This is a genomic window from uncultured Aliivibrio sp., assembly GCF_946479765.1.
GTDB lineage: Bacteria > Pseudomonadota > Gammaproteobacteria > Enterobacterales > Vibrionaceae > Aliivibrio.
The window spans coordinates 1-57,671 of the sequence record NZ_CAMLHO010000024.1 but is presented as its reverse complement, the minus strand read 5'-3'; the positions used below and the strand labels follow the sequence as shown (position 1 = coordinate 57,671).

Genomic DNA, 57,671 nt, shown 5'->3' with positions numbered 1-57,671 from the left:
ATAATGGGGAAAGATCGCCATCCATACTAAATACGCCTTCCGTCACCACTAAAGAAGGTGAATCATCACAAGCGTTTAATAATTTAGTTAAGTGGGTAATATCATTGTGTTTGAAGCGTTTCATGGTCGCAGGTGAGAACATACCCGCTTCCATTAACGAGGCATGATTGAGTTTATCTTGCAGCAACGTATCGCCTTTTTCTAATAATGAAAAAAGCACCGCTTGATTGGCACTAAAGCCTGAATTAAACAGTAATGCGCAATCAAACCCCAGCCATTCTGCCAGTTGAGACTCTAGATCAGCATGAGGTTTAGAATAGCCAGTAACCAATGGCGATGCACCACTGCCACAGCCATACAAAGAAAGCCCTTGCTGCCACGCTTGAGTTAACTCTTTACTGCCAGCAAGACCAAGATAATCATTACCTGAAAAGTTAATGTAGGATTGACCATCCACCACTAACCTTGCTTGATTACCCTGATCTATTATTCTTCGAGAACGAGTTAACCCCGCTTGCTTACGCTGGGTAAGTGCAGAGCTAATACGTTGATTAAACGCTTGCTTCATAAAATAAATCATTTTTTTCAGGACGAGAAGCGACACGTTCAGCAACGCGGTCTAACAATTCATGTTCTTGAACCACATCTGGTTTCTGTGCTATTTGCTGGCTGTTTACACCTAATTTTTTAAACAGTTGCATATCACTGTCTTCATCAGGGTTTGGTGTTGTCAGCAGTTTACACCCATAAAATACCGAGTTAGCACCGGCCATAAAGCATAAGGCTTGCATCTGCTCATTCATGCTTTCACGACCTGCAGACAAACGCACAGCAGATTCAGGCATCATGATACGAGCAACCGCAATTAAACGGATAAAATCAAATGGGTCGACATCTTCCGCATCTTCTAACGGCGTGCCTTTTACTTTTACCAGCATATTGACAGGAACAGACTCTGGATGCTGAGGAAGGTTCGCTAATTCAACAAACAGACCCGCACGATCACTGTCACTTTCGCCCATGCCGATAATGCCACCAGAACAGATCTTCATTCCGGCATCACGAACATGAGATAACGTATCTAAACGATCTTGATACGTTCGCGTGGTAATAATGCTGCCGTAAAACTCTGGAGAGGTATCTAAATTATGGTTGTAATAATCTAATCCTGCGCCTGATAATTCATCCGCTTGATCTGAGGTGATCATCCCTAACGTCATGCACGTCTCAAGACCCATCTCTTTGACGCCTTTGATCATATCTAGCAGATAAGGCATATCACGTTCTTTTGGATTTTTCCAAGCAGCACCCATACAGAAACGGGTTGAACCTGAGTTCTTCGCTTTTTTCGCAGCATCCAAAACGCTTTCTACTTCCATCAAACGTTCACGATCAACGTCAGTGCGGTAATGAGCACTTTGAGGGCAATATTTACAATCTTCAGGACAAGCGCCCGTTTTAATTGATAGCAGTGTACTTACTTGTACATGGTTTGTTTGTTGATACTTACGATGTACTAATTGAGCATCAAAGATTAAATCCATAAACGGCTTATCCATCAACGCCTGTACTTCTGCTACTGTCCAGTTATGTCTCACTTCCACGTGTAAATTCCTTTCGTTAACATGCTATAACCATTGCTATTGCTAAGATCCGACCACTTTTGATTGTGCTTTTTGGTCTCTATTTATACTTGGCTAGTCTACGGTTAAACGATACACTGTCAACCTAAATGGATAAACAAAGTTTACAACTGGTGAATAAATGAACAAAAACGTCGATTTGGATTTTGACCGTCAACACATTTGGCATCCCTACACATCTACAATTAACCCGCTCTCTTGCTACCCTGTTACCCACGCTAATGGGGTCAATCTCTATTTAGAAAATGGGACAGCACTGGTTGATGGAATGTCTTCTTGGTGGTCTACCATTCACGGTTACTGTCATCCTCACCTAAATCAAGCCATTAAAGATCAAACCGATAAAATGGCGCATGTGATGTTTGGTGGTATTACGCATCAACCTGCGGTCGATTTATGTAAAAAGTTAGTTGAACTAAGCCCTTCTCGATTAGAGCAAGTCTTTTTAGCCGATTCTGGCTCAGTAGCGGTTGAAGTTAGTTTAAAAATGGCTCTGCAATATTGGCACGCCAAAGGTCAACCTCGCTCAAAATTCGTAACGGTTCGACATGGTTACCATGGTGATACCTTTGCCGCGATGTCGGTAACTGATCCTGATAATTCAATGCACGGTCTATATAAAGGTTTTTTACCAGAGCACCTGTTTGTGGAATCACCGACCAGTAAGTTTGGTGGTGAGTGGAATCCTGACGATATTCTTCCGTTAGAAAATATGTTGGCTGAATGCCATGAAGAGATCGCCGCAATGATCCTTGAGCCTATTGTTCAAGGTGCTGGCGGAATGCGCCTATATCATCCTCAATATTTAAAAGAGGTTCGTCGTCTATGTGATCAATATGACTTACTGTTAATTTTGGATGAGATTGCGACAGGTTTTGGTCGAACAGGAAAACTGTTTGCCTGTGAGCACGCCGATATTGAACCTGATATTATGTGTATTGGTAAAGCGCTTACTGGCGGTTACATGACGTTATCTGCGACATTAACCAGTAAAGTTGTTGCCGATACCGTCTGTGGTGGGGACGCCGGATGCTTCATGCATGGCCCAACCTTTATGGGAAATCCATTGGCTTGTGCGGTCGCTAATGCCAGTTTAGAACTGATCCAACAAAATCATTGGCAAACTCAAACCAAACAAATTGAAACCTGCTTTTCAGAATTACTGCCTCAACTTAAAAAACACGATGTGGTTGCAGATGTTCGATGGCTTGGAGCGATAGGCGTTGTGGAATTAACCACGCCTGTTGAGATGGAAAAAATCCAAGCACACTTTGTCGAGCAAGGAGTTTGGATACGTCCATTTGGCAAACTGATCTATATGATGCCTCCGTTTATTTCACAGCCTGAACACATTACTAAATTGGTTAATGCTATTGATAGTGCGTTAAATGAGCTCTTCTAACTCAATGTAATTGTAATACTAGGCACAAAAAAACCGATATCTCCAAAGAGTTATCGGTTTTTTCATTCAACGATTTGCTAAATTCGTGCTACTTTTTTACTTTCGGTTCGTTAGTGAAATCATCTTCTACTAACTTATAAATAATAAAAATAGCCAGCTCTAACAATGCCATCAGCACCAAGCTCATGATGACGTAGCGCTCACTGAAAATACCAATACCATGCAACACAGTTGATTGAATAACAAACGCACCAACGATACCTAAAATCAACAACTGCAAAAACTTAATGAACTTCAGCATTTAAATTCCTTTTTTTATTCTTTAATAATAATTCAAATCAACCCATGTAGATTACACTAAACTTAGTACATCTCTATGATTAACTTCTGCTATTTTCTTAACTTTTCTTATTTTTATGACGAAATAGCCCTAATCTGGTTTCCAATCATCATTTATTTTTGAAGTGAGAATATGGTCTTCCCACGCGCCATTGATATATAAATAATCTTTAGCTTCGCCTTCTTTAACGAAACCAAGGGCAGATAATACCTTGCCACTTTTTTCATTATGAGGAATATAAGCGGCCATAATTCTATGAAGGTTCTGCACAGAAAACATCCAATTAATCGTTTCTTTAACTGCTCGCTGCATAATGCCATTTCCTTGATACTTTTCATCCAACGAATAACCAATATGAGAGGCATGGAAAGGAAAACGCGTAATATTACTGTAGCTCACCGTGCCAATAATTTTGTGCTCTTGTTTATCAAAAATCACAAAGTAGAAAGCTAAGTTATGCTTATGCAGTTCAACCAGTTGTAATAAACGCTGCTTCCATCCTTCTGGTGTAAAAAAGGCATTAGCACGCTTTGGTTCCCATGGTTCTAAATGATGACGATTACGCATAAAATAATTAGCTATCATCACTGTATCGGTACTTTTAATTAAACGAACTTGGTAATGGTCAAAATCAAAATGTACATCCATGTTGTTTCTCCCTACTTCTTACCAATACCGTAATCACGCAGTTTATTCGCAATTGCAGTATGTGAAACCCCTAAACGCTTCGCTAGTTTACGACTTGAGGGAAATTCACTGTATAAGCCAGACAATATACTCGATTCATACGACTTCATGATTTCATCTAGTGTGCCATCAACATTAATGTTAATAACACTCGTATTGTTATCTGCGATTGGCAGCATAAAATGAGAAGTACTTAACTGATTTCTGTCCATTTGCGTTAATGCTTTTAACGTCGCACTTCTAAGCTGACGTACATTGCCCGGCCACGAATAACTGCGTAAATAATCATACACATCCTCAGAAATCGACGGTTTTACGATACTCAATTCTTTACATAGTTGAGCAACAAAAAACTCAAATAACGTCGCTACGTCTGACGGACGTTCACGTAATGGTGGTATCTCTAAGAATAATACATTCAAACGATAATAAAGATCTTCTCGGAATACACCTTGTTCGACTAAGTCTAGGAGTTCTTTCTTACTTGCGCCAATGATCCCTACATCGACATGGATCTCTTTCTCTTCACCCACACGACGGAAGTTACCATCTTGAATAAAGCGCAATAATTTAATTTGTAGCAACGGGCTCATTTCACTGATTTCATCAAAGAAAACCGTTCCTCCGTCTGCTTGCTCAATGATCCCTCTTTTACCTTCTGGCATATTAGGGAATGCACCTGGGGCATAACCGAACAATTCTGTCTCTGCGACATCATCTGGCATAGCAGCACAATTGACTACCATAAATGCTTTACCAGAACGAATAGAGGCGTTGTGACACGCACGAGCTAACATCTCTTTACCCGTACCGGTTTCACCTTGGATAAGTAAAGACTGATCAATATCTGACAGTTTCTTTGCTTGAGAGATCAGTTTTTTATATTTAGTGGATGACCCAACAAAATGCTCAAAGCCAAGATTAGACGATTCAGGTAAAAATGGACGTGCTTGTTGAGAATCAATCGAAGGCTTAATAATAACAACCGAACTGGCTAAAATAGAGGCGTTATCATCATCAGTAATATAAACAGGCATGATTTCCATGACATAATTTACACCTTCGATTTCCATTGATTCTCGCTGGCGAATGCGAGATTCCTCTAACCAATAAGTAATATTAAAGTCAGGCAATAATAGGCTTGCAGGTTGGCCAATAAGGGTTTCTTTGTCTACATTAAATAAAGAGGCTACGGCCTGATTCGCATTATCAATTTTGCCTTTTAAGCTAATAGAGAAAACAGGATCAGGAAGCGTACTTAATACCGCTAATAACTCTGTATTGCGACGCTCACTTGGTAGGAATGGGATTTTACGAACATCCATAACTCCCTCAATTCGACGAATTTTTGCCATTAATTGACTAAACTCATCAAATTCTACTTCTGGAAAATTAAGATAGATTAACCCTGTTTTTTCAATTTCAATATCTCGTAAATCGATATTCTGAGAGGCCAAAATATCAAGCAATTCACGGGTTAGCCCTAATCGATCTTTACATTGCACTTCAAGACGCACAAAAGCTTCCTTAACTAAGATAGGTGTCACAATATGTTTACAGTCAGTTTGCGCGAGTACAAAAAAAGAGTCAAGCTGAAGTGAACCAAATAGAGAGTTAATTCGTTTAATTAACTACTGATAATAAAAATAAGCAATGGAGTGTCAAATCATGGATATTAAAATTGGTATTAGTTCATGCGTTAATGGTGAAAATGTTCGTTTTGATGGCGGGCATAAAAGTAATAAATTTGCCTCTAAAGTGCTTGCTCCTTATTTCACTTATGTTCCTATTTGTCCTGAAGTTGGCAGCGGTATGTCTGTCCCAAGACCCTCTATACGTCTTATCACTAACGAAGAACGCATTGCTCTGGTTGATTCAAAAGACAGTTCGCTTGACTACACTGATTCAATGGTCGAATTCTCACAAAAAACGGTTGCTCGATTAAAAGAAACTGAGATGTGTGGTTACATTGTATGTGCAAATTCACCAAGCTGTGGTATGGAACGCGTTAAGGTATACAGTAAAAATAGTGCCACAAAGAATGGAGTTGGTCTTTATACTCAAATCCTAATGAAAGAGATGCCTTGGCTACCAGTAGAAGAAGATGGTCGATTAAACGATCCTGTACTTAAAGAGAACTTCATTACCCGTGTGTTCTGCTTACATGATTTATATGAATCTATGGATGGAAAACCTACAGCGGGTAAAATTGTTGCCTTTCATTCTCGTTACAAATACACCTTAATGTCGCATTCAACTGTCGGTTACAAAGAGCTAGGAAAACTCGTCGCAAAAGTAACTGATTATGACATTAATGATTTCTTTGCTATTTATCGAACGCAATTAATGCAAACAATGTCGATCCGAGCATCACGAAAAAATAACACCAACGTACTAATGCACCTACAAGGGTATTTCAAGAAAGAACTCGAATCACCACAGAAACAAGAACTCGCATTAATTATTCAAGACTATAATCAAGGGTTATTGCCTTTATTGTCTCCTATTACCTTAATTAAGCATCATTTAGGTATTCATGCGAATGAATATTTAGCAAAACAATCTTTCCTTAATCCATACCCTCAAGAACTGAGATTACGCTATGGATTATAAACCAACCATGCAATGTGTTTGGTTTAGAACAGATCTAAGAATTGCTGATAACCCTGCGTTATCGGCAGCTCTTGCGAATCAAGCACCGACCATTGCGCTTTATATTGTCAGTGAAGCGCAGTGGCAAAAACATAATAAATCACCAATTCAAATTGATTTAATCAAGAGGCGATTACTTGAGCTCGAAAAAGAACTCAACACTTTACACATCCCATTATTAATATTGTCTTGTCCTTGGTTTAAAGACACGCCATCTCAACTTAAAACATTATGTGACGATCTTAGTCTCTCCCATTTATTTGTAAATAAAGAATATGAAGCGGATGAGTTAGCTAGAGATCACAAGGTAAGAACACACCTTAACGAAATTAATTGCACTTTTTACAATGCAAAATGTGCTGTAGATGTAGGAAAAATACTGAATAAAACTAAACAACCTTACAAGGTTTTTACGCCCTTTAAAAAAGCATGGCGAGAGCACTTTTATCAACATTTTCCAGCCATTGAAAAAGTGATACCGTCAGTTGAACTATCTGCATCACAACTGGACTCACTGCAAAACTATAATGACCACGCATTCACCAACTCTATCAGTAATGAAAGTAAAGCGTGGCCTATTTCAAACAAAACAATACTTAATACAATGCGTCAATTTTGTCGTGAAAAATCACAACAATATAATGACCAACGAGATTACCCGGCAATAGAAGGGACAAGTCAACTTTCTCCTTATTTGGCTATTGGTGCAATTTCAGCAAAGCAATGTATTTTACGTTTGCACTTAGAAGCGCATAACCAATTAACTCAGGGACAAGAGATCTGGCTTGATGAATTAATTTGGCGTGAGTTTTACACTCATTTACTTCACTTTTATCCATTGTTATCTAAAAACCAAGCATTCCTAAGTTTTGATAAGTACATTCAATGGAATAACGATACCGATAAATTTGAGCAATGGTGCAAAGGCGAAACAGGGTTTCCTATTGTTGATGCCGCAATGAAACAACTCAACAATACTGGTTGGATGCATAATCGGTTACGCATGATCACCGCCAGTTTTTTAGTCAAAGATTTACACATTGATTGGCGCTGGGGCGAGCAGTACTTTATGTCAAAACTTATCGATGGTGATTTTGCGTCGAATAATGGTGGGTGGCAATGGTGTGCATCAGTAGGCTGTGACAGTACCCCTTACTTTCGTATTTTTAACCCAACAACACAAAGTGAACGCTTTGATAATAGTGGTATTTTTATTAAACACTGGTTACCAGAATTAACAGCACTAACAGGAAAACCACTGCACCAACCTAATAACAAGCCACTATTAAAACCGGATAATTATGTAAAACCTATTATTGAACATGCAATACAACGGTTAAAAACACTGGATATCTATAAAAGCGCCAAAGCTCAGGATGTTGCAAGTTAACCATACCAAGTATTATGATGGTCTCATCTGTTATTAAGAGTTGTATTAATTGATGTCTAAATCACTACCGTTAATTCTTGCTGGGCCTATTATTAGAAAATCGAGTGCGACTGAAGTCAACTTATGGCTAACGACTTCAGAACGCCTCGAAGGTCATACCCTAATTCAATCGGCAGATAATGCACTTGAGTTTATGATAACCGATCAGCAATGCATTCAAATCGGTCACCATGCGTGGGTTTATCTACTGCAATGCCAAGGAAGTTTTCCGGTAAATCAAGCTCTCGAATACGATGTCATCACTCAACATGGTGCATTATCTACTTTATTGCCTAATGCGCTTTATTCTAATGAATCTCTATTTTCATTTAGCATTAAAGACACTGCCTACTATGTCTTACATGGTTCATGTCGTAATCCTCATTACCCAAGCAAAGACAGCTTAGTTATTGCTAATCAACAACTGAAAACGCAAGCACTTAAAGACAGAGCCTCTTTATTGATGATGAGCGGTGATCAGATCTATGCAGATGATGTCGCAGGACCAATGCTAATAGCAATCCAACAAATCATTCCTCAATTAGGATTATTTGAAGAGTCGCTTCCTGATACCGAGATCCCAACAAGCACCTTACTCTATACTCATCAGCATAATCTTTATCATCGCGATAAAATTTTGCCGCACTACATTGATAATACTAATTTTCTTTCTCGCTGGAATGTATATAAGTCTCGTCCTATTTTTAGCTCCAGTGAGCATGAGAATCATCTAATAACCTGTGCCGAGTTCTTCGTCATGTATTTATTAGTTTGGTCGCCTACATTGTGGGAATGTGTAGATCTGCCCGCTTCTCTTCCTGATCCAGAAGGTAAATTGGATAAGAAATGGCACGCTTGCTGGAAAAAAGAAAAAACGATTATTTATCAATTTGTGCAAGGACTAAATGACGTCCAACAACTGTTTGCGCATATACCAACTTACATGATCTTTGATGATCATGACATCACTGATGATTGGAACTTAACCATTGGCTGGGAGAATGCCGTTAATGGGCATCCGCTAGCAACTCAAGTGATTGGCAATGGCTTAATGGGCTACTTTCTGTGTCAAGGCTGGGGAAATAACCCTGAACAATTTGATGACGAATTTTTAGAGAGTTTCCGTCAACTCTTTCGCCATTATAAGCATGAGCAGCATACGCAACTTATTAGAGATTTAACTCGATTCGAGCAATGGCATTACTCTATCCACACAATGCCTAAAATCGTAGTGTTAGACACTCGAACTCGTCGTTGGCGTTCTGAATCCAATACTAATAAACCGTCAGGTTTGATGGATTGGGAGGCGATGCTTGATTTTCAGCATGAGCTTATTGGACAAGAAGCCATTATCATTGTCTCTGCTGCACCTATTTTTGGAGTTAAATTTATAGAATCCCTGCAAAAAACAATGACTATGTTGGGGCAGCCTTTAGTGATTGATGCTGAAAATTGGATGGCTCACCCGGGATCTGCTAATACCTTACTGAGTATTTTAACCCATCCTAAAACACCACAGAACTTTGTGATTCTATCTGGTGATGTGCATTACTCTTTCGCCTATGACATTAAATTACGTCACAGTAAATCAAGCCCTGATATCTACCAAATTACTTGTAGTGGATTTAAAAACGAGTTTCCTAATGCCTTGCTTCGTTTTTGTGATTTTATGGACAGAGTGCTTTATAGCCCGCACTCTCCGTTAAACTGGTTTACAAAGCGTAAGAATTTATTAGTCACCAAACGAGATCCATCGGTCACAAATAACGATAAGCTAATTAATAAAAGTTCAATTGGGGAATTACGATTGGATGAAAAAGGCAAGCCGGAACAGATTTCGATTTTAACCGCAGAAGGAGAATCTATTTCCTTTTTGCCTAAATCAAGTGATTAAATCACCTAGTACTATTAAAAATAGTGAGAATTGAAAACATTAATTGTTGAGGGTAGTGTCAGAACCACTCTCAACCTCTATTGAGCTATGGAAGTATAGGCCCGCTTCAATTGCGTCTAGCCACTCTAATTCCACCTCTTCACGATACCTAGTTTTATCCAGGTAGTTTGCACTCATATTAATATCCTTATGTGAGTTCCAAGAACCCGATTATACGAGTCTTAAATTGCAATACTGTGACAGAGATAGAAGTTCCAATTCAAATCGCATCCCCACAAATGGTAATGATGATGATTAAAATTAAATTATCTCTCATTTTATCCTAATCTAGGGTCTTCTAATTCATTAATATAGAAAACCACTCACTTCGAAGAGGGGGAAAAGTGAGTGGTTTTGGTTTAGCGGCATATTTCATTTCAAGGTTTTTACTTATTTTCGGATAACAAGTACAACTTCACCTACTTGTATACCCCATTTATAAATTTCAGTTTGATTGATAACAACGCTATCTGAGACTTGATAAATCCAATCATCAAACTCGACTTCATAGTGTGAATCATCTACCTTTAGTATCATTGAGTATTTCCAATTAAGAGCATTCCCTACGCTTTTTCCATAAGCCGAATCAAGAATGTCACTGGCGATTCCTGTATATGAATTATTACCTAAATCTTGAATCACCCATGTTCGATCTTGTTCTTCACCATCATTAAATAGAAATTGCTCATCTAATGTTAATGTATCTCCGTTCCATTGAGCTTGAAGATCAACGGTAAACGTTCTTATCACCGTGCCACTGAAGTCTTTTACTATCCCTTCTGCTTTTAAATCACCTTGAAAAAAGGATTTCATTGAGAATTCAGGGGTTGTGTCTGCATAATCATTAATATCTTGAGAAGAACAACCTACCAATAGAATACTAAAAATAAATAGCACTATCTTTTTCATTATTGCTCTCCTATCAATTCAAGGCGTAAATCTGGATAAGTGGTCTTCTCTGATACCCAAATATCAAGGAAAAGTTGAGAGAAGTCTCGATTTGCTATTTTTCCAATAGGCTTATCATTTAAGAAAAATTGATTATTACCTACATCATCAATGGTAAAAACCAATTTATCTTCAGGTTTCACATCGGGAAATACCTGTTCTAATTCAATCAACCAAGAATCTAAATCAGGATGATTGATTGATTGCTCTTCCCATTGGTCTTTAGTCGCTTTAATTAGGTTTTCTTTTGTAATGTTACGATAGTATTCAATTTCAATGGCTTGTGGATATTTTCCATACACAAATTGACCTGAAGAGGTGAATAACTGAGCTTCATACACTGAGATTAAAAACCATGACAGCTCTGATTTACCACTGCTTTGTAAGCCTTGTAATGGTGCAGCGGTAACACTATTTAGTATTAATAGGCTTGCTATTGTGAGTATATTTATCAAACGTCTCATGATTCTTCCCCTCGTTATTTATTCTTGATCTTAAACGCCTTTGTATAATAATAAATACGGGTAGATTCACAGCCCAGATCACTCCAATTGAAAATAAAGTGATTTGATATGAATATGAGAAATCAACAGCGCCTAATCGATGACCTGCTAAATAGTTTAATGGACCCGCAATCGCACCAAGTAAAGCGATAAGTCCGAGATGAAAACGTGATAGCCATCCTAAACTGTGATTAATAGCAAAACCAAAATGACACCATAATAAAATTAGCCAAACTGGAATTAATGCATTATCCGGAAATTGATACACACCTGTAAATGACAATAACACATCACCAAATATACCTAACATCGAAATAAAAATGAGAAAATAAAAGTCTAACTTTCGTGTAGGCGATACCAAAAGATGGAGCAATATTGAAACAAGTAAGAAAGGAATAGCTTGTTGTTGATAAAGGATCACTGCAAACCAAATCAATTGAAACCAAACCGCATTAATGAGAGGAAAATAACGTAACATTGGAGCCTCCTACAATACCAACCTAAATAAGTTTGTTGCTAAGCGACTTATCCAGATTGGCATAAATATAAGTAATGATGAACTAACACACCCCATGTTGTGGTTTAGCTGCCACTAAATGCACAGTGCTGATTTTACGCTCTAAAAATCCACCTTCGCAGTAACAAAGATAGAACTGCCATAAACGAATAAAGTCATCGCCATAACCCATTTGTTTTAATTCACTATTCGCATCATCAAAACGCTCATACCAATGACGTAATGTTTTGGCATAATCTAAACCGATATCGTGTAAAGAAGTAATCACCATATCTGTATTTTGTGCGACTTTATTTGCCATCACACTAACCGAGGGTAAACATCCACCTGGGAATATATAGCGTTGAATAAAATCGACACTTTTACGATATTGATCATAGCGTTGGTCAGCAATCGTAATGGCTTGGATTAACATTTTCCCTTGAGGTTTAAGGTGTCGACTGCATACATCAAAGAAAGTGCTCAGGTATTCGTGCCCTACTGCCTCTATCATTTCTATCGATACTAATTTGTCATATTGACCTTCAAGCGTACGATAATCTTGCTTTAAAAGCGTAATTCGGTCTTCTAATCCTAAGGCTTTTACTCTCTGCTCTGCAAATTCATATTGAGCATCTGAAATTGTCGTGGTAGTAACATTTACTCCGTAATGTTGTGCAGCATAAATGGCTAATGCTCCCCAACCGGTACCAATTTCAAGTAGGGTTTCCCCTTCTTTGAGTTCAAGTCGCTCACAAATAGTTTGTAACTTAAATAACTGAGCTTCTTCTAAGTTAGCATCCGCATTCGGATAGATAGCACTTGAGTACAGCATTTCTTTATCAAGAAACGTTTTGTACATATCATTGCCTAAATCATAGTGCGCTAAAATGTTCTTTTTAGACCCTTCTTCAGTATTTTTATTACGTTTATGATTAATTAAGTCAAAGAACTGAACCAGTTTACTAAAACTGCTTTCTACTCTATCCAGAACGCCTTCTTCACGCCCTAGCACTTGAATTACTTTAGTTAAATTTGGACTCGTCCACCAACCTGCGACATACGCCTCACTCGCACCAATACCACCACCAAATAAGATTTTTCGGTACGCTTCCATATTATTAATTTCAACAACCGCTTCTAAACTCGATTGTGAGTTACCTAATGTAACTTGACCCAAGTCATCACTGATGGTTAATGAGGCTTGTGTCATTTTCCCTAAATAGTCCAGTAGCACTTTTCTAGCCATGCTATCAATCCAGTGTATTGATTTTATTTCTTGTTTCTGAATGATTGATGCATTTACCTGTTCATTAGACATTTTCATACTCCTTTATCTTTCAGGATGCGGCACAAATGGGATCCGTTTTAAACATAACTTCAGTGCCTGCCAATAAATTCCATATACTATCTTTACGGTCATCAAAGGAATAGAGATCACTTGTTGACGTATATTTGTCGAATTAAACTCTTTGCGTGTCATTGCAATCGTCGCATCAAATACTTTTTTCTGCTCTTCACCTAAGCCACGATTTTCTAGGTGTAGCGATAATCGCTTGCCTGGCGCTTTAATAAACCAATGATATTTCATATTCAGATCCAAAAAAGGCGATACATGAAAGGTTTTATCTATGATTTGCTCAGAGCCCATTTTTATTAAGTAATAGTGCGTTTGATTCCACGGTGTATTACTCACTTCAGCCAGTAAATCCGTCAATTCATCTTGTTGGTTATAACAGTAATAAAAATTAATTGGGCTAAAATAAAGCCCAAAACAACGAACCTGCCCAACAAAGAGCACTCGACCTTGGTTGTTATTTCCACCCAATTCACTCACTTTATTCCAAACCGATTGCTTTAAAGGCTCTTCTTTGTTGCCAAGATAATCAGAACGTCGAAAACTTAATGGAGCGAAACGTCCTTTTTTAAACCATCCCACCTGCTCTGTTTTTTCTAATTCATCCAAATCTAAAGCAACAAAGAACATCTGATAACTAAAGCTATGATCCTTAGTTTGAAATCGTCTGTGCCTTACATTGCCTTGATATAGACAGGAATTGATCATAAGCTAATTCCAAAACGCTGGCATACATCAAGCGCACTTTTTACACCATCTTCATGAAAACCGTTATACCAATAAGCGCCAGCAAAATGGGTATGGTGCCGACCACAAATTTCTTCTCGACGAGCTTGCGCTTCAATCGTATCAGTGTTGAACACTGGATGATCGTATTTGTATGAACCCAATATTTTATCTTTATGGATCAATGGAGAGTTATTTAACGTAACGCAAAAGGTGGTCTCTTGTGTTTCTAATCCTTGAAGAATATTCATATTATAAGTAACACTGGATGGGCTATGTTTATTACCTGTATCTAGGTGGTAATTCCAAGCCGCCCATGCACGTTTTTGTTTCGGTAACAGGCTTTCATCTGTATGTAATACCACTTCATTTTCTTGATAAGTGAGTTTACTTAGCACTATTTTTTCAGCGGTTGTAATATCACTTAACATTGCTAATGACTGGTCGCTATGACAAGCCAATACCACTTCATCAAAGTCATGCTTATCTTCACCATTTATCTCTAACGTCACGCCTCTAGGATTTCGAGTCACACTGGTTACTGGACTATTTAAATGAATTTTATCTTTAAACGTCGCAATCAGAGGTTTTATGTATGAATGAGAACCATTAGGGACCACATACCATTGAGGCCTATTAGCAATATCTAATAAACCATGATTATGGAAAAAACGAATAAAAAAATGTAACGGAAACGCTTTCATATCTTGCAAACTTGACGACCAAATAGCAGCCCCCATGGGTAAAATATAATGCTCAGAAAAATAGCTACTGTATTCATTGTGGTATAAAAAATCGCCTAACGTGCCGTCAATATCAAGTTCGATATGATCATCACTGTTATCCATACTCCATAGCTCTTTGCATTGTTTATTAAAGCGCAAAATCTCGCTGATTAAAGATAAAAATTTGGTATTAAACAAGTTCGCTCGTTGAGCAAAAAGCGTATTCAAATTATGCCCATTATACTCAAGCCCTGAGATAACATTTTTTACGCTAAAGCTCATTTCACTCTCTTGACCAGAGATACCTAGTTGAGTCAATAGCTCAATAAAATTTGGATAAGTTCGGTCATTAAAAACAATAAAACCGGTATCAATATCCCACTCTTTCCCTTCCGCTTTGACGCGTTTTGTTGCGGTATGACCACCAATATAATCATTTGCTTCAAATACTGTCACATCGTGCTCTCGTGATAATAAATGCGCACACACTAATCCTGAGATACCTGTACCAACAACTGCTATTTTTTTCATTATCGTTTCATCCTTAAAGCGAGCCAGTGCCAAATACGATCTGGGAGACTTCCCATTAAAATTAAGAAACTCGTAAATGGAAATGGAAAATGAATGTGTTTTTTATTTTTATCTATGCCGACCATAATATGCTCTGCGGCTTCATCAACCTCAATTAACATAGGCATAGGAAAATCGTTTTTATTTGTAAGCGGTGTTTTAACAAAACCCGGAGCAATAACGCTAATGGTGAATTTTTCAGGCGGGATATCTAATTGAAGCGACTTTGCCAAATAATGAATCGCCGCTTTACTTGAGCCATACGCTTCTGCTCGTTGAAATGGAACATAAGAAGCACTTGAACCCATTAATGCTAAGTGACCGCCCTGCTTCATTTTTGGTATTAACGCTTGTAAACAATAACCGACTGAAATGACATTGGTTGTGATCACTCGCTCAAATAGTGCCGCATCAAACTGAGTGGCGTCATCGATGTACTCACATGTTCCTGCATTGAGGATCACGGTATCAAGCATCTCAATCGTAGAAAGTGCTTCAATAATTGAATGACTGTCATCAAGATCAAAAACGACCTCAATTAAACTACCGTTGCCTTTTGCGGTCGTTAAGTATTCTGAATCAACATAACCAGAAAAGTTTCGACCACATGCATAAACCCGATAACCTTGTTTAAGGTATTTTTCTGTTAAAGAAAGCCCAATACCTGACGTTGCCCCTGTAATTAATAGTGTTTTCATGACTGCATTCTCTTTTTAATCAGCTTCACTGCTGAACCAAGAAGCGGTAAATGCTCATACAGCATTTGCCCCATGTCTAAGTAATCTCTGTGATAATACACTCTCTCATTAAATTTAATGTGTGAGGTACCGTCCACAGAAATACATTTCCCTTTACCTATTTTAGGATGGCTATACTCCATAGTCCAAAAAAGACTGGCTTCATTACCATTCTCTACAACATGATGAATATGAAATTTACAACCCAGAAGGTTTTCGTATAAATGCTCAAAATACTCAGTCAGCTTAGGAAGACCATCAATCTGATGGATAGCATCTGTAAATTGAATGTCATTGGAATAAATTTCAGGAAGACGATGAAGGGTTGAGCGATCTAACTCACCATAAAGTGATATGAATGTAGTAACAAAATTAGAGTGCTTCATGATGAAATGTCCTTATTAAACTTATGAAATACTACGTGGCAGTATTCAAAAAAGATCACTTCCTGTGATCTTTTTAGTAAAAGGAATTAGCTTGAATTCAGCCTTCTTACCTATATTTATATATTAGTACAATAAGTTACCTATCGGATTAAATAATTTACTTATTCCTTGGGTAAAATGCAGCGGCGCATTTTGCACTGTGTAGCATAAGCACCCATCAGTGGTTTTTGGACTATGCTCATGGGAGGTATCTAACCAAATGAAATCACCTTTATGATAATGCCCTGATTCATCCTCAAAACTACCATCTAACAGTAAGGTTAACTCAAAACCTTTATGGGTATGCGTAGGTATCACGCCACCAGCATTAATACGCAATAAGTTAGATCGTGTCGCCCCTTCTTCTATCAAACGAGCACGACTTACTGCCCCCATTTGATTCCACTTCATGTCTACATAGCGGGTTAATACACGGGGTAATTCATAATGAAAAGAGTCGATAAAAATATGCTCTGCCGACGGCTCTTTTAAGTAGCTAGTTTCAATGTCTGAATTTAATATCCCATCAAGAACTTGAGTAAAATCGATAGTCTTTACATTTACATCTACTGGCACTTGCCATGCTTTTGCTGCAAATTCTTGAGTCAATCTCTCAGATTTTAGCTTACAGTGTTCACATAAATCACAATGTAACGCCATACCAACAGCAAGAGACTCAGGTAAATCACCATCAACATGAGAACGTAATAATGCATCGCTAGGATGGTGGGTAATCTTATTCATGCTCATACTCCTGTCTTAGTTTGGTTAATGCTAAACGTAATCGTGATTTTATGGTTCCTATGGGTTCACTTAGTTGATCTGAAAGCTCTTGTTGAGTGAGTCCTTGTTCATAAAGCCCCTCTACCACCACTCTTTGGTTATAAGGGAGAACACTTACCGCTTTTTTTAACTTTCTTGTTTCTAGCCAATCAAGCTCTACACTTTCGACTTGCTTATCAAACAACGGCCACAATTCGTCACTAACTGTATCTTCTTTATTTGATTGCATTTTGCGCAACATATCAAAGCTATGATTACGCATTACCGTAAATATCCAGCCAGAGGCATTGCCTTTATTTTGGTTAAACAAGGTCGCTTTTCGCCACACGAGAGTCATCGTTTCTTGGACTAAATCCATTGCTAACGTTGGGTCATTGAATTTTTTTAATCCATACGCTCGAATTTTTGGTGCAAACCAAGAAAACAGCGCGGAGAATGCCTGTTTATCTTGAGATAAAGCGACCTCTTGTAACCAAATATCTAGCCTTGCTTTATCTTCTTCATCTGATTGCGTCTGTATTGGGTTCACTTGATTGCTAACCTCTACATAATGAGTTTGCATAATCATCTCCAAAGTTTTCATACTTTGTTCTACGATAATGCTAAAGAATTGGATCATTCTCGTTACTATAACACTGCATTTATTTTAAATATTATTGATTTTAATATATTTATCACAGTATCGGAAATAAAATAATCTCAATCCTGATAAGTAGTTGCTTAAATAATTACGCTACTTTGTCATCCTGCAGACTCACTAAATTAAGTTCAATAATATCTTCAATTGGCATTGGCCGATAAAAGAAAAAGCCCTGTATACAATTAATACCAAGTGATTTAACAAAATCAATTTCATTTTGTGTCTCAACCCCTTCAACAACAATCGAAGCTCCTGTAATTCGACCTAATTCAACAGCTAAAGAAAATAATTTACGACCTCTTTTAGTATCAATATTTAATAATAAAGAACGATCAATTTTCACTTTATCAAAATCAAAACGTGATAAATAAGCAATCGACGAATAACCAGAACCGAAATCATCCAGCGCAATAGTAATTCCTAATCCTCTTAATTTATTTAGCGTTTTCTTTGTCTCTTTTTCATCTTTAATTAATAGCTCTTCTGTTATTTCTAGCTCAAGTTGCTCAAAACGTAACGAACTTCTTTTTATTAATTGCGTCACTGTTGTTAAGAATGTCGGTACCAAAACCGTTTCTGGTGAAACATTTACCGATATCTTAAAGTCAGGATCATGAGCGTAATTGTTTGCAGTAGCAATCGCTTTTTCAAGCACCCAAAAATCCAATTCAGGCAGTAGCCCTAATTCAGAAAAAGAGTCAATAAATGTTGGGGGCGTTATATGCCCAGAGTAAGAACGGTGTCTAATTAATGCTTCTAAAGAAATTACTTTTTGTTTATCAACGTCGTATTGAGGCTGATAATAGAGAATAAAATCCCCCGTTTTATGCAGATGTTCTACCGTTTTTTGAGCTGCCATATTAATAGAAAAATGAGGAATGTAACTATTAGTAGCCTTCGTTGTATCTATCTTTTCTGAAGAAAAAAATCGTTCTGTTAACGAGTCTAAAGCTGCTCTTCCCATGCTCAACTTATCCATTCGCATAAAGAATGGATAATAAATAACGATACCAACCAATAATATAATGCACTGAAGAAGAGAGCCCGAGAGCGCACCACCAGTTCCTAAATACCCACCAATAATAGGTGGCGTCATCCAACTAACAACTTCCATTATTGGAGGAACAATCCCCCATAGCGTAGCAAAATATGCAATCAATAAACCAACAATAGGCACCAATAAAAATGGAATAATCATAATGGGATTAAACATAATAGGTAAACCATATAGTATGGGCTCGTTAATATTAAAGATACTCAGTAATAAGGAGGCTTTAGCTAGTGTTCTATATCCTTTATTTTTAGCAAATAACAACACACAGATAACTAAGCTTAATGTATTTCCTGCTCCGCCCATTCCTGTATAAAAATCATAGAAATTGCTGGTTAAAATAGGCATGGTTCTAACGCCTGCCTCAAAAAGAGCAAAGCTCTCTGATGTCACTCTAAATAATTCAATTTTATAAGATGCTAATATAACATGTCCATTTACGCCAATTGACCATAAAGTCCCTCTCATGAATTCATACACAATCCCATCAAAAAGTGACATAGGATCCAACTCAGGCATGGTAAAACTTAAATGTAGCGTATCAGAGATAAGATATTTCAAACCATAACTAATGCCTAAGCAAACAGAAATAACAATACAAACAGAAATAACAAGATGAATAGAACGTTCAACAACATTAGGTAAGTTTGTATCATTCAAAAAAGTTAACGATTGAAGGCGTTGATAACAAAAACAGACAACAATTGGTATAAAGATAGCAAATGGAAAATTAATAGGAATTATAGAACCTTCATGGAGTAACCCCCACTGAAGACAAATAATAAAATACAATAAAATAGATGCAGTGATAATCGCAACCACTGGCTGTCGATGAAGTGTCGCTAGGTATTGAGAGAAAAAAACGGTGAGTAAAACAGGAAATAATTGTACAAGAATAGAACTGATCATACTCAATTCTTTACTCACTCTTGTCCATTCAAAAAAATCAGCTCCATTTGAAGCTAATAAAGAAAAAGAAGACATTAAAGAGACAGGAAGTAACGTAATAAATACGTTACTAATCCCTACAAGATATTTATTCGCAGGTAGATTTTTCATTAAATAGGCAAACACTACGACTCCTTAATAAATTAAACTTAAACTTAAATGCATAATATATGTTATGATAAGTTTTAGCACTTAATTTTATGCTGAAACCTTATCTTTCATCAAAATATGTATAAACATATTTGGTTTGTCATTAAATAAATAATTATATTAATAACTTATTTGGTAATATTTAAAATAATTAACAGGCTGACTTTAGTTATATCCTATTTCACTTTTATATATTGCAGCTAATAACTCTTTATTGTATTATTATCAATACAATAAAGAGTTATTCCAAGTAATATTTAACTAATTTAAGTATCACAAAATAACTATTAATTTACAAATATGTAAAACCACATAATTACGAGTAACTAATGAACAATGCCATTAACTATCTTATTGCTATTTTTATCGCTATTAGCTCTTCTTCTGTATATGCAAATATTGAAGAATTGATTATTGGTGGCACTGGAAATGGACTCGGTGGAATTAAACTTATTAGTAAAGAATTTATGAAAAAATACCCTACCATTAAAGTTAAAGTTCTCCCAAGTTTAGGTAGTGGTGGTGCAATTAAAGCGATTAAATCTAACGCTATTCAACTTGGTATTCTTGGCAGAGACTTAAAACAAAAAGAAAAAAGAAATGATCTTCAAATAATAAAATACGCATCTACCCCAACTATTTTTTCTGTAAATAAAAACAATACGATTAACGATATTACAACAAGTGAAATTACTGATATTTACTCTGGGAAAAAATCAGTATGGTCAAATGGCACTATTATTCGTCCAATTTTACGCTCTGAATCAGATTCTAATACAGAAGAATTAAGAGCTCTATCAATCAATACAAGCAAAGCTGTCGATATTGCCAATAAACAAAGTGGCTTACCTTTTGGTTTAAATGACCAAGATACCGCAAATAAATTAGAAGACATTCCTGGTAGCTTTGGTATGTCTACACTTGCATTAATGCTGACAGAAAATCGCAATATAAAAGCTTTACGCTTTAATGGAATAGAGCCCACACCTGAAAACTTTGCCAATGGTACCTACCCACTTGGAAAAGAATTTTTCACCTTAATTAAAATAAATAACAACACTACTGCAAAACTATTTATTTCATTTTTAAGATCAAGTGAAGGTAGATTAATATTAGAAACATCTGGGCATTATGTAATTTAATTTTATGATTAATGTAAATATTGAAAACGATCAGTTAACATTGGTTTTTGTTCAGCGTGTTGGCATATCCATATCTATCCTCATCGGCGTAATTGTCTCATTAGGCTTTTTTTTCATGTCTTATAATAGTTTTATTTATGACCTAAATTTCAAAACTAAAATAAAAGCATATACATTGGAAAAATTAGTTATTGAAAGTCCTCAATACTGGTATTTCTCAGAAGGTCGCATTGAAGGTATTTTAAAACGAGACCCTTTCTTAATCGAAGATGAATGGGCAGAAGTAATACTAATAAATGATGAACAAATAATGAGTGTCGGCAGCACTCCAAATATATTCTATATTGAAACATCTCATCCGATCAAAGATCTGAATAAGGTTGTTGCATATGTTCGAATTCAGAGCCCAGTAACTGAACTTATCGATGATTTCTTTTTTATGTTATTGATCTGTTTTTTATTATCAGAGTCTATATGGATTATAATAAAATATATACCTTTAAAAGCCTTAGAAAAAGCAGAAAATGATACAAAAGAAGCGGTTAATCTTGCTTTAACAACATTAAATACAGTTGGTGACAGTATTATTACTGTAAATAATCAACTTCAAATTACTTATGTCAACTCTACCGCTCAAAAACTACTCGGGCTACCATTAACGACACTTGTTGGTAAAAATCTTTCCGAGACTGTTGTTTTAATTAAATTAAATTCGAAAAAAACCGTAACATCATCATTAATCAATGCTATGTCATTAAAAAAAGAAGCGTCTTGCGAAGGAAATAGCTTTATCCTCAATACTAATGGATCCTCTATTGCTATTGAGGAACGTTCAACGCCTATTTTATCATCAAGTGGCGTTTTATTAGGCGGCGTACTTTGCTTACGTGATGTATCCGATAAAAGAGCTTATATTGATAAACAGATCTGGGAAGCTACTCATGATTCTCTTACTGGATTAACAAATCGTAGAGAGTTTGAACGAAAATTAAGCTTATTTGTTCAAGATGCAGTTATAAATAAAGCAACTCATACGCTATGCTATATCGATCTTGACCGATTTAAAATCGTAAATGACACCTGTGGTCATCTTGCCGGTGATCAATTATTAATTAAACTATCAAATATTATGCAGTCTTTCGCACAAAAAACCGATTGTATTGCTCGTGTTGGTGGTGATGAATTTGCATTCATTTTCAATAATTGCAATATAGAACAAGGTGAGAAAAAGGCCGATATTATTCTCAAAGCCATAAAAGATTTTAATTTCTATTATGACAATCATTTATTCCATGTCGGTTTAAGCATTGGTATTACTGAAATAAATTTCGCATCAGAAAATGCGATTACGGTACAGAAAGAAGCTGATTCTGCTTGTTATTGGTCAAAAGAACAAGGAAAGGGACGAATATCTCGCTATTTAATCTCCGATACAGAGCAAAAAAATAGACGCGAACAAATCAGCTGGGTTTCCCGCATTAACAATGCACTCAAAGAAAATCGATTTACTTTGTATTATCAAAGTTATCGATCACTTAATGGCGATTCCTGTAATTTACACATAGAAGTATTAATTCGAATGATAGATGAATCAGGGGATATCGTCATGCCTGCTAGTTTCTTACCGACCGCAGAACGATACGATAAGATGTCATCCATTGACCGTTGGGTTATTACGCATGTTTTCTCTAGAATAGAGGATATATTACATATGTTTAATAAAGAAAAAATGACGATTAATATTAACTTATCTGCACTATCTATAAGTGATAACTGGCTATTTCCATTTTTAAAAGACATGCTCACTCAACATAATGTTGATCCTAAATTAATCTGCTTTGAAATAACAGAAAGTAGTGCAGTTAAAAATTTAGATACCGCTATTGAGCTAATTAAACAATGCCAATCACTCGGATTTAGATTTGCACTCGATGACTTTGGGACAGGAACAAGCTCTTTTAGTTACCTACATAAACTACCCGTTAACTATCTAAAAATTGATGGTAGTTTCATTCGTGATATTGAAACAGATCCTATTGCTTATGCTATGACTAAAGCAATACACCAAATTGCTAATCAATTAAATAAACAAACAGTTGCTGAATTTACAGAAACAGAAGAATGTATATCTCTACTTAAAGAGATAGGTATTAATTATGCGCAAGGTTATGCGGTATGTAAGCCGACGCCTTTGTTTCCTGATATTCTATGCATTAAGTAACTCTACCAATGACTTACAATTTTAATAGTAAACTAAGTTGATGCCTGTAACACTATTAACAATTTTAATATTATGAATGAATATTTATATTGATTTTAAACTGAATATTCGTACTCTGTTTTTCTTATCTCTCAATTAGAACGCACAAATGAATATTGCAATTTTATGGGCTTTTATCCCTACCTTTTTCTTTGTTTCTATCACTCCTGGTATGTGTATGACATTAGCCCTTAGCTTAGGTATGAGCATTGGCTATAAACGTACACTTTGGATGATGATGGGAGAGTTAGTTGGCGTCGCTGTTGTAGCTGTCGCTGCTGTCTTAGGCGTCGCTGCCATTATGCTAAATTACCCATGGCTATTTACTATGTTTAAAGCCATTGGGGCAAGTTACCTTGCTTATATTGGGATCCAAATGTGGCGCTCAAGAGGCAAATTAGCGATGAGTGCTGAACAAACAGAAGCACCTAAAGGTAAAGATTGGGATTTAGTCGTACAAGGCTTTGTCACCGCGATAGCAAACCCTAAAGGTTGGGCTTTTATGGTTTCATTACTTCCTCCATTTATTGATGGAAGTAACCCTATCGGGCCACAATTAGTTGCTCTTGTTTCTATTATTTTAGTATGTGAATTTTTATGTATGACTCTTTATGCTGTGGGTGGAAAAGGTCTTAAGCGTGTTCTTGGTCATTCTAATAACGTAAAGATAATGAATCGTATTTCGGGTAGTTTGATGATTGGTGTCGCTATTTGGTTATTTGCAGGGTAATAAAGCAGATTAATGATATCTAAATGCGATCATACTGAAGGTCGCTTAATTTTTCATTACTTCTGCTAGCATATCCAGTTCTTCATCAGTAAGAAGGGCATTCTCTGATTCAGCTTTTACTGCTACTTTCTCTTCTAATGTTTTAGCGACCGCATATTGAAGACTACGCAACTGGTATATTGTGAGTTCGTTTAACTCGCTCTTTGATGTTTCTATATTAATCATAAAAAACCTCGTATGTATTACGTTTAATCTCAACAGTGTAAAGAATAGTTCCCTTTCCCCTACACTTTGTCAGACAAATGTTAAAGTTAAAAGTTGCAAAAATAAGTTATAATAATCACATTGCTGTTTAATGGAGAAAGCTAATGCGCATTCAAGTAGATACTCATACCCATACCTACGCTAGTGGCCATGCTTACAGTACAATCAGTGAAAATGCGTTTTCTGCCTCTCAACTTGGTTTGCCTATGTTTTGTACTACAGATCATGCCTCACTAATGCCAGGCGCTCCTCACTATTGGTTTTTCAGTAATCAAAGAGTCTTACCCCGCTTTCTCCATGGTGTTGCTATTATAAGAGGTTGCGAAGTGAATATCCGCAATATAGAAGGTGATATTGATATCCCACTCTCTGTCGATCAAAACCTTGATTGGGTCATTGCTAGTTTCCATGAGCCTGTTTTTCCTCCTCAAAATAAAGAAGTTCATACACAAGCTCTTTTGAATATTATTCAATCAGGTCGAGTTGACGCTTTAGCTCACCTTGGTAATCCTAATTTTGATTTCAATTTTGAAGAAGTGATTCAATGTGCTGTCGAGCATAATGTTGCTATTGAAATAAATAACACATCGTTGAAAGGCTGCAGCCGAGTTGGCAGTATTGAACGTTGCTATGAGATAGCGAGAACCGCAAAAGAATTAGGTGCGTTTATCACCACCGGCAGTGATGCTCATTTTTGTGCAGATATTGGAAAGTTTGAAGAGGTAGAATTACTTATTGATACCGTAGGCTTTCCTGTAGATAAAATGATTACTCATACACCTGAGCAGTTTTTAAGCTTTCTGGCCTTGCGTGGACGTGAATCAATTGAAGAATTTGAGGCACTAACTTAATAATCTTATAGCCCAGTCTCCCTCTTGCACTATTTTAAAACGAACCTAGATAATAGAATACCTAATTAATGAATTATTATTTAGATTTGCATAAAACACAAGCATAAAAAATGGCAGCTTACGAATAAGCTGCCATTTTATTTTCTAACAAGATTAGTTAAACTAAATTAGCCTTTTAAACCTTGTTTGATTAGGTGTTCTTCGTATGTACCGTGGAAATCGTTAACGCCATCTTTTGTGATTTCGATAATGCGTGTTGCGATTGAAGATACGAACTGACGGTCATGAGATACAAACATTAATGTGCCTTTGTAGTTCTCAAGCGCCAAGTTCAATGCTTCGATAGATTCCATGTCCATGTGGTTTGTTGGTTCATCCATTAATAGGATGTTTGGTTGTTGCATAATCAACTTACCAAATAACATACGACCTTGTTCACCACCAGAAATCACTTTAACTGATTTCTTGATATCGCTTTGAGAGAAAAGCATACGGCCAAGAATACCACGAACAACTTGCTCGTCATCGCCTTCTTGTTTCCACTGTCCCATCCAATCCAATAGATTTAGATCTTCAGCGAAATCATGTCCGTGATCCTGTGCGTACATACCAATATTGTTGTTCTCAGACCATTTGATCATGCCTGACATTGGTTCCATTGCACCAGCAAGCGTATTCAATAGTGTTGATTTACCAATACCATTCTCACCGATGATCGCAATGCGCTCACCCACTTCAACCATCAAGTTAACGCCGTTAAGCAAGATGTTTTCGCCGTAACCTTGCTTTAGACCTTCAACTTCTAATGCATTACGGAAAAGTGGTTTTTCTTGGTCAAAACGAATGAACGGAGATTGACGGCTAGATGCTTTAATCTCTGTAAGTTCAATTTTATCCAAACGCTTCTGACGAGAAGTCGCTTGTTTCGCTTTTGATGCGTTTGCAGAGAAACGGCTTACGAACGTTTGTAAGTCAGCTATTTGTGCTTTCTTCTTCGCATTGTCTGCTTGAAGTTGCTCACGAGCTTGTGTCGCTGCTGTCATGTATTCGTCGTAGTTACCTGGGAATAGGCAAATATTTCCGTAATCCACATCAGCCATGTGTGTACATACTGAGTTCAAGAAATGACGGTCATGCGAGATGATGATCATTGTACAGTTACGAGCAAGAAGAATGTCTTCTAACCACGCAATTGTATGCATATCTAAGTTGTTCGTTGGTTCATCAAGAAGCATGATATCTGGTTCAGCGAATAGAACTTGTGCTAGTAAAACACGAACTTTAAGACCAGGAGCAACTTCGCTCATTAAGCCAAAATGCAGTGATTCAGGAAGGCCTAAACCTAATAGAAGTTCACCAGCACGAGCTTCAGCTGAGTAGCCATCCATTTCACCGAATTCAGTTTCTAAATCACCAACACGCATGCCATCTTCATCTGACATTTCAGGTAAAGAGTAGATACGATCACGTTCTTCTTTTACTTTCCACAGTTCTTTATGACCCATGATTACGGTATCAATTACTGTGTACTCTTCAAATGCAAACTGATCTTGACCTAATTTAGCCATACGTTCATTTGGATCTGTTGAAACTGTACCGCCAGACTGTTCTAACTCACCACCTAAGATCTTCATAAAGGTAGATTTACCACAGCCGTTCGCGCCGATTAAACCGTAACGGTTACCGTTACCAAACTTAACAGAAATATTTTCAAAAAGAGGCTTATCGCCAAATTGCATTGTGATGTTAGCAGTCGTTAGCACAGTACATTCCAATTAGTTATTCAAATAGACATAAAAAAGCTGGCCCGTACGTCCAGCTTTTCAAATTTGCGCTGATTATAGCAGCATTTGTGATTTACATCACTTTTTATTCTGCCTTATTATTTATCAACTACTTACTTCAACATACTTAACGATGAAACGGACTGCATACTGTGCAATCTAGGCTATTATTCGATACTATTGAATGCAGGATAATCAATGTAACCAAGTTCGTTACCACCAAACAACGTCGCGCCATCCAACCCTGAAAATTCATAATTATTCTCAAACTTCACAGACTACTATTAACAAAAAAGGCTCAAACCTAAGTCTGAGCCTTTTAATGTAAATGGGTAATTACTGAGCTATTACAACAATTCAACCGATTGTTGAGCGATCACATATTCTTCGTTGGTTGGGATAACCATGGCTACTGCACCAAGCATCTCAGATTTAGCAATAACTCCATCAGCACCAAAACGAGCGCCTTCGTTACCTGCAACATCTTCAACAAAACCAAGGATTTTAAGGTTGTTTAAGATCTCACGACGGATAGGTAATGAGTTCTCACCGATACCACCAGTAAAGATGATGCCATCTAGCGAATCTAATGCTGCAAGGTATGATGCTACGTATTTAGCAACACGGTAAGTAAATACTTGGAAAGCAAGAGTCGCGCCTTCGTGGCCTTCTTCCATAGCTTCTAAAATACCACGAGCATCACTTGTTAAACCAGATACACCCAAGAAACCAGACTCTTTATTTAGAGAATTAAATACTTGCTCTTGTGACCAGCCTTTCTTCAATAAGTACTCAATGATGCCTGGGTCTAAATCACCACAGCGTGTACCCATCATTAAGCCAGAAAGCGGAGTGAAGCCCATTGATGTATCAACACTGTTACCATCTTTAATTGCACAAACTGATGCGCCATTACCTAGGTGAACAGAGATAAAGCTAGATTCTTCGATTGGCTTGTTGATCATCTTCGCGGCTTCGCGGCTTACGAAGTAATGACTTGTACCATGGAAACCGTAACGACGCACACCAAAATCAGTATATAGTTCTTTAGCAATAGCACCTGTGTATGCACGCTTTGGCATAGTTTGATGGAAAGCTGTGTCAAATACCGCAAATTGAGGAAGAGAAGGGAAGGCTTCAACAGCAGCTCGGATGCCAACAGCACCCGCTGGATTATGTAATGGAGCTAAATCAGATAAACTTTCAATCTCTGTCGTAACTTCTTCAGAAATACGTACTGTTTGAGTGAATTTCTCACCACCATGAACAATACGGTGACCAATAGCAACGATGCCATCAGTAAAACCTAGTTCTTCTGTTAAGCCCACCAATTTACCAATGGCAATTTTATGGTGGTTTTCTTCGCCTTCAATGGCGATTTCAGTTTTCTGTCCCTGATACTTCCAGCTCATACGAGCATCTTCCAAGCCGAAACACTCACCTAAGCCGCTTAAAACTGCTTCACCAGAAACAGAATCGATTACAGCAAACTTTAGTGAAGAGCTGCCTGAATTGATAACTAATACGTATTCGTTGTTCATCATTATTCTCTTTTTATAAACTGTAGGTTACACATATATTTGTGTCTTTATGTAACACTCCTATTATTCAACTTTTTTTTAATTATTCAACTTTTGTTTTTATTACAACTCATCTTTTCCATTCTAACTTGTTTTAGATCAAAATCTACACAAAGACTATAAGTCTTACTTCTCATTAACAGGGATTATAAAAATTACGTTATATTTTAAATAACATTCATTGAAGTTATTTCTTTAAATACTATAATCACACACCTTTAATTTACCACTTTTGTAATAAAAATGAATGTTTTAATTTGTGATGATTCTACTGTTGCTCGCAATTCTTTAGCCAAGAATATCCAGAAAACAGAAAATATAACTCTCCTTTATGCTAAAGATGGTAGAGAATGCTTACATATTTTACAGTCTCATCCTATTGATGTGCTTTTTCTTGATCTTACGATGCCTATCATGGATGGATTTCAAGTCTTAGCCTCTCTACCCGTTAATACTTACGCCACAAAAAGCATTGTTATATCAGCTGATATTCAAAAAGAAGCCAAACAACGCTGCTTTGATCTTGGTGCACATGAGTTCATAGAAAAACCCTTTAACCCAGAAGTAATTGCTAATATTCTTCACAAATATAGCATTCCTGTTATCTCAGAGTTACTCCACCCCCAAGTTAAATTTACTCTAACCTCTTCGGAACTCATCGCTAATATTAAAGAGATCAGTAATATTGCTTTAGGAAAAAGCGCAGCGCTCATTTCAGAACAATTTGATCATTTTATTGATATGCCACTGCCTAACGTTGCCTCTTTACACCATTCAGAATTACAAATGACACTGCAAGATATTGTGAATAACTCTGAATATCGTGCCATTTCACAACGGTTTGTGGGTAATGGTATCAATGGGGAAGCTTTGGTCTGTTTACACGGAAATGATCTTACTGAGTTACTCAGTATCGATAAGGGTGACGAACAAATAACCACAAATGAAGCGATTTTAGATATTTCAAATCTTTTAGTTTCTTCATTTTTATCTTCTTTCAATAAACAGTTAGATATCGAAATTTCTTTACGTCAACCCATAGTATTAGAAACAGAACAATTAAAAGTGGCATTAAAAGAGAGTCACTCCTTTTTACACAATTATGATAGCGATATTTTTACGATTGAATTTGTCTATTCCGCAGAAACTTTAGATCTAAAATGTGATGTCACTTTTTTGATGGATAACGAATCACTTATTGCCATTAAATCAATTCTAGAGAGCGTATTATAATGAACAACAATATGAGTGACTTTCATTGGGCGATGCAGGTTATCGCTGATTTAGATGCAGGATTGATCGTGTTAGACCAAGATTATCGAGTCTGTGCTTGGAACGCTTTCATGCAATCCTACAGTGGGATAACATCAGATAAGATCTTAGGCAATGTCATTTTTGATATCATCCCAGACTTACCTGAAACTTGGCTCAGAAAAAAAGTAAATGCATCTTTTAAACTCAATACCCGTGGATTCTCTTGCTGGGAAGATAGACCGTATTTATTCAAATTTAAAAATTTCACACCCATCTCAAACAGCTTAACAGAGATGCGCCAGAATATTACCTTCTCCCCCCTAACCTCATTAAATGGGCAAGCCTCTCATGTAAGTTTAGTGATTAGTGACGTCACTGATATCGCTAAAAACAAGCTGCATTTAGAACAATCGAATCAACAACTCTCAACACTAAGTAAAACTGACGGTTTAACTAAATTATTCAACCGTGCGTATTGGGAATCGAGTTTACAACGTGAATTTAAACAAGCAAAAATATCTGGCCATACATCTTCTTTAGTGATTTTTGATATTGACCATTTTAAGAAAGTCAATGACACCTATGGTCACACAGTTGGCGATGATGTCATTCGTAACGCAGCTGATTTATTACGTAAAACATCACGAAATACTGATATTTGTGGACGTTATGGTGGGGAAGAATTTACTGTTATTCTGCCTGGAACGAATGCTGAACAAGCCTTATATTTTGCAGAACGATTACGTAAACGTATTGAAGAAGTAACCGTAAAGTGCGAAGACATACACGTCAATTATCAAATCAGCTTAGGTATTTGTGAGCTATCAGCCACTCATGAAGATTATTTAAGTTGGTTAGAGATGGCCGATAAAGCCCTCTATTATTCAAAAGATCACGGTCGTAACCAATCAACTATTTACCACCCCGAGTTGGCATGATCCCCCAACCTTTCGCCTCTCACTCCACACCACAACACCAGATGTTCCAGATAGAAAAAAGCCTAAGTGAAAACACTCAGGCTCTGATTACAAGAAGTAATGTCGCGTCCTGCAACAATCACCCAGCTATGCGTAATGCCAATACTGCGCTGAACACTTTACCGATCGGCGACCAAACCATCATAAAGCTCTTGACGCAAATGGACCCTGCCCAAAAATGTATGGGTCCGTATAATTATCGTTATCCTTTCACACCACCGGCTGTCAAACCACCCACAAGGAACTTCTGAGCAAGTAAGAAAACCAATGTAATAGGTAACGCGGATAATACTGCAGCGGCCGCAAAATCACCCCATAAGTAGTTCTGAGGGTATAAATATTGTTGCATACCTACTGCTAATGTGTACGAGTTTACATCAGAAAGTAACAAAGAAGCTACCGGAACCTCCGTTATTACCCCAATAAATGACAAAATAAAGACAACCGCTAAGATTGGAACCGATAATGGTAATAATACTAAGCGGAATGCTTGCCATGGTGTTGCTCCATCTAATGCTGCCGCTTCTTCTAATGAATTATCAATGGTTTCAAAATATCCTTTGATTGTCCAAACATGTAGCGCAATACCACCTAGGTAAGCAAAGATAAGACCACCATGTGTGTTTAGCCCTAAAAACGGAATATACTGCCCTAATCGGTCAAACAGTGCATACAAGGCAACCAGAGCCAAAACTGCTGGGAACATTTGAAAAATCATCATTCCTTTAAGAATCGTCTCTTTGCCTTTAAAGCGAAGGCGAGCAAACGCATACGCACTGGTGGTTGATAGCACCACAATTAATACTGAGCTAATTGCCGCTACTTTTACCGAGTTCCATAACCAAGTTAATACCGGGAATGGCGGTTGTGTCGTTGACCCATCAGCGTGCTCTACAGCAATCCCTAGAGCCAACTTCCAATGCTCTAATGATGGGTTTTCAGGAATAATGCTCCCTGTTGCAAAGTTACCCTCACGAAACGAAATGGTGATAACCATCAGGAGCGGGAAAATAATCATCGCTAGGAAAATCCACATAGCGACATGAGTTGCCCATATACGATATTTTAAGTTTTGTCCTTGAACCATTGCCATATCAATGACTCCCTAAGTATTTGATAATTTAGTGAAACGTAGGTTCAGTAACGCTAAGCCACCAACCAATAAGAAAATAAGCGTTGCAATTGCACTTGCTAAACCAAAGTCTTGCCCACCACTGCCTTCAAACGCAATTCGATAGGTGTAACTTACTAATAAATCGGTATAACCTGCTGGCTCTGTAGTGCCAATCATATTTGGACCACCTTTAGTTAGTAGTGCAATCATTACAAAGTTATTGAAGTTAAAAGCAAATGCCGCAATCAATAGTGGCGTTAATGGCTTAACCATCATTGGCACCGTAATATTAAAGAAGTTTTGAATAGGTCCTGCGCCATCAATCGCAGAGGCTTCATACAAGTCTTCAGGGATCGATTTCAACAAACCCATACATAAGATCATCATATAAGGAAAACCCAACCACGTATTAACAATCAACACCATCACTTTTGCGGTAAATGGGTCAGAGAACCAATTCGGCTGAATACCAAACATGCTATCAAGCAACATATTGATTTCACCAAAGCTTTGGTTAAAGAGACCTCGGAAAATCAAAATAGAAATGAACGCAGGAACCGCATAAGGAAGAATTAACAGAAGGCGGTAAACTGCACGGCCTTTTAGCTCTTCCCATTGCACTACAGCAGCAAGAACTAAACCTATTGCCAACGTAAAAACAACGGTACAAGTTGCAAAAATAACCGTCCAAATAAAGATACTAATGAAAGGTTCTTTAATGCCATCATCTTTCCAGATGCGTTCAAAGTTCGCCGCACCAACGTTTACCACAAATCCAGGAGAAATAGGGTCACCAATAAACACATCGTTATCATTAACTTCTTGATAGAACCCAGTATCATGATTTGGTTTAAAGTACGTTTCTGTTTTGTTGTTATAAAGCGTTTCACCATCATCTTGCAGAACAAATAAAGGCCCCACCGCGGCAAATTTACGTAAACCACTCATTTGAATTTCTTCTCCTGACGGAAGAGAAAGCGTAATAAGATTTAGATTTGGGCGTTTTGCAATGATTTCTTTAATTTTTGCTTTTTTGCCTTTTACAACTTCAACTGCATTTAACGCTAAGTCACGTTCAACCGCATCAGATAAGTTAAATGCCTCAGTAGCAAAAAGTTGACCTGCATCTTTAATGGTTAAGGCATAGCCATTGCCTTGGTTCATTAATTGAAATTTATAACTTTTTCCACTTTGGAATGTTTTGGATAAATGAACCGATTGTGCCCGCTCTAATGTGACTTGATTTGTTGCACTGTAGTTTGTAAATGCAAGCCCGATAGTATAAACCAAAGGGAAAATAATGAATAAAATCATGCCTGCGATACCCGGAAAGGTGTATCTATGAGCGTAATTTTTTTTACTGCCAAACACATAAACAGCTAACGATGTTAATACCAACGTTAATATTGCAAATGCAGTTTCACCACGAGAATACATAAGTACGCAGACATAACCATTTATCGCAGCAATGGCAGACAAGAATCCCCATTTTACTAATGATTTATAATTTGTGTGCGAAGCGACTGCTGTTGTCATAAGCTCCAAGACCTTTTAAAAAATACCAACCTAGTAAGCCAATTAATGCTGCTAACAAACTTACTACGATGGGTATATTGAGGAAATTTATTCCTTGAAAGAGAGGAGAAACCAACGCTTCTCCTCACTCTTTTTATTGTTACTTAGTCATACGCTGTTCAGCAGCACTTAATGCTGCATCAATAGTTTGACGACCATCAACCACATTACCAATGGCTTCTTCCATGCTGTACCAGAACGTTGTGAACTGTGGAATGTTTGGCATAATTTCACCATTCATTGCGTTATCCATCGTTGCCGCAATACGAGGATCATTACCTAGTTCTTCTTGGTAAGAGTTAAGTGCTACCGCACCTAGTGGCTTATCATCATTCAAGTTTTTTAGGCCTTCGTCTGTTAACAAATAACTTTCAAAGAATTCAACAGCAAGATCTTTATTTGGAGAAACCGCACTAATACCACCAACCCAAACACCAACAAATGGCTTAGATGCTTGACCGTGGAACTTCGGTAACGTTGTTACACCATAATCGATGCCTGCTTTTTCTACGTTCGCCCAGCCCCAAGGACCGTTGATCATCATAGCTACATTGCCTTTAACAAATTCAGATTCTGCTACCGAGTAATCCATATCTGCTGAAATAGTTTTCTCTTTTACCATGGTCTCGATAAAGCCCATTGCATCTTTAACGCCTTTTTGGTCTACGCCGGCATTCTTAACATCGTAACCTTCTGCTGTTTTCTTAAAGGCGTAACCACCATCAGCTGCTAGCAGAGGCCATGTAAAGTAGGCACCACCACGTAAAGGCCACATGATCGCTTTCTGACCATTTTTCATTAACTCTTTATCTAACGCTGGAATATCTTCCCAGTTTTTTGGCGGTGTCTTTACTAACGCTTTGTTGTAGATAAGAGATACAGATTCAATTGCGATTGGGTAAGCGATTGTTTTGCCTTTGTACTCCACGGCATCCCATGCAAAATCAACAATTTCAGATTTTAACTCTTCTGATGGCTTAATTTCTGCCAACAGACCTGCCTCTGCAAAACCACCAAAACGGTCATGCGCATAAAATATAATGTCTGGACCATCGCCTGCCGCTGCTACTTGAGCAAATTTCTCTTCGGCTTTGTCAGGAAAAGCAACGGTAACCTTAATACCTGTATCTTCTTCGAATCGTTTACCTATTTCAGCCATACCTTCATAAGATTTATCACCAGTAACCCAGATTGTGAGTTGACCTTCTTCGATTGCAGCAGAAGCGTTAATTGAACCAAGAGCTGCCATTGTGCATAGCGCGACAGTACTGAGGACTTTTTTCATTGTGAATCCTTCCTTTATAATAATTAACGAATCATCCGTAGGGTTGAAATAAAAATAGATGATGATTCAATTTTCAGAATGTATTTTCATTAATAAATCGCCTAAATTCATCCTCCTACTCCCTACGCCCTTTAAACACTCCGCAAAAATCGTGATCTCAATCAGGATAAGAGCTGCTCAATCTCACAAAACAAACGCAATATGAGACCGGCTTCACATTGAAATTTAAAAAAACTTTGAACTCCATCCATATTTCCCAAAAATGTGACCTAAGTACTCCTCCCCCCTACTCCCCCAAAAAAAAGAGATAGGAGGAGGATGACGTAGCGCCACTTTTGCTTAAAAATGGCACCATAAAGCGAATAGCTAACATTATTTAAAATTAAATGAGGATAGACACAATGACGAGTGTCACTTTACGCAACGTTTGCAAATCCTACGGCGACGTTAAAATTTCGAAAAATATTGATTTGGACATTAATTCTGGTGAGTTTGTTGTTTTTGTTGGTCCATCAGGCTGTGGTAAATCAACCTTATTACGCTGTATTGCGGGTTTAGAAGATATTACTTCTGGCGACCTGTATATGGGTGACAAGCGTATGAATGACGTTGAACCATCTAAACGTGGTGTCGGCATGGTATTCCAATCTTACGCACTTTATCCACATTTGAACTTATTTGATAATATGTCTTTTGGTTTGAAATTAGCGAAAACAGATAAAAGTGAGATAAAAAAACGTGTTGACCATGCAGCAGACATTCTGCAATTAGGTCATTTATTAGAGCGTCAACCTAAAGCGCTTTCTGGTGGTCAACGTCAACGTGTTGCTATTGGCCGAACTCTGGTTTCTCAACCTGATGTATTCCTTCTGGATGAGCCATTATCTAACTTAGATGCAGCATTGCGTGTTCAAATGCGCATCGAAATTGCCAAACTGCATAAGAAATTAAACTGCACTATGATCTACGTGACACACGATCAGGTAGAAGCAATGACAATGGCTGAAAAAATTGTCGTGCTAGATGGCGGTTATGTTTCTCAAGTTGGCGCTCCATTAGAGCTTTATCACTACCCAAAAAATCGCTTTGTCGCGGGCTTCATTGGCTCACCGAAAATGAATTTTATTAGTGTATTTATTGAAGATGTTGAAAAAAATCAAGTAAAAGTACAATTCAAAGATGGCACCTCATTCTGGGTCCCTGTTGATGGAACAAACGTCACTCGTGGCGAAAGAATGTCTCTAGGTATTCGCCCAGAACATTTAGTATCTATCGAAAATGGAGATGCCGTTATTAAAGGAAACGTGTTAGTTGTTGAAAAATTGGGATATGAAACACAAATTTATTTAACAATTGAAGATGCTGATGCCGATATGATATACCGTGTACCTGATACCGCTTTAGTTGAAGCGGGTGATACTTTTTCTGTTGGTATTCCTGCACATCGCTGCCATTTATTCCATGATGATGGAAAAGCATGCCAAAGGCTCTATAAAGAAGCCGGCGCTTAACAGATATTTACTTATTATTAAAAAGCCCAACAATGCATTGGGCTTTTGTTGTATATTTGGTAGAGGAATATTGTGAACACACATCATGCTTTCCCGCACCCGCTCGGTGCAACCTTGACTAAGGGTGGATGTAACTTTTCTGTCCACCACACATCGTCATTCCCTGTCTCATTAATTATTTTTAATGCCGATGGCACACACAATGAGTTCCCATTTACTGAAGAATATGGCTCGATAAAATACACCTTCATTGAAAATATCACTGAGAATACAGTTTACGGTTTCAAAATCATTCAAAATAACGAAGCGCTTCTGCTTCTTGACCCTTATGCTAAAGCCTTAAAAAACACCCCACACTATCAAGTTCCTTATACAGCAGAACAAAGTTGGGCCCTAGCGCAATCTCTTGTCGTTGATGACACTTTTGATTGGCAAGAAACACCAAAACCAATGATCCCTCGATCAGAAACCATCCTATTAGAAACTCATGTAAAAGGATTTACGTTATTAAACCCAGAAGTTGATACTAAAGTAAGAGGCACCTACCTTGGTTTGGCTGATCCAGCCAACATCGCACACTTAAAGCACCAAGGTATTACAAGTGTTCAGCTGCTTCCTGTTGCCGCTTGCATGCATGAGCCTCATTTACTTGAAATGAATATGGTTAACTACTGGGGCTATAATCCAATTTCATTTATGGCACCCGATCCACGCTATGCCCGTAATGATGCTGTCACTGAATTAAAAACAGCAATCAGAGAGCTTCATAAAAACAATATTGAGGTGATCTTAGATGTCGTCTATAACCATACAGCTGAAGGCGGAGATGGTGGAGTTACCTTTAACTTAAAAGGCTTAGACCAAGACTATTATCTGCATCACCATGGCAAATATACCAACTATACAGGGTGTGGGAATACACTAGACATTACACATCAACCAAGCTTAAACCTTATTATGGACACACTAAGATATTGGGTTGAGCAATACCATATCGATGGTTTCCGATTTGATTTAGCCGCAACACTCGGTCGTGAATACGATAAATTTAACCCTAATAATGCGTTCTTTAAAGCCGTAGCTCAAGATCCGACGCTACAGAAAGTAAAACTAATTGCAGAACCGTGGGATATTGGCCCTAACGGTTATCAAGTAGGCCAGTTTCCTGATGGTTGGAATGAGTGTAGTGATAAATTCCGCGATACGACTAAAAGCTTTTGGCGTGGTGAGCAAAATTACTTAAAATCAATGGCAACTCGTTTAATGGGATCTCGAGATCTGGTTAGTGCCTCTCGTTGGCCTCATAAGCTGCCTGTCAATTATGTCAGTTACCATGATGGGTTTACGCTTCAAGATCTTGTTAGCTACAAAGAACGCCATAACCTTGCTAATGGTGAAGAAAACCGAGATGGGCATGGTGATAATCGATCTGATAACTATGGTGTTGAAGGTCCAACAGATAATCCAAGAGTCATTGCATTACGTGAAAAACAAAAACGCAATATGATGACTACATTATTGTTTAGTTTTGGTGTCCCTCATCTTTTAGCAGCTGATGCATGCTCACACACCCAACAGGGTAATAATAACGCTTACTGCCAAGACAGTGATATTAGCTGGATTGACTGGAATTTAGATGACACTGCCAAAGAGTTTAAAAACTGGTTGGCAGATATGATCCAAGCAAGACAAGAGCATATGGTTCCCGTTATTAATGCATTTAGTGGCACAAATAGAGCCAAGCAGAAAGTAGCTTGGTATACGCCTGAAGGCAATAATATGACTCATGCTGATTGGCACGGCGCTGAATCATTATGTCTTCATCTAAACATTTATGATGGTGAAAAGGAATTACTTATTTTAATAAACCAATCCAACGTACCCACGCGCTTTGAATTACCAAAGCCTAAAAAATACAGCCTATGGTCTTTAATTTGTAATACTCAATATTCCAAAATTAAAACAAAACAGGTTGTCTTTGATTACAGTTTATCCCCATTATCTATCGCTGTATTTAACGCCGAATAAAAGATAATGATGAAAAAACAACAATAAAAAAGGAGGCGATTAAGCCTCCTTTTTAATCTATTATCTTATAAGATCTTAAATAACTTGAGCTAATCGCTCCTGAACAACACCAACAATTAGATCCGGTTGAAACTTAGAAATAAATCGATCACACCCTACTTTTTCAACCATTGCATCATTAAAACTACCACTTAATGAGGTGTTTAGAGTAATAAATAAACCCTTCATTCTAGGGTCATTTCTGATCTCATGAGTAAGTCTATAACCATCCATCTCTGGCATTTCAGCATCGGTAATCATTAATAATATTTCATCATTAACCTCTTTACCGTCATCACACCATCCTTTTAAAAGGTCAAGAGCTTGGCGTCCATCACTCCGCTCAATAACTTCAAGGCCTAGTTGCTGTAATGTATTTCTTATTTGAGTGCGTGCCGTACTTGAATCATCAACAATAAGAACTTTTCGCCCATACATATGACGAACTAACTCTTGATCTAATACTCCTTCAGAAATTGAAATATCATACTCAATAATTTCTGCTAATACTTTTTCTACATCAATAATTTCAACAATACGCGTTACATTTGGCTCTACTTCAACTTGCGTAATTGCAGTTAAGAAGTTATGACGACCTACCGTTTTTGGCGGCGGCTGGATATCAGCCCATGTGGTATTAATAATGTTTTGTACTTGCCCAACAAGGAACCCTTGAGTCGTCCGATTATATTCAGTGATAATTAATGTTGCTTCTTCATCTTTTCCCATTGGCTTCATACCAATGGCACCACGTAAATCAATAACAGGAATGGATTCACCGCGTAAAATCGCAACTCCTGATATATGATAATGAGAACCAGGTAACTTGGTTAATTTGGGCACTTTCAAGATTTCTTTTACTTTAAATACATTAATCGCAAAAATTTGAGTGGTGTTAAGCTTAAAAAGCAACAATTCCAATCTATTTTCACCCACGAGTTGGGTGCGCTGATCAACACTATTTAACATTCCACTCATAAATATCACTCATTTAATTATCATTGCTGATGCTATCATCCGCAATTATTCTTGTAACACATTAATACTATACGTTATCGGCATTTTTCGAGAAGTCTTTAACAAGTTGGTGCAAAAAAATAGACAATAATGTTACTATCCTCGTATAAACATCAGATTAAGATGTATGTTGTACTAAATTAAAGGAATTTAAGATGCCGCAATCCCAACCCTTACTCGTTCGCATGATGAATACTAACATTGTTATACAAATTCTTATCGGTATAATCACTGGTGTCATTTTAGCAACTCTATCACCTGACTTAGCGAATTCTGCTGGTCTTTTTGGTGAGCTATTTGTTAGTGCATTAAAAGCCATTGCTCCTATTCTTGTTTTCATTCTAGTCGCATCTTCAATTGCAAATCAAAAACGTGGTCAAGATTCAAATATCAAACCAGTTGTGGTCTTATACTTAGTAGGTACTTTTTGTGCATCACTCACCGCTGTAGCGATGAGCTTTCTTTTCCCGACAACGCTAACTTTAGTTACAGATGCAGCAACCAATAGCGCACCAGAAGGTATAGCAGAAGTTCTTCACACGCTGCTATTTAAAATCATTGATAACCCAATCAATGCAATAATGACAGGTAACTTCATTGGAATTTTAGGCTGGGCAGTCGCACTCGGTTTAGGTTTACACTCTGCATCTGATGCAACAAAGAAAGTATTTATTGACCTTTCAAACTGTATTTCAGACATTGTAACTGTGGTTATTCGTTTCGCACCAATTGGTATTTTTGGTTTAGTTTCAAGTACCTTCGCAGATACAGGGTTTGACGCTCTTGCAAGTTACTCTCACCTATTAGCAGTGCTACTTGGCTCAATGGCCTTCATTGCTCTAGTCGTTAATCCTTTAATCGTCTTTATTCGTACCAAGCGCAACCCATACCCATTAGTTTTTTTATGCCTACGTGAAAGTGGCGTAACCGCATTCTTCACACGTAGTTCTGCTGCAAATATCCCAGTGAATATGGCATTATGTGAGCGTCTAAATCTGCACAAAGACACTTACTCTGTTTCTATCCCTCTAGGTGCGACTATCAACATGGCTGGCGCTGCTATTACTATCACCGTACTGACGCTTGCTGCCGTTCATACAGTTGGTGTAACGGTAGATTTACCAACCGCTCTACTGCTTAGCCTTGTTGCTGCTGTATCAGCATGTGGCGCTTCTGGTGTTGCTGGTGGTTCATTACTTCTTATTCCATTAGCATGTAGCTTATTTGGTATTCCAAACGAAGTGGCAATGCAAGTCGTTGCAATTGGTTTCATCATTGGTGTAGTACAAGATTCTGCAGAAACAGCACTAAACAGCTCAACGGATGTTATCTTTACTACTGCGGCATGCCGTAAAGTTGAAAATCCATACAAGCCACTGGTTCAAACATCAAATTCTTAAAACCTTCGAACCCGAAATAAGGATCACAGGTAATAAGCAGAAACAAAAATGGTAGCTTAAACTAGCTGCCATTTTTATATCAAAATAATATTATTTTAAATGCGTTTTGTATTAATGATCATTATGTTGATATAAATAGATCGAATAAGAAAATGCCAATAACGCACATAATGTCGCTGGAATTGCTAAGGTATTAATACCTAACGATGGATAAAAGTATCCGCCGATAACCCCGCCAAATACAAATCCAAACGCGATAAATAAATACAGTGCTAAACGCCGATGATGAATCGGCTCTCCTTTTAGCTTCATACCAAGCATGATACCTAAATCTGTTAACACACCGGTTACGTGAGTCGTACGCACTACTGCCCCACTATAAGTTGTTACCAGTCCATTTTGCAAACCACACGCCGCAGATGCGAAATAATGCCCCCACTGACTGCCTTCTTTTAATACGATCATTGCTGAAAACAGCAGAAGACTCTCAATAATTAGAGCAAAATTATAGCGACGACCAAGCTTTAAAGCCGTACACCCTACAATGATGCTGCTTAAAGATGAACCTAAAATGAAACTAAATATAATAAAAAGTAAGTGCCATGTCTGCTCATTAAAACCAAGTAACTGTGTACCCAGTAAGGTTGCCGTACCCGAAAGGTGAGAGATCGACTGATGTTGAAAACCCAGTAAACCTACAGAGTTAGTGATCCCCGCTAAAAGAGCTAGAAAGAAAGTGCCGTATTCGACCCATTTAGGTAGTTTTGAAATCACGAGGCGATACCTAATCAGTAAAGAGCGTTATTCTATACCCTATCACAGAAATGTGAATGATCTATCGCAATGAAAAAAGGAAAGACAATATGCCTTTCCTATTATTACTTACTGATCATTTTTACATTTGAAGCTATGACAAGTACATATCTACGTATTTAAGCGCAGCATCATCCCAGCTGAAATTTTGCTGCATTGCATGTAATTGCACCCGCTTAATTTCATTCAAATCTTGGCTATAAAGCAATAAAGAACGCATCAAAACTAACAGCAGTTCGGTCGGTTCTGGTTTCTTAAAGCTAAAACCAGTCGCATTTTCTTTATCGCTGTCATAATCGATCACACTGTCTTTTAAACCACCCACTTCACGAACAATAGGTAACGTACCATAAGCCATACTATAAATTTGATTTAAACCACACGGTTCGAATTCTGATGGCATTAAGAAGAAGTCTGAAGCGGCTTCAACCCAATGGGCTAATTTATTACTATAAGCTTCAACAAAAGCGAATTTATCACTGTTTCTTGCTGCAATTTCTGCAAGATGATTAGCAAGAACAGGATCACCCGTACCAACGATCACAACTTGAAGATCATTTTTCAAAAATTGCTCAATAATTGGCAGTAAGTATTGAATACCTTTTTGATTAGTCAGACGACAAACCATACCATAAACAGCAACGTCTTTTGTAGGTAACGCAACTTCTTGTTGAAGCGCCGTTTTACACGCTTTCTTACCTCGAACCATGCTAATTCGGTTGGCTTTAAATTGTTTAGGAATAAAAGAGTCTACCGTTGGGCTCCACTCTCCATAATCACAACCATTTAAAATACCGAACAAATCAGATTCACGCTGTAGAAAATCAGCCGACATGCCATGAGAACCAAGCTCAGTCAGTAACTCTTTAGCATAAGTAGGGCTGACTGCATTGATTTTATCTGCACACTGAACACCTGCTCTAAGCATGCTTATGTGAGAATGGCTAACCGCCGCTTCTGGCACATAATGAGACTTAAATTCAGATAAACAAGCAATGTCATCATAAGGGAAGATACCTTTAAATACCGCATTATGAACAGATAACACACTGCGTGTTTGCGAAAAGAAAACATCATTGTTATAACGTTTTTTCAGCAAATACGGCACTAAACCAGTATGCCAATCATTTGCATGAATAATATCAGGCTTAACATTAAGCTTAGGCAACATATCAAGACATGCCGCACTAAAAAAAGCAAAGCGTTCGCCATTATCCGCGTAGGCTTGATTATTTTCAGCGTACATTTCTGCACGTTCAAAATACTCAGCGCATTCAACACCAAACACCGATACACCGTCCACTTCTAACGCTCTTACTTGATAAGGCGTATGTGGCCAGTGCTCTAACGTTGTTTTCAATAGAATCTCCGCGTCATCACGACCGGGGATTGTCTTATAAGCAGGCATCGCTATAGTAACATGATGGCCTAGCTTTTTAAGCGATTTAGGCAAAGCTTTGGCTACATCTGCCAAGCCTCCACTTTTGATCAATCCTTCGACCTCAGATGCTACAAATAAAATTGAAAGCGTCTTAGTAACCAATTCTCTCTCCTTTAGGGATAACCACTATACCCTCGTCTGAAACATGATATTTTTTCTTATCTTCTTGAAGATTAACACCAATTTCAGTTCCTGGGGCAATATCTACGCCTTTATCAATGATAACTCGGCGTAAAACACAGCCTTTACCGATTTTTACATCACCTAAAAGAATACTTTCACTAATATCACACGCTGAAGCAATATTACTGCGAAAGCCTAATACTGATTTTTCAATGCGAGAACCACGAACATAACTACCGCCACACACTAAGCTGTCGATAATTTGCACTCGACCATTATCAGAATCACTGAATGTTGCAGGTGGAAGTGGTGGGTAATACGTGTGTAAAGGCCACTTTCGGTTGTACAAAGAGAATGGAGCGTCTTTCTTTAAAAGATCCATGTGCGCTTCCCAGTACGATTCGATCGTACCTACATCACGCCAATAAACCTCTTCTTTTTCGCCAGTAATATGATTCGTGCTGAAATCATAAACATACACATTACCTTCTGGAAACATCTTAGGAATGATGTCTTTACCAAAATCGTGTGATGAGGCTTCATCTTTAGCATCTAATTCCAATTCTTTGCATAAGCTTTCAGATTCAAAGATATAATTACCCATTGAAACTAACGCAATGCCTGGCTGGCCTGGAATGCATTTTGGATTCGCTGGTTTTTCTTCAAAACCAATCATTTTTCCGTGTTCGTCTACTTCAATAACACCAAAGCCTGTTGCATCTTTAGCTGGCATACGCAGAGCTGAAACCGTTAGAGAAGCCTCTTGTTTCTTATGGAAATCGAGCATTTGTCGAATATCCATCTTATAAATATGATCAGAACCAAAGATACATACATGCTCAGGTTCTGATGCTTCAATAAAGCTGATGTTTTGATAAATCGCATCGGCAGTACCTTCGTACCAACGTTTACCCGTACGCATTTGCGCAGGTACAGGGTCAATAAAGCGATCGGTAATTCCGTTTACATTCCAACCTTTTTTCATATGTTGGAATAATGATTGCGACTTAAACTGAGTCAATACATAAATACGCATTAAATCTGCATTTACAAAATTGTTTAAAGCAAAATCGATTAAACGATAACTGCCACCAAACGGTACCGCAGGTTTTGTACGTGACTCTGTTAACGGACGAAGACGTGAGCCTTCACCTCCAGCCAAAATCATTCCTAATACACCAGCCATTTTCTCTCCAACTTTATTATAATTAAAATAGTAATTATTAAAACATTACTTAATATCTGTTTATTTTGGGATTAAGTTAACACATTTGAATTACAAAACTGTGAGGTATGTAACTTCAATTTATTTACAAAAAAGATTCAATCAATAATGTGCATCAGCTCAATCTTTACCACTTATTGGTTAACCACACCTTAACATAAAACACACAAAACCAAAATACAGTATGGAAAACCAAATACATTATTTGCATATTCGACAAGCGATATGTAATCATCAAATAACTTATTAAGTGTGAGGTTTTTATGTCATCTTCTCTTTTTCAGCAATTACAACTTGTCTGGGATTACCACCTACTTAAACAGCCTATAAAAAAAAGTGATGCTATTTTTGTCTTATGCAGCTATGACTTACGCGTTGCTGAGCATGCTGCACAACTGTATTTAGATGGGTATGCTCCACTATTAATATTCTCAGGAGCTCAGGGCCGTGCAACAGAAGGGCTATTTACCTTAAGTGAAGCTGAAACCTTTGCGAATGTAGCCAAAGACATGGGTGTCCCCTCTTCAGCCATTCTTGTTGAAACAAAAGCAACTAATACAGGAGAAAATATATTTTTTACTCAAGCATTATTAAAAGAAAAAAACATTAAGCTTAAGTCTCTTCTTCTAGTACAAAAACCCTATATGGAAAGACGATTATTCGCTACTTTTATAAAAAACTGGAATAATATAGAATTCTGTATTTCATCTCCTAATATTACTTTTATCAACTACCCAACAGAAGAGGTTACGTTTGATCATGTTGCGAGTATTATTCTAGGTGAGTTACATCGTTTGAAAGTATATCCCACATTAGGATATCAAGAAGCACAGCATATTCCTGATGATGTTTGGCAAGCCTTTGAAAATTTAACCAAGATTGGTTTTGATGAATATTTATTGTCAGAATAAACCGATTAATAAAAAACCCTGAATAACATGATTATTCAGGGTTTTTGTTGTTCACTAGTACATTATTACTTCAAGCGATAAAACATTGTCGATAACGGTGGTAATGTCATTGAGATAGACTGTGTTAAGCCTTGAGATTCAATAGCTTCCGTTGTCACTTCACTAACAACCTCATAATTACTTCCACCATAACAGTTAGCATCACTGTTTAGGATTAACTCATAGTTACCAGAAACTGGCATACCTAAACGGAAATTATCTCTTGGTGTTGGCGTAAAGTTACTAATAACTAGCACACGCTCGCCATTATCACCTAAACGCTCATGCGCTAATACACTCATTTCTGCTTCGTTTTGTAAGCGCCACTCAAATCCAGATAGACTACAATCATTTTGATACAAAGCAGGCTCAGAGGTATACATTTTATTCAAATCACGCACTAGAGATTGCATGCCTGAATGACGTTCAAATTGCGTTAAGAACCACTGTAGTTGACTATCGTGATCCCATTCTGCACTTTGAGCGATCTCAGCACCCATGAAGTTTAATTTTTTACCCGGTTGTCCATACATGTACCCCATGTACGCACGCATATTGGCTGTTTTCTGCCATTCGTCACCCGGCATTTTATCTAAAATAGATCCTTTGCCATACACCACTTCATCATGAGAAAGCGATAATACGTAGTTTTCACTGAATGCATACACCATTGGGAAAGTAATGGTGTCATGATGATAACGTCTGTGAATTGGGTCTTCTTGAATATAGCTAAGACTGTCGTGCATCCAGCCCATGTTCCATTTAAAACCAAAACCCAAACCGCCATCAAACGTTGGTGCAGAAACACCAGGGAATGCCGTTGATTCCTCAGCAATTGTCATTGCATTTGGATAATGAGAATACACTTCTTCATTCATCCATTTTAACAAGGCGATTGCGCCATGGTTATGGTTACCACCATCCCAGTTTGGGATCCATTCACCATCATCACGCGAATAATCGAGATAAAGCATTGACGCAACCGCATCAACACGTAAACCATCAATATGAAAATGTTCAAACCAATACAACGCATTTGATACTAGAAATTCACGTACATGCTGTTGGTCATAGTTATAAATAAAACTCTGCCAATCATTATGCCAACCACGACGAGGATCAGGATCATTAAACAGCGGTGTACCATCAAAGTTCGCTAAGCCGTGTGAATCTGATGGGAAGTGAGCAGGAACCCAATCCAGCACCACACCCAGACCCGCCAGGTGACACTGATCAACAAAATATTTGAAATCATCCGGTGTACCAAAACGACTTGTTGGCGAAAATAAACCGATTGGTTGATAACCCCAAGAGCCATAAAATGGATGTTCTGATACTGGCATTAATTCAAGGTGGGTATATCCCATCTCAACCATATATGGAATTAACTGCTCAGCCAATTCGATATACGTTAAGAAGTCACCTTGTTCATTTCGTTTCCAAGACCCTGCATGTAGCTCGTAAAATGACAACGCTTGTTTCTGTTTTTGCGTAACAGGGCGAGTTTGCCATTTAGTATCTTGCCACTGATATTCACTCTGGTCATAAACCACAGAAGCAAAAGAAGGATACTGCTCATTATGAGCACCAAATGGATCCATTTTATGAGGCAATGCATCTCCATTTGGCCCTTTTAATTCAAATTTATACTTAGTTCCAGTTACTTGTTCAGGAATAAATAACGCCCAAAGTCCATTATCAATACGTTGCATTAAGTGACGACGACCATCCCATTGATTGAAGTCACCAATTACACTGACAGCAGAAGCATTAGGAGCAAAAACAACATAGCGAACGCCATGAATCGCTTTACCATCTCGCTCTACCGTCATTAAATGCGCACCTAAATGGTTATACATTTCTTTTGGAGAATGAACTTGAGCATCACTTGGAGAGATATTATGGTATTGATAGGGATCATCAATGACTTGTTCGGTGCCATTCCAGTTAACCACAAGTTGATAATGTGTGCTTGTAAGATCAAGCGATTGATTTAGAACGAAGATGCCAGAACAAGAAGGTTCAGGAGTGAGAAGATAATCAGAATGAGATTCAAGACGAACGCTTACCGAAGTGGCTCTTGGAAGCCAAACACGCAGTGCCATGTCTTTAGATTGATATTGTGGACCTAAAAAAGAAAACGGATCTGAAAATGCAGCCCTTTCAAGCTGCATATAAATGTCCTTTTCTTTACGTTCAACAAGTAAGTTCAACGTAAATACTCCTATTATTTTCGGCTAGCTTGAGCACGAATGTCAGTTATGCGCTTAGTTAGTTCATTCACTTCTTGGCGATTAAAAATCTCATCCAAGGTAACTGATAACTTACGACGCCAGTTTGGATATTCATCAACAGTTCCCGGTATGTTAACTGGTTTATCCATTTCTAGCCAATCTTCAAGCTGTAAACTGAGAAGCGTGCTTGATCCTGCGGCTAAATGACACTGAAGTGCATCACTTAAATGTCTATCCATAGGAACATAAGACGCATCACGCCCTACTCCTTCAGGAAGGTAGCCATGGAAATCAACGCTATTTAAAATTTCTTGCTTTGATTCAGCACGAGTCAGAAATAATTCTTTCAACTGTTCAGGATCAGGGTAAAGGCCGATTTCTTCTCCCATTTTTAAGTCATCGCAATGCCAGAAACCGCGTAATGTAGGCATGTCATGCGTACACAATGCTGACATTGATTGCTCTTGATAATGCGTTGGAGAATAAAACCCACCATCTTTTGCTGTCTCGAAAAAGAATACCTTATAAGAGTGAATACCGGCATCCGCTAATAAATCGACTATCTCATCAGGCACAGTACCTAAATCTTCACCGATAACTGAACACTGATAGCGGTGGCTCTCTAAAGCAAGAATAGATAACATGTCTTTTACTGGGTAGTACATGTATGCGCCTTTCGTTGCATCTTCACCTTTAGGGATCCACCACAGACGTAATAAACCTAATACATGATCAATACGCAGCGCACCACATGCTTTCATGTTGGCACGAAGTAACTCAATGTAAGCATCATAAGCCGTTGCTTTTAATGCATGAGGATTTAGTGGTGGTAACCCCCAATTTTGCCCCAAAGGACCTAAAATATCAGGCGGAGCACCAATGCTTACATCCAAACATAAATTGCCATGGTCAGCCCATGTTTCTGAACCTGAATCCGCAACTCCTACCGCTAAATCACGGTATAGCCCAATATCCATACCTTTATTTTTAGCAAAATGCTGAACATCATTAATCTGTGTAAACGCTATCCATTGCAGGTACATGTACAAATCAACTTGATCACGGTTGTCTTTAATAAATTGCTGTACTTGTTTATTATCAAAATGTTGTAATTCACTTGGGAATACAGGCCAGCCCCAAATACTTTGGTCTTTGGTATAAAGTGAATGATGTAGCGCATCAAAAGCAGCTTGATGAAGTAGGCTTTCTCCACCGTCTTCAACAAATGCTAAGAATGCATCGGCACGCGCACTGTTTTTGTCAATATGACGCGCTTTAAATTCTTCAAAAAGGAAAGGTAATACACTCATTTTAAGTAACGACACTTCCGTGTAATTCACCCAATGAGATTGACGCGCTTCATTTAATCGTTGTTGGAATTCAGCGCCACCCACTAATTCTTGAGCTTGGTTACATAATGCAAATTCAGGCACTGAACATACATCAATATAAAGAATATTTAACCAACGACGCGACGATGGACTATATGGACTTGCGCCTTCAGGGTTTGCAGGAAACAGTGAGTGAATGGGATTTAAACCAACAAAATCACCACCACGGTTTGCAATATCGCCAACCAACTGTTTTAAGTCACCAAAATCACCAATACCCCAGTTATGAGATGTTCTTAGTGTATAAAGTTGAACGCTTGGCCCCCACAATTTTTTACCTTGATTGATCGCTTCTTGCTTGAAACACGCTTGAGGTGTCACGATCAATGTCATTACATAAGGCACTTTTCGACGCTTACGAATGATCTCAAGTTTGTGATAACCCCACCCTAAAGTAGGTAAAGAGAATAATAATGCCCCTCCATTCTCACGGTTGTCTTCAACGATTTGAGATTGTAAGTAACCTTCAATGATTTCTCCTTCTTCAGTAGTTACTTTCCAACTGAATTCGCTAATACGTGCACTCTTACCAACGCTCATTTCAACATGCAGAGGCTCATTATCTCTAATAACCTTAACCGATGCTAACATGTCTTTTTTCATCATTTTTTCAGATGATCTCAACAATGTTTGATCATTTTTAGTGTCATAACCTAAAGAAGCCAGTAGATACGTTAAGGTATCATCACTGACTTTTGCTTCATCGCCCCAAGCGCTTACGTAACTATTTGCTAGCCCAGCCTGCTCTGCGACTTTATGTAGTACATTATTATTTTTCATCGCTTATCTCCAAGGGCAGCATAATACTGCCCTCATTTATCTATTTCTAAATCAAATTAACGGGTTACTGCTTCTAGTTTCCAGATGTTATTTACATAATCACGGATACTACGGTCAGAACTGAATTTACCGACAAGAGCAGTGTTTAAAATAGCCATTTTCGCCCACTGTTTTTGGTCACGATATGCCGCATCAATATCATTTTGAGCACGAACATAATCAGCAAAATCAGCTAATACTAAATACGGATCACCACCGTAAAGTAAGTTGTCACGCGTTGCTGATAGTAGGCCAACTTTACCTGGGGTAAACTCATCACCAGCAAGAAGATCTAATGATGCTTGCAGTAATGAATCTGCTTCATAATATTTGTACGGGTTGTAACCAGATGCTTTAAGTGCTTCAACTTCATCTACATCAAGACCGAAGATAAAGATGTTTTCATCACCCACCTCTTCACGGATCTCAACGTTTGCTCCATCCATCGTGCCGACAGTCAATGCACCGTTTAGCGCCATTTTCATGTTGCCAGTACCAGATGCTTCTTTACCTGCGGTAGAAATTTGCTCAGACACATCAGCTGCAGGAATAATGATTTCAGCTATGCTTACACGGTAATCAGGAATAAAGACAACTTTTAAGAATTCAGACACGCGAGGGTCGTTATTTACTTTCTCTGCCACTTTATTGATAGCAAAGATGATCTCTTTTGCTAAGTGGTAACCGGGCGCTGCTTTTGCTGCAAAGAAGAACACACGCGGGTGCATATCAAAACCAGGTTCATTCAAAATACGGTGGTATAGAGACAGAATGTTTAGCAAATCTAAGTGCTGACGTTTGTACTCATGCAAACGCTTAATTTGAACATCAAAGATTGCATCAGTATTTAATTCAATACCCATGTTCTCTTGAACCCAACCAGCGAGACGTTGTTTATTTATCTTCTTAACTGCCATAAAGTCTTTCTGAAACTTAGTATCATCGGCAAATTGTGCAATATCACGCAGCTGATCTAAATCTGCTGGCCACTCGTTACCAATCTTAGATGAAATTAGGTTAGAAAGATCTGGGTTACAGAACTTCAACCAACGACGAGGAGTCACACCGTTCGTTACATTCGTCAGTTTACCCGGGAAGTATTCATTAAATTCAGGGAACAAATCACGCTTAACTAACTCTGAGTGAAGTGCTGCTACGCCATTTACTGCGTAAGAGGAAACCACACATAGGTTTGCCATACGCACCATACGGTGAGTGCCTTCTTCAATGATTGACAGTTTACGTAGCTTATCAACGTCACCAGGCCACTTCAGTTTAACGCCCTCTAAGAACAGGTAGTTAATATGGTAAATGATTTCCATATGGCGAGGAAGTAGTTGAGAAATTAACGACTCGCTCCACGTTTCCAATGCTTCTGGAAGTAGTGTGTGGTTAGTGTAAGCAAACGTCTTAGAACAAATTGCCCATGCTGCATCCCACGTTAATCCACGCTCATCAATTAGAATACGCATTAATTCAGGAATACCTATAGTTGGGTGCGTATCGTTTAATTGAATTGTTTCGTATTTTGGCAGATCTTCAATTTTATGACCCGCCGCATCATGACGACGTAAAATATCGGCAATTGAACATGCACAGTGAAAATACTGCTGCATTAGACGCAGTGTTTTACCTTTCTCATGATTATCATTAGGATACAAGACTTTCGTTACATTACCCGCATCAATCAGAGCGTGCTGCGCTTCAAAGTAATCGCCATTGTTAAAACTTGCTAGACTAAATGGTGCTTTTGCACGACATTCCCACAAACGCAACGGATAAACGGTGTCACTCTGGTAACCGACAATTGGTAGATCCCAAGGCATACCTTCTACTGACATACCAGGAATCCAACGACGCACTTCAACGCCATTTTCTTCAGATACTTCAACTTTACCGTAGAAGCCTACTTGTTGTGCGTAATCTGGACGAGCCACTTCCCACGGGTAACCTTCAACGCCACGCCATGCATCAGGCGCTTCTTGTTGACGACAATCATCAAATGATTGGCGGAACAAACCATACTCATAATGCAGGCCGTAACCAATTGCAGGGAATTCTTGTGCTGCTAGTGAATCCATGAAACAGGCAGCAAGACGACCAAGGCCACCATTACCTAGTGCAGGATCTCGTTCTTCTTCTAATAAGTCGGTTAGATTATGACCCAGCTCACCCATCGCATCAGTAATGTCTTCGTAAAGACCCATGCTAATTAGGTTGTTACCCGTTAAACGACCAATCAAAAACTCCAATGATAAGTAGTTTACGCTACGTGCGTTCTTAATTTTCTCATCATTTTCAGTATTAACAAGATCAAACGTCGTCAGTTCAGCTAGGGCTTTACCCATTGCTAAATACCATACTTTGGATGTTGCTGTTTTCTCATCAGCACCAAACGTTGTCACTAAATGCTGTTTTACAGAAGCCTGAAAAGCCGCTTTGTCAAAATTTTTGATGTTATTCGTTTTCATCTTGTATCTCTCACGAAGGTTCATAATCAACTGTGAGTAATCCTGCCTGTTTCATCTAGGGGTCGCATCCTCCTCCTTAGGGGGAGGAGAATAAAAAGAGATAAGGCGTAGCAAAAAGGAGTAAATATAGTGTGACAATACTCAAGTTTTGTAGGCTTACAGAGAAGTTAGACGTGACGATAAACACACTTTTACAGCATAAAACACAAAATGATAACAAGGTCACATTTTTAAACATTAAAGAAATTACATTCAACACCGTAATGGAAGCTCTTGATTTATAAATTAAATCACAACTAAAAAGCAACTTAGATCACATTTACAGGGCGTAGATGATACATTTCTTCTCATTATTAAGGATAATCTTCTTAGTATTTTTAAGAAGAACAATAATTATGTTAATACCATCGAAGCTACACTTTCCTCGACGCTTGCATAACGCCATCATCAGACAACGAGTACTAGATACCCTTGCTGATGCGAGACACTACAAGCTTGTTTTATTTCGTTCTCCCGCAGGCTACGGTAAAACGACAATGGCTGCTCAGTGGCTATCAAATAAAGAAGCTACCGGCTGGTATAGCCTAGATGAGGCTGATAATGATGAGTTCAAATTTGCAAAGTACTTTGTTCAAACTATTAGTAATGCAACTCATCTAGAGCTACCTCACTCCAAAGCATTGACTGAAAAACGTCAATTTGCCTCTTTATCTAGCTTATTCTCTCAAGTATTTACTGAGCTAATCCCCTTTCAAGAAGATGCCTATTTCGTACTAGATGATTATCACTTAATCACTGATGAAGCGATTCATCTTGGGTTGAAGTTTTTCCTCAAACATTTACCAGACAATTTAACGCTTGTTATTACCAGTCGCTCGCAGCCACCACTCAATACCGCAAATTTACGAGTTCGAGATTTACTGATTGAAATTGATAACCAAAGTTTAGCCTTTGATCAATCCGAAACTTCTCTTTTCTTTAATCAACGTCTTAATGATGACATTGACCAAGAATCAATAACCAACGTACGAGAGCACGTTGAAGGTTGGCCATCAGCATTGCAACTGATCGCTCTACACAGCATCCAAAACAACCAACCATTAAGTAATTCAGCTCAAGTGATGGCTCAGCTTAATCATACACATTTATGGGATTATCTTGCTGAAGAGGTATTTGACCATTTAGATAAAGAGACGCAAGAATTTCTAATGCGCTGTGCCGTTTTCGAACGCTTTAGTACTCAACTTCTTGCCGATGTGACTGAACGGAATGATGCTCAACTATTAATTGAAAACTTAAATCGCTTTGGCTTATTTATCAACAGTGATGGCGATAATGGAGATTGGTATAAATTCCACAATTTATTTGCTGAATTTTTGACTCATCAGCGCCAAAATCACCTTGCTCATGAAGAAACTGAATTACAGAAAAGAGCCGCACAGGCATGGCTAGCACAAAAAAATATCTACCAAGCACTTCGTCATGCAAAAATTGCTAAAGATGATCGTTTAGTAGCAACAATATTAACTCAATATGGTTGGCACCTATTTAATAATGGTGAATTAATTTTACTCGAATCCACCATTAAACAGCTAGATCCCGAGGTATTATTCACCTCTCCAGGATTGGTAATTATTCGTGCGTGGCTTGCACAAAGCCAGCATAACTACTTACAAGTCGATGACCTATTATCAGAAGGTCAACGAGAAATGTCAGCTCGAAATATCAAACTAGACAGACATATGCAGGGTGAACTTGATGCCCTTCGTGCTCAAGTCGCCATTAATAAAAATGAACCAGAAGCGGCTCTCTCTTTTGCAGAAAAAGCGCTTGAAGAACTTGAAACCAATAAATACCGTAGCCGTATCGTCGCTACTTCTGTTATTGGTGAATATCATCATGTTTCAGGTAACCTTGCCCAAGCATTGGCTCTGATGCAACAGACTGAAAAAATGGCCATGACATATGGTATTTATCATCAGGCATTATGGGCTATCTTACAACAAAGTGAGATACTAATGGCGCAAGGCTTTATGCAAGCAGCCTTTGATCTACAAGATAACGGCTTTAAACTAATTAAAGATCAAGATCTCAGTCAACTGCCATTACATGAATTTTTACTGCGTGCGCGGGCACAAATCTATTGGTTCTGGTTCCGATTTGATGAAGCAGAGCAATACACTTGGAAAGGCTTAGACGTACTCTCTCCTTTTGATGAGACAAAACATTTACGTGGCTATTCTATGTTGGCTCGCTTAGCCGTTGCTCGTGGCGAACTAGATAAAGCAGAGCGCTATTTAGAAAAGTGTCAGCAACTCTTAAGCCAAGCGGATTACCACATTGATTGGAAAGCAAACGCCTCTTCCGCTCAGCTCTTTTATTGGCAAGCCAAAGGGAATACAGAAGCGATTAGTTATTGGTTAACTCAAACAGAAAAACCTGAGACTCGTTGTAATCACTTTACTCAACTGCAATGGCGCAATATAGCAAGAGCATACTTTCATTTAGGTGATCTTGAAACGGCAATCAGTACCCTACAAACCTCACAAGCGATTGCTCAGCAGCATAAATTGATCACAGATATTAATCGTAATGCAATAATGGAATCCGTTTTACTTTATGAAAATAAGCAAATTAATGAGTCAATCGAAGCCATGCATCTTGCTATAAAGCAATCGAATCAAACAGGTATTATTGGTAGCTTTTTAATGGCGGGTAAAGACATTTTAAAACCCTTAGCCAAATTACAGCAAAAAGGAAATATTACTGAACTTGAGAAACACCGAATTGAGCAACTGCAAAAAGCATTATCAAATAATGAACGCTCTCGCTCTGCACATTTTGATGAAACCTTTATTGAAAAAGTGATTAATAATCCAGAAGTTCCAGAGTTGATCCGCACCAGTCCTCTTACTCATAGGGAATGGCAAGTATTAGGGTTAATTTATTCAGGCTTTAGTAATGAACAAATTGCAGCGGAGTTTGATGTTGCGCCTACAACAATAAAAACACATATTCGTAATTTGTATCAAAAACTTAACTTACCAAATCGTAAAGCCGCCATTGCAATGGCTGAAGAACTCGTCAGTATGATGAAGTAACGCTTATACGTAATAAATAGACCATTTCATTAATGGCATTGGTATAATCGTTTTTACGACATTTATTACACTAGACTTATGTATAATCATAAAACATTTATGTATTGTGCATAAGTTTTTCATCTATATAGAGCTAAAATGAACTATTTAACAACCTTCTTTAAAGGAATGGCAATGGGAGCAGCGGATGTTGTTCCTGGTGTATCTGGTGGTACAATTGCCTTTATTACTGGTATTTATGACACGCTTTTAGAAAGCATTCGCCGCATTAACCCTTCTATCTTCGGATTATGGAAACGTGAAGGCTTTAAAGCAGCATTTGCCCATATTAATGGCTTTTTTCTTATCTCTCTTTTCGGTGGGATCCTAACTAGTATTTTGACCTTAGCAAAACTCATCACTTGGATGCTACACACTCACCCAATTCCACTGTGGTCATTCTTCTTTGGCTTAATCATCATCTCAATTATTCATATTGCTAAACAAATTGAACGATGGTCAATTGACCGTATTGTTATGCTGTTAGCTGGGGCGGCGTTTGCTTATAGCATTACCGTACTAAACCCAATGACAATGACACCATCAACATTCACGTACATCTTAGCGGGATCGATTGCGATTTGTGCCATGATTTTACCGGGAATTTCAGGTAGTTTTATTCTGTTACTTCTCGGTATGTATAGTCCAGTGCTTGATGCTGTAAAATCACTTGATTTAAGCACTATGGGCTTATTTGCTTCAGGCTGTTTAATTGGCTTATTAAGCTTTTCACATGTTTTATCTTTCTTACTAAGAAAATACCGTGATATTACCTTAATCTTTTTAACCGGTTTAATGGCTGGTACGTTAGGTAAAATATGGCCTTGGAAAGAAGTGATTGAGTGGCGAACCAACTCAAAAGGCGAGCAAGTGCCTCTAATTGAACACAACCTTTCGCCATTTAATTATGAACAAGTAACACAACAGCCGGCATTAATTGGTTTTGCTGTTGCTGGTGTTCTTCTAGGCATTGGCTTAGTAGTTGGTTTAGAAATGTACGCAAAGAAAAACGAAAAATAAACTGAACTCTAGATATGAAAAAGGAGCGCTTTATGCGCTCCTTTTCTTTATATCAATCGACATAAATCGTATCAACACATTAACTTAATGATTTGGCTCACGAAGATAAATAATCCAATAACCCATACCAACGAAAATACCACCACCGATGATATTACCAATCGTCACTGGAATAAGGTTATTAATCACAAAATTACGTAATGTTAAATCAGCAAAATCCAACGCAGTATAGCCACTCATCGTCCAGAATTCTGGTGACGCGAATGTTTTAATACCAACAGCCATTGGAATTTGGAACATATTAGCAATACAGTGCTCAAAACCCGCAGATACAAACATCGCAACAGGTAAAATCATGACTAAAATTTTGTCAGTCAGCGTACGACCAGAAAAGGTCATCCATACACCCACACACACTAATACATTACACATAAGGCCTAATGCAACCGCCTGCCAAAAACCATGATGCAGTTTATGTTGTGCAATTTTCATTGTATTAATGCCAACCTCACCACCATCGCTCATGTATTGTTTTGCAACTAACATGATACCAACTAACAGCATTGCACCGATAAAGTTACCAACATAAACAACAGCCCAGTTAGCACATAAGCTTTTCCAGCTGATTTTACCGCTTGCGCGAGCAACTAGCGTTAAGACCGAACTGGTAAATAATTCACCACCAGTAACTACCACTAAAATAAGACCAAGACTAAAGGCTAAACCACCAATAAAGCGAGTCATCCCCCAAGGCATACCTTCAGCACCAGTGGTTACCGTAGTATAAAAGATAAAAGCAATACCAATGTGTATACCAGCAGTAATTGCTAATAAAAATGATTTGAATGGATCTTTGGTTGCTTTTGCTACGCCAACTTCAGCAGCGCGTTCAGCCATTTGTGGTGGTAATAAAGAGTCAAACTGGTTCATATTAGAAATATTTTGATACAAGTAAAAAGGAAAGCGGATAATCCTCCTATTTTGTACGGAATACAAGCGAGTTTCTGACTTGCAAGCATTAAAAATGAGAAAGTTGACCACTATCAAAAAAAACACAAAATGAGATCTAGTTCACACTCAATAAGTAA

At 37.9% G+C, this 57,671-nt stretch carries 47 protein-coding genes (1 of these 47 running past the window's edge); 16 read left to right on the top strand and 31 right to left on the bottom strand.

The window, feature by feature from the left end; genetic code table 11:
* Window positions 1–568, bottom strand: partial view of an 8-amino-7-oxononanoate synthase gene (bioF, locus tag Q1K78_RS10720; RefSeq protein ID WP_300178071.1) — the 5' portion only. It extends 584 nt beyond the left edge of the window; 568 of the gene's 1,152 nt are visible here — the first part of the coding sequence; it begins with the start codon at window positions 566–568; its stop codon lies off the left edge, out of view.
* Complete coding sequence (bioB, locus tag Q1K78_RS10715) at window positions 552–1,604, bottom strand: biotin synthase BioB (protein ID WP_300178068.1); 1,053 nt, start codon at window positions 1,602–1,604, stop codon at window positions 552–554. Before bioB ends, bioF begins: the two co-directional genes overlap by 17 nt.
* A gap of 160 nt (window positions 1,605–1,764) precedes the next feature.
* On the opposite strand from bioB, the gene bioA reads away from it, so the two are divergent.
* A complete protein-coding gene (gene bioA, locus Q1K78_RS10710; protein WP_300178064.1) occupies window positions 1,765–3,045 on the top strand; it encodes an adenosylmethionine--8-amino-7-oxononanoate transaminase in 1,281 nt (426 codons plus the stop codon).
* 88 nt (window positions 3,046–3,133) lie between these two features.
* Here bioA and Q1K78_RS10705 read toward each other — a convergent pair whose 3' ends face one another.
* The 3 genes from Q1K78_RS10705 to tyrR form a co-directional block, all read right to left on the bottom strand.
* Window positions 3,134–3,346, bottom strand: coding sequence for a hypothetical protein (locus tag Q1K78_RS10705; RefSeq protein WP_300178061.1), 213 nt, complete (start codon window positions 3,344–3,346; stop codon window positions 3,134–3,136).
* A 129-nt stretch (window positions 3,347–3,475) separates the two neighbouring features.
* Window positions 3,476–4,033 (bottom strand): ribosomal protein S5-alanine N-acetyltransferase, encoded by a 558-nt coding sequence (gene rimJ / locus Q1K78_RS10700; protein WP_300178058.1) that lies wholly within the window; start codon window positions 4,031–4,033, stop codon window positions 3,476–3,478.
* Between the two features lie 11 nt (window positions 4,034–4,044).
* Window positions 4,045–5,589 carry a transcriptional regulator TyrR gene (gene tyrR, locus Q1K78_RS10695; RefSeq protein WP_300178055.1) on the bottom strand — a complete coding sequence of 515 codons (1,545 nt, stop codon included), beginning with the start codon at window positions 5,587–5,589 and terminating at the stop codon, window positions 4,045–4,047.
* Between the two features lie 151 nt (window positions 5,590–5,740).
* On the opposite strand from tyrR, the gene Q1K78_RS10690 reads away from it, so the two are divergent.
* Genes Q1K78_RS10690 through Q1K78_RS10680 form a run of 3 tightly spaced genes read left to right on the top strand, consistent with a single transcriptional unit; the run spans window position 5,741 to window position 10,047 of the window.
* On the top strand, window positions 5,741–6,685 hold the full coding sequence (locus tag Q1K78_RS10690) for a DUF523 and DUF1722 domain-containing protein (RefSeq protein ID WP_300178053.1): 945 nt from the start codon (window positions 5,741–5,743) through the stop codon (window positions 6,683–6,685).
* Window positions 6,675–8,114, top strand: coding sequence for a deoxyribodipyrimidine photo-lyase (phrB, locus tag Q1K78_RS10685; RefSeq protein ID WP_300178050.1), 1,440 nt, complete (start codon window positions 6,675–6,677; stop codon window positions 8,112–8,114). The genes Q1K78_RS10690 and phrB overlap by 11 nt, the downstream gene beginning before the upstream one ends.
* A 52-nt stretch (window positions 8,115–8,166) precedes the next feature.
* Complete coding sequence (locus Q1K78_RS10680; protein ID WP_300178047.1) at window positions 8,167–10,047, top strand: alkaline phosphatase D family protein; 1,881 nt, start codon at window positions 8,167–8,169, stop codon at window positions 10,045–10,047.
* A gap of 39 nt (window positions 10,048–10,086) precedes the next feature.
* Here the strand turns inward: Q1K78_RS10680 and Q1K78_RS10675 are convergent, their stop codons facing one another.
* The 12 genes from Q1K78_RS10675 to Q1K78_RS10620 all read right to left on the bottom strand — a co-directional run bounded on the left by Q1K78_RS10675 (window position 10,087) and on the right by Q1K78_RS10620 (window position 20,106).
* Window positions 10,087–10,224, bottom strand: a complete 138-nt coding sequence (locus tag Q1K78_RS10675; RefSeq protein ID WP_300178044.1) for a hypothetical protein — start codon at window positions 10,222–10,224, stop codon at window positions 10,087–10,089.
* A gap of 252 nt (window positions 10,225–10,476) precedes the next feature.
* Window positions 10,477–10,995 (bottom strand): DUF3833 domain-containing protein, encoded by a 519-nt coding sequence (locus Q1K78_RS10670; protein WP_300178041.1) that lies wholly within the window; start codon window positions 10,993–10,995, stop codon window positions 10,477–10,479.
* On the bottom strand, window positions 10,995–11,498 hold the full coding sequence (locus tag Q1K78_RS10665) for a chalcone isomerase family protein (protein WP_300178038.1): 504 nt from the start codon (window positions 11,496–11,498) through the stop codon (window positions 10,995–10,997). Before Q1K78_RS10665 ends, Q1K78_RS10670 begins: the two co-directional genes overlap by 1 nt.
* A complete protein-coding gene (locus Q1K78_RS10660; RefSeq protein WP_300178035.1) occupies window positions 11,446–12,015 on the bottom strand; it encodes a DUF2878 domain-containing protein in 570 nt (189 codons plus the stop codon). The genes Q1K78_RS10665 and Q1K78_RS10660 overlap by 53 nt, the downstream gene beginning before the upstream one ends.
* 82 nt (window positions 12,016–12,097) lie before the next feature.
* Complete coding sequence (locus tag Q1K78_RS10655) at window positions 12,098–13,354, bottom strand: cyclopropane-fatty-acyl-phospholipid synthase family protein (RefSeq protein WP_300178033.1); 1,257 nt, start codon at window positions 13,352–13,354, stop codon at window positions 12,098–12,100.
* Window positions 13,355–13,366: 12 nt separating this feature from the next.
* Entirely contained in the window at window positions 13,367–14,098 is a 732-nt protein-coding gene (locus tag Q1K78_RS10650) for a DUF1365 domain-containing protein (RefSeq protein WP_300178030.1), read from the bottom strand.
* Complete coding sequence (locus Q1K78_RS10645) at window positions 14,095–15,372, bottom strand: FAD-dependent oxidoreductase (RefSeq protein WP_300178027.1); 1,278 nt, start codon at window positions 15,370–15,372, stop codon at window positions 14,095–14,097. Before Q1K78_RS10645 ends, Q1K78_RS10650 begins: the two co-directional genes overlap by 4 nt.
* Window positions 15,372–16,109 carry an SDR family NAD(P)-dependent oxidoreductase gene (locus tag Q1K78_RS10640; protein WP_300178024.1) on the bottom strand — a complete coding sequence of 246 codons (738 nt, stop codon included), beginning with the start codon at window positions 16,107–16,109 and terminating at the stop codon, window positions 15,372–15,374. Before Q1K78_RS10640 ends, Q1K78_RS10645 begins: the two co-directional genes overlap by 1 nt.
* Complete coding sequence (locus tag Q1K78_RS10635; RefSeq protein ID WP_300178021.1) at window positions 16,106–16,534, bottom strand: nuclear transport factor 2 family protein; 429 nt, start codon at window positions 16,532–16,534, stop codon at window positions 16,106–16,108. Before Q1K78_RS10635 ends, Q1K78_RS10640 begins: the two co-directional genes overlap by 4 nt.
* A 123-nt stretch (window positions 16,535–16,657) precedes the next feature.
* A complete protein-coding gene (locus Q1K78_RS10630) occupies window positions 16,658–17,317 on the bottom strand; it encodes a ChrR family anti-sigma-E factor (RefSeq protein WP_300178018.1) in 660 nt (219 codons plus the stop codon).
* Entirely contained in the window at window positions 17,310–17,918 is a 609-nt protein-coding gene (locus tag Q1K78_RS10625) for a sigma-70 family RNA polymerase sigma factor (RefSeq protein WP_300178015.1), read from the bottom strand. Before Q1K78_RS10625 ends, Q1K78_RS10630 begins: the two co-directional genes overlap by 8 nt.
* A gap of 166 nt (window positions 17,919–18,084) precedes the next feature.
* The gene (locus tag Q1K78_RS10620) at window positions 18,085–20,106 is read right to left on the bottom strand and encodes an EAL domain-containing protein (RefSeq protein WP_300178083.1); all 2,022 of its coding nucleotides are present in this window, start codon (window positions 20,104–20,106) and stop codon (window positions 18,085–18,087) included.
* Between the two features lie 368 nt (window positions 20,107–20,474).
* Here Q1K78_RS10620 and Q1K78_RS10615 point away from each other — a divergent pair, with 368 nt between their 5' ends.
* From Q1K78_RS10615 to Q1K78_RS10605, 3 genes are all read left to right on the top strand, one after another.
* On the top strand, window positions 20,475–21,287 hold the full coding sequence (locus tag Q1K78_RS10615; RefSeq protein ID WP_300178012.1) for a substrate-binding domain-containing protein: 813 nt from the start codon (window positions 20,475–20,477) through the stop codon (window positions 21,285–21,287).
* A 115-nt stretch (window positions 21,288–21,402) separates the two neighbouring features.
* Window positions 21,403–23,508: an EAL domain-containing protein gene (locus Q1K78_RS10610; RefSeq protein WP_300178009.1), complete on the top strand. Its 2,106-nt coding sequence runs from the start codon at window positions 21,403–21,405 to the stop codon at window positions 23,506–23,508.
* 148 nt (window positions 23,509–23,656) lie between these two features.
* Window positions 23,657–24,277, top strand: coding sequence for a LysE family translocator (locus tag Q1K78_RS10605; RefSeq protein ID WP_300178006.1), 621 nt, complete (start codon window positions 23,657–23,659; stop codon window positions 24,275–24,277).
* A gap of 45 nt (window positions 24,278–24,322) precedes the next feature.
* Here Q1K78_RS10605 and Q1K78_RS10600 read toward each other — a convergent pair whose 3' ends face one another.
* Window positions 24,323–24,502, bottom strand: a complete 180-nt coding sequence (locus Q1K78_RS10600) for a hypothetical protein (protein WP_300178003.1) — start codon at window positions 24,500–24,502, stop codon at window positions 24,323–24,325.
* 143 nt (window positions 24,503–24,645) lie between these two features.
* On the opposite strand from Q1K78_RS10600, the gene Q1K78_RS10595 reads away from it, so the two are divergent.
* The gene (locus Q1K78_RS10595) at window positions 24,646–25,392 is read left to right on the top strand and encodes a phosphatase (protein WP_300178000.1); all 747 of its coding nucleotides are present in this window, start codon (window positions 24,646–24,648) and stop codon (window positions 25,390–25,392) included.
* Between the two features lie 167 nt (window positions 25,393–25,559).
* Here Q1K78_RS10595 and Q1K78_RS10590 read toward each other — a convergent pair whose 3' ends face one another.
* Together Q1K78_RS10590 and Q1K78_RS10585 are read right to left on the bottom strand one after the other, a co-directional pair.
* Window positions 25,560–27,155 (bottom strand): ABC-F family ATPase, encoded by a 1,596-nt coding sequence (locus tag Q1K78_RS10590; RefSeq protein ID WP_300177997.1) that lies wholly within the window; start codon window positions 27,153–27,155, stop codon window positions 25,560–25,562.
* Between the two features lie 368 nt (window positions 27,156–27,523).
* Window positions 27,524–28,717, bottom strand: a complete 1,194-nt coding sequence (locus tag Q1K78_RS10585) for an acetate/propionate family kinase (RefSeq protein ID WP_300178080.1) — start codon at window positions 28,715–28,717, stop codon at window positions 27,524–27,526.
* 282 nt (window positions 28,718–28,999) lie between these two features.
* Here Q1K78_RS10585 and Q1K78_RS10580 point away from each other — a divergent pair, with 282 nt between their 5' ends.
* Window positions 29,000–29,989 (top strand): response regulator, encoded by a 990-nt coding sequence (locus Q1K78_RS10580; RefSeq protein ID WP_300177995.1) that lies wholly within the window; start codon window positions 29,000–29,002, stop codon window positions 29,987–29,989.
* Window positions 29,989–30,948, top strand: coding sequence for a sensor domain-containing diguanylate cyclase (locus Q1K78_RS10575; protein ID WP_300177992.1), 960 nt, complete (start codon window positions 29,989–29,991; stop codon window positions 30,946–30,948). Before Q1K78_RS10580 ends, Q1K78_RS10575 begins: the two co-directional genes overlap by 1 nt.
* 241 nt (window positions 30,949–31,189) lie before the next feature.
* Here the strand turns inward: Q1K78_RS10575 and malG are convergent, their stop codons facing one another.
* From malG to malE, 3 genes are all read right to left on the bottom strand, one after another.
* Window positions 31,190–32,080: a maltose ABC transporter permease MalG gene (malG, locus tag Q1K78_RS10570; protein WP_300177989.1), complete on the bottom strand. Its 891-nt coding sequence runs from the start codon at window positions 32,078–32,080 to the stop codon at window positions 31,190–31,192.
* 12 nt (window positions 32,081–32,092) lie between these two features.
* Window positions 32,093–33,637, bottom strand: a complete 1,545-nt coding sequence (gene malF / locus Q1K78_RS10565) for a maltose ABC transporter permease MalF (protein WP_300177986.1) — start codon at window positions 33,635–33,637, stop codon at window positions 32,093–32,095.
* Window positions 33,638–33,776: 139 nt separating this feature from the next.
* Entirely contained in the window at window positions 33,777–34,961 is a 1,185-nt protein-coding gene (malE, locus tag Q1K78_RS10560) for a maltose/maltodextrin ABC transporter substrate-binding protein MalE (RefSeq protein ID WP_300177982.1), read from the bottom strand.
* Between the two features lie 401 nt (window positions 34,962–35,362).
* Between malE and malK the strand changes: the two genes are divergently transcribed.
* Both malK and glgX read left to right on the top strand, forming a co-directional pair.
* On the top strand, window positions 35,363–36,472 hold the full coding sequence (gene malK, locus Q1K78_RS10555; protein WP_300177979.1) for a maltose/maltodextrin ABC transporter ATP-binding protein MalK: 1,110 nt from the start codon (window positions 35,363–35,365) through the stop codon (window positions 36,470–36,472).
* 72 nt (window positions 36,473–36,544) lie between these two features.
* Window positions 36,545–38,500, top strand: coding sequence for a glycogen debranching protein GlgX (gene glgX / locus Q1K78_RS10550; protein ID WP_300177976.1), 1,956 nt, complete (start codon window positions 36,545–36,547; stop codon window positions 38,498–38,500).
* Window positions 38,501–38,575: 75 nt separating this feature from the next.
* On the opposite strand, the gene Q1K78_RS10545 is transcribed toward glgX, so the two are convergent.
* The gene (locus Q1K78_RS10545) at window positions 38,576–39,517 is read right to left on the bottom strand and encodes a chemotaxis protein CheV (RefSeq protein WP_300177972.1); all 942 of its coding nucleotides are present in this window, start codon (window positions 39,515–39,517) and stop codon (window positions 38,576–38,578) included.
* Between the two features lie 194 nt (window positions 39,518–39,711).
* Here Q1K78_RS10545 and sstT point away from each other — a divergent pair, with 194 nt between their 5' ends.
* Window positions 39,712–40,956, top strand: coding sequence for a serine/threonine transporter SstT (gene sstT / locus Q1K78_RS10540; protein ID WP_300177969.1), 1,245 nt, complete (start codon window positions 39,712–39,714; stop codon window positions 40,954–40,956).
* A gap of 111 nt (window positions 40,957–41,067) precedes the next feature.
* Here the strand turns inward: sstT and Q1K78_RS10535 are convergent, their stop codons facing one another.
* The 3 genes from Q1K78_RS10535 to glgC form a co-directional block, all read right to left on the bottom strand.
* Window positions 41,068–41,730, bottom strand: a complete 663-nt coding sequence (locus tag Q1K78_RS10535; RefSeq protein ID WP_300177966.1) for a YoaK family protein — start codon at window positions 41,728–41,730, stop codon at window positions 41,068–41,070.
* Window positions 41,731–41,863: 133 nt separating this feature from the next.
* On the bottom strand, window positions 41,864–43,312 hold the full coding sequence (glgA, locus tag Q1K78_RS10530) for a glycogen synthase GlgA (protein WP_300177963.1): 1,449 nt from the start codon (window positions 43,310–43,312) through the stop codon (window positions 41,864–41,866).
* Window positions 43,302–44,519 carry a glucose-1-phosphate adenylyltransferase gene (glgC, locus tag Q1K78_RS10525; protein WP_300177959.1) on the bottom strand — a complete coding sequence of 406 codons (1,218 nt, stop codon included), beginning with the start codon at window positions 44,517–44,519 and terminating at the stop codon, window positions 43,302–43,304. Before glgC ends, glgA begins: the two co-directional genes overlap by 11 nt.
* A gap of 302 nt (window positions 44,520–44,821) precedes the next feature.
* On the opposite strand from glgC, the gene Q1K78_RS10520 reads away from it, so the two are divergent.
* The gene (locus Q1K78_RS10520) at window positions 44,822–45,469 is read left to right on the top strand and encodes a YdcF family protein (RefSeq protein WP_300177956.1); all 648 of its coding nucleotides are present in this window, start codon (window positions 44,822–44,824) and stop codon (window positions 45,467–45,469) included.
* A 65-nt stretch (window positions 45,470–45,534) separates the two neighbouring features.
* Here the strand turns inward: Q1K78_RS10520 and glgB are convergent, their stop codons facing one another.
* The 3 genes from glgB to Q1K78_RS10505 are packed head-to-tail and all read right to left on the bottom strand — an operon-like array spanning window position 45,535 to window position 52,423.
* The gene (gene glgB / locus Q1K78_RS10515; RefSeq protein ID WP_300177953.1) at window positions 45,535–47,682 is read right to left on the bottom strand and encodes a 1,4-alpha-glucan branching protein GlgB; all 2,148 of its coding nucleotides are present in this window, start codon (window positions 47,680–47,682) and stop codon (window positions 45,535–45,537) included.
* Window positions 47,683–47,735: 53 nt separating this feature from the next.
* On the bottom strand, window positions 47,736–49,913 hold the full coding sequence (malQ, locus tag Q1K78_RS10510) for a 4-alpha-glucanotransferase (protein ID WP_300177949.1): 2,178 nt from the start codon (window positions 49,911–49,913) through the stop codon (window positions 47,736–47,738).
* Between the two features lie 56 nt (window positions 49,914–49,969).
* Complete coding sequence (locus Q1K78_RS10505; protein WP_300177946.1) at window positions 49,970–52,423, bottom strand: glycogen/starch/alpha-glucan phosphorylase; 2,454 nt, start codon at window positions 52,421–52,423, stop codon at window positions 49,970–49,972.
* Window positions 52,424–52,818: 395 nt separating this feature from the next.
* Between Q1K78_RS10505 and malT the strand changes: the two genes are divergently transcribed.
* Window positions 52,819–55,524, top strand: a complete 2,706-nt coding sequence (malT, locus tag Q1K78_RS10500) for an HTH-type transcriptional regulator MalT (protein ID WP_300177943.1) — start codon at window positions 52,819–52,821, stop codon at window positions 55,522–55,524.
* 138 nt (window positions 55,525–55,662) lie between these two features.
* The gene (locus Q1K78_RS10495; protein WP_300177940.1) at window positions 55,663–56,583 is read left to right on the top strand and encodes a DUF368 domain-containing protein; all 921 of its coding nucleotides are present in this window, start codon (window positions 55,663–55,665) and stop codon (window positions 56,581–56,583) included.
* Between the two features lie 84 nt (window positions 56,584–56,667).
* On the opposite strand, the gene focA is transcribed toward Q1K78_RS10495, so the two are convergent.
* Window positions 56,668–57,513 carry a formate transporter FocA gene (focA, locus tag Q1K78_RS10490; protein WP_300177938.1) on the bottom strand — a complete coding sequence of 282 codons (846 nt, stop codon included), beginning with the start codon at window positions 57,511–57,513 and terminating at the stop codon, window positions 56,668–56,670.
* Window positions 57,514–57,671: the final 158 nt, after the last annotated feature.

What these genes read in the sequence shown, in the direction of transcription:
- malG (WP_300177989.1), bottom strand. Translation starts at nt 32,080, where the DNA reads ATGGCAATGGTTCAAGGACAAAACTTAAAATATCGTATATGGGCAACT.
- malK (WP_300177979.1), top strand. Translation starts at nt 35,363, where the DNA reads ATGACGAGTGTCACTTTACGCAACGTTTGCAAATCCTACGGCGACGTT.
- Q1K78_RS10675 (WP_300178044.1), bottom strand. Translation starts at nt 10,224, where the DNA reads ATGAGTGCAAACTACCTGGATAAAACTAGGTATCGTGAAGAGGTGGAA.
- malT (WP_300177943.1), top strand. Translation starts at nt 52,819, where the DNA reads ATGTTAATACCATCGAAGCTACACTTTCCTCGACGCTTGCATAACGCC.
- Q1K78_RS10705 (WP_300178061.1), bottom strand. Translation starts at nt 3,346, where the DNA reads ATGCTGAAGTTCATTAAGTTTTTGCAGTTGTTGATTTTAGGTATCGTT.
- Q1K78_RS10665 (WP_300178038.1), bottom strand. Translation starts at nt 11,498, where the DNA reads ATGAGACGTTTGATAAATATACTCACAATAGCAAGCCTATTAATACTA.
- Q1K78_RS10505 (WP_300177946.1), bottom strand. Translation starts at nt 52,423, where the DNA reads ATGAAAACGAATAACATCAAAAATTTTGACAAAGCGGCTTTTCAGGCT.
- Q1K78_RS10690 (WP_300178053.1), top strand. Translation starts at nt 5,741, where the DNA reads ATGGATATTAAAATTGGTATTAGTTCATGCGTTAATGGTGAAAATGTT.
- malE (WP_300177982.1), bottom strand. Translation starts at nt 34,961, where the DNA reads ATGAAAAAAGTCCTCAGTACTGTCGCGCTATGCACAATGGCAGCTCTT.
- Q1K78_RS10610 (WP_300178009.1), top strand. Translation starts at nt 21,403, where the DNA reads ATGTCTTATAATAGTTTTATTTATGACCTAAATTTCAAAACTAAAATA.
- Q1K78_RS10640 (WP_300178024.1), bottom strand. Translation starts at nt 16,109, where the DNA reads ATGAAAACACTATTAATTACAGGGGCAACGTCAGGTATTGGGCTTTCT.
- Q1K78_RS10630 (WP_300178018.1), bottom strand. Translation starts at nt 17,317, where the DNA reads ATGAATAAGATTACCCACCATCCTAGCGATGCATTATTACGTTCTCAT.
- sstT (WP_300177969.1), top strand. Translation starts at nt 39,712, where the DNA reads ATGCCGCAATCCCAACCCTTACTCGTTCGCATGATGAATACTAACATT.
- glgB (WP_300177953.1), bottom strand. Translation starts at nt 47,682, where the DNA reads ATGCAGCTTGAAAGGGCTGCATTTTCAGATCCGTTTTCTTTTTTAGGT.
- malQ (WP_300177949.1), bottom strand. Translation starts at nt 49,913, where the DNA reads ATGAAAAATAATAATGTACTACATAAAGTCGCAGAGCAGGCTGGGCTA.
- Q1K78_RS10605 (WP_300178006.1), top strand. Translation starts at nt 23,657, where the DNA reads ATGAATATTGCAATTTTATGGGCTTTTATCCCTACCTTTTTCTTTGTT.
- focA (WP_300177938.1), bottom strand. Translation starts at nt 57,513, where the DNA reads ATGAACCAGTTTGACTCTTTATTACCACCACAAATGGCTGAACGCGCT.
- Q1K78_RS10585 (WP_300178080.1), bottom strand. Translation starts at nt 28,717, where the DNA reads ATGAACAACGAATACGTATTAGTTATCAATTCAGGCAGCTCTTCACTA.
- glgC (WP_300177959.1), bottom strand. Translation starts at nt 44,519, where the DNA reads ATGGCTGGTGTATTAGGAATGATTTTGGCTGGAGGTGAAGGCTCACGT.
- Q1K78_RS10545 (WP_300177972.1), bottom strand. Translation starts at nt 39,517, where the DNA reads ATGAGTGGAATGTTAAATAGTGTTGATCAGCGCACCCAACTCGTGGGT.
- Q1K78_RS10520 (WP_300177956.1), top strand. Translation starts at nt 44,822, where the DNA reads ATGTCATCTTCTCTTTTTCAGCAATTACAACTTGTCTGGGATTACCAC.
- Q1K78_RS10575 (WP_300177992.1), top strand. Translation starts at nt 29,989, where the DNA reads ATGAACAACAATATGAGTGACTTTCATTGGGCGATGCAGGTTATCGCT.
- Q1K78_RS10620 (WP_300178083.1), bottom strand. Translation starts at nt 20,106, where the DNA reads ATGAAAAATCTACCTGCGAATAAATATCTTGTAGGGATTAGTAACGTA.
- Q1K78_RS10680 (WP_300178047.1), top strand. Translation starts at nt 8,167, where the DNA reads ATGTCTAAATCACTACCGTTAATTCTTGCTGGGCCTATTATTAGAAAA.
- Q1K78_RS10670 (WP_300178041.1), bottom strand. Translation starts at nt 10,995, where the DNA reads ATGAAAAAGATAGTGCTATTTATTTTTAGTATTCTATTGGTAGGTTGT.
- Q1K78_RS10645 (WP_300178027.1), bottom strand. Translation starts at nt 15,372, where the DNA reads ATGAAAAAAATAGCAGTTGTTGGTACAGGTATCTCAGGATTAGTGTGT.
- phrB (WP_300178050.1), top strand. Translation starts at nt 6,675, where the DNA reads ATGGATTATAAACCAACCATGCAATGTGTTTGGTTTAGAACAGATCTA.
- Q1K78_RS10655 (WP_300178033.1), bottom strand. Translation starts at nt 13,354, where the DNA reads ATGTCTAATGAACAGGTAAATGCATCAATCATTCAGAAACAAGAAATA.
- Q1K78_RS10615 (WP_300178012.1), top strand. Translation starts at nt 20,475, where the DNA reads ATGAACAATGCCATTAACTATCTTATTGCTATTTTTATCGCTATTAGC.
- bioA (WP_300178064.1), top strand. Translation starts at nt 1,765, where the DNA reads ATGAACAAAAACGTCGATTTGGATTTTGACCGTCAACACATTTGGCAT.
- Q1K78_RS10625 (WP_300178015.1), bottom strand. Translation starts at nt 17,918, where the DNA reads ATGCAAACTCATTATGTAGAGGTTAGCAATCAAGTGAACCCAATACAG.
- Q1K78_RS10650 (WP_300178030.1), bottom strand. Translation starts at nt 14,098, where the DNA reads ATGATCAATTCCTGTCTATATCAAGGCAATGTAAGGCACAGACGATTT.
- Q1K78_RS10600 (WP_300178003.1), bottom strand. Translation starts at nt 24,502, where the DNA reads ATGATTAATATAGAAACATCAAAGAGCGAGTTAAACGAACTCACAATA.
- malF (WP_300177986.1), bottom strand. Translation starts at nt 33,637, where the DNA reads ATGACAACAGCAGTCGCTTCGCACACAAATTATAAATCATTAGTAAAA.
- Q1K78_RS10495 (WP_300177940.1), top strand. Translation starts at nt 55,663, where the DNA reads ATGAACTATTTAACAACCTTCTTTAAAGGAATGGCAATGGGAGCAGCG.
- Q1K78_RS10580 (WP_300177995.1), top strand. Translation starts at nt 29,000, where the DNA reads ATGAATGTTTTAATTTGTGATGATTCTACTGTTGCTCGCAATTCTTTA.
- Q1K78_RS10595 (WP_300178000.1), top strand. Translation starts at nt 24,646, where the DNA reads ATGCGCATTCAAGTAGATACTCATACCCATACCTACGCTAGTGGCCAT.
- Q1K78_RS10660 (WP_300178035.1), bottom strand. Translation starts at nt 12,015, where the DNA reads ATGTTACGTTATTTTCCTCTCATTAATGCGGTTTGGTTTCAATTGATT.
- rimJ (WP_300178058.1), bottom strand. Translation starts at nt 4,033, where the DNA reads ATGGATGTACATTTTGATTTTGACCATTACCAAGTTCGTTTAATTAAA.
- Q1K78_RS10635 (WP_300178021.1), bottom strand. Translation starts at nt 16,534, where the DNA reads ATGAAGCACTCTAATTTTGTTACTACATTCATATCACTTTATGGTGAG.